Here is a 57,671-nt window from a genome sequence, read left to right on the forward strand (position 1 = left end):
CTATACTCCCACCAAAACAAATTTGAATATAAAGTGTTGCATCATCAATAATATCTGCAGGCACTTTCAAAAGTTCCATAAGTGGTCTTGCTCCGAAGATGCCGGCAATTGCTAAAACAACTGTGCATAAAATTGTTAAATAAATGGAGCTAACTAATGTCTTCCTCACCATTTCCGTATTTTTTGCACCAAAATATTGGGACATTACAATGGAAAAAGCATTCGTTAGACCAAGAGTTAAAGAAAGTAAGAAAAAAAACGTCGAACCAGTAACACCAACTGACGCAAGGGCACGTGATCCTACAAATTTCCCTACAATTAATGTGTCTGCCACATTATATAACTGCTGAAATAATCCCCCTATTAGCATCGGCACTGTAAAAGCAAAAATCTGTTTTAGTGGCCGACCTTCTGTCATATCCTTTATCACTACTCCAAAACCCTTTCTAAGATGTTATCTTCTTATTTTTTAAAACATTCAATGTATTATATTGATATTGTCAATATAACACATGTAATATATTAAAAATCAAGAAGAACTTTGAGTATTTAGTCATTTATACCTTTTCTATTAAACGACAAATTTCCCAATAATTAGTATGTAATTTATAAGAATATGGTAAAATAGAACTGGAATGAATATCCATTTCTTGCTAATGTATGCTTTATTAAAAAAAGAGAGAAGAGGGGGTAGCCATGAATAAGGAAACTATATTAATTGTTGATGACGATGATGATATTCGTAAAGTGTTGGAATTATATTTATGTGATGCAGGGTATCGTGTAATTGAGGCAGACAATGGATATACAGTTATGGATATTTTTGAACAAGAGAAACCAGATCTGATCATTTTAGATGTCATGTTGCCAGGATTAGATGGGTTGGAAGTATGTCAAATGATCAGACGGAAAAGTGATGTTCCGATTTTATTTTTAAGTGCAAAAGAAGATGATATTGATAAAATTGTTGGTCTTGGAGTAGGTGGAGACGATTATATTTCCAAGCCTTTCAGTCCTTCGGTTTTGACTGCTAAAGTAAAAGCGCATTTACGCAGAAATCGCCAATTTGATAAAAGAGTCGATGCTTTTGATAATTCTCAAAGTAGAAAGCCCATTATTTCATATCCAGGACTCGTAATTGATCAAGAATCCTATTCTGTGAAGGCTAATGGTAAAGACATACACCTGTCTACAAAAGAATATCAAATCTTATGTTTGTTAGCTGCCAATCCCAATCGTGTATTTTCATTTGAACAGCTTTTCCAGATGATTTGGGGTGAAAGTAGTTTTGGAGATCATCGAACGGTTATGGTCCATATTAGTAATCTACGAAAAAAAATAGAAGATGACCCAACGTCACCAGAGTTTATTTCTACGGTAAGAGGCATTGGTTATAAGTTTAATTCCGACTTGTATTAACGTTTAGGCCTTTTTCTTTTAAGAAGTTCCGTACATTATCTATACTTAAACCTTGATTTTTAGCTGATTTAATTAATGAAACCCATTCCTGGTCTAGCTGTAATTTTTGTGCTTCTCGATATAATGAGTTTTCCTCAGTAATTTGCACCATAAGATCACCTCTTACTTCATTTGACTCTTATATTACAGAATATAGTATAAGTTACGTTCAAATTATTCTAAAGATTTGTTAAAGTTTTGCTTACTGATATTGTCGAATAATGGAATGTGGGTAAATATTATTGTAAGGACCATATTCCATCACGATAAAATGGAGGATTTTCATGAATGTACCTGTCGAATTGCAGACTAATTTACCAGGCTATGAAGGTCTTGTTGAGCTTGAAGCTAATCAAACATGTGTATATTTTAAAGCTATAGATCGAACAACGAAGCGCCACGTTCTTATTAAAAACCTCATCAAAGAAGATCTCGATTTCCAAGAATTAACCACAGTTGCACATGAATACAAAATAACAAAGAATCTCGAAGTAAATGGATTATTAAAACCTATTAAATTAGAGAGTTATTGGAATAAACCATATTTAATCACAGAGTTTTTTCAAGGGATATCATTAAGTACATATATGAAAAAACATGTGATTGATATAAACCAATTTTTACTGATTGCCATAGAGTTAACAACCATTATCGAAGAACTTCATCAATGTCATATTATTCATAAAAGTATTCATCCAGATAATATTTTAATAAATGAGTGGACAAGTGAATTAAGAATTACTGGTTTTTACCATGCGGCAATGCTTACACGTGAAAATTATCGAGCGCATATAAATCCATATATATTAGGCAAGCAGCTCTATTATATTTCACCTGAACAGACAGGACGTATTAATCATTTTCTTGATTCTCGAACAGATTTATATTCATTAGGTGTTGTTTTTTATGAGCTTCTTACAGGTATCCTTCCATTCAATATGGAGGATCCAGTCGAGCTAGTTCACGCCCATATTGCTAAAAGACCGATCCCACCTGATGAGATCGATCCATTACTTCCAAAAAAACTATCAGAAATCATCATGAAGTTACTATCTAAAATGCCGGAATCACGATATCAAAGTGCTACTGGGTTAAAACATGATTTATTAAAATTTGAAAAACAACTCGATTTTCCATTAGGGCAGAATGATCCACCGCAAATCTTTGATATTGGAGACAAGCTGTATGGAAGGGATGCAGAACTAAGGACATTCATGGCAGCCTTCGATCATGTTTGTAAAGGTCATAGCTCTTTTGTCCTTATTCCGGGAGTATCTGGAATAGGGAAAACAGCACTTGTAAATGAGGTGCAAAAACCTCTTGTCCGAAATAAAGGATATTTTATTTCTGGAAAATTTGATCAATTGAAACGTTCTGTCCCTTATGATCCTCTTATTCAAGCGCTTCAAGACTTGATAAAACAAGTTATGGCAGAAGGGGAAAAAAGTATTCAACATTTGAGGACTCGTTTGGAAGCAGAGCTCGGACCATACTTATCTGCTATTGCAAAAATGATACCCGCACTTAAATGGATTGTTGGTGAGATAGAAGAACCTGAAGTCCTGCCTGCAATTGAAAGCCACAATCGATTACGGTTTGCCTTTTTAAAGTTCATTCATTTGTTTTCTAATGAGGACCATCCGCTCGTTATATTTTTGGACGATTTACAATGGGCAGACCATGCAACTTTAGATTTACTACAATATATTTTATCTCAGCAAAAAGTACAGTATTTATTTGTAATAGGTGCCTATCGGGATAACGAGGTAGATGTAACACATCCATTTCACCTTATGTCAAAAGAACTACAATCTATTCAAGATCTAGTTAAATATATTCACCTGAATCCGTTGAAGAAAGAAGATATACAGGAATGGGTGGAGGATGCGTTATATTGTAATGCAGAAGAATCAGAAGAACTTGCTTCCTTTATTGAAAAAATAACAAAAGGAAATCCCTTTTTTATTAAGCAATTATTTCAATCATTTTATGAACAACAATTCATCTCATTTGATGAAGAACAAAGAAAATGGACAAGTGATTTTCGACAATTGACGAATCTTAATATTCAAGACGATATTATTGCGTTAATTGTGGAGAGATTGAATAAACTCCCCTATGAAACTCAAAAGCTTTTGAAACTTGCCTCCTGTATTGGAAATGAATTTGAAATCAATGTGTTAAGTACGGTTTATGAAAAAAATACAGTTACAACTGCCAACACTCTATGGGATGCATTACGGGAAGGAATGCTCTTACCACTCAGTCCAACTTATAAATGGATATATGAAGATAGAGAAATTGACCTTACGGAAACACAACCTCTCCATTATAAATTTTTGCATGACCGTATCCAGCAAGCCGTATACTCAACGATGACAGAAACAGAAAGAGAACAAAATCACTTATCAATTGGTAGACTTCTATTATCGTATTATACGAGTAGAAATTATTTTGAAGAAAACATATTTGTGATTATTAATCATTTGAATCAATGCAGTAATTATTTAAATAGTAGTGAAAGGCTTCAGCTTGCTGAATGGAATTGTATGGCCGGTGAAAAAGCAAAGCAAGGTGCCGCATTTAAAGCTTCGCTATCGTTTTTTAAAATAGGAAAAGAATTGTTAGGAGTTAAAGCGTGGGAGCTACATAATAAGCTAACTGCACGATTAACAATTGGACTTGGAGAGGCTGAATATTTAGATAATCAATTCGATAATGCTGAAGAAAGATTTGATGAAGCGTTAAGTAAGGTCCTGACAAAACAGGAGCAACTCCAAATTTATCAATTGAAAATTGCATTATATACTCATTTGCATCGAGTAGAAGAAGCGATTGATTGTGGTTTGAAGGGACTTCACTTATTTGGGTGGCATATAAATAAAACCCCTGGAAAGCTTACTGTAGCTAAGGAATTTTTGAAGACGAAAATGTATTTAAGTAGGAAAAAAGCAACTGATTTAAAGAATTTACCCCCTATACTGGATGAAGACAAACGTCTTATTTTGCGGACATTTATTAATATGAATGCATCTTCCTATCATGTTGATCAAAATTTAGCGGCACTTTTAATGCTTAAAGCAATAAACTTTACGTTAAAGTATGGAACTACAGACGTCTCAGCTCTTGTTTATAATAATTACTCTCTCATATTAAGCTCAGGTTTTCATCAATACAATAATAGCTACGAATTTGGTCGTCTGGCCCTTTATGAAGCAGAGAATAGCCAGAATTCCCATTTACTAGGTAGAGTGTATTTCGTATATGGCTCTTTTGTGAATCATTGGAAAAATCATATTATGTACAGTCAGCAATATTTAGAGCATTCGCAAAAACATTGTATTGAATCGGGAAATGCTCACCTCGCAGGTGCAGGAAGCTCATTTATATGTATGATTAGTTTTTTAAAAGGTCATAGACTCGCGGAAACGCTGAATACGATTGAAGAGCAGCTTAATTTTTCTAAACAAATTCAATATGGCTTATCAAAAAACTATTTGAACGAATTGAAATATTGGATCTATATATTAAATGAAACAAATGTAAATCCGGATTGGAGTTTTCCACAAATCACTGATGATGAATCTGCAGAAATTGTACATTACACAGTTCGATTACAAATAGCTTATTTACTTGATAATAATGATATTGCTAAGGAGTTTATGAAAAAGTTAAATAAGCTTGTTAACAGGTCTTTAACGTTAGTTATCGCTCCTGAGTATTATTTCTATAAAGATTTATGGATGGCAAAATTGTACGAGGATTCAACGACTAAAGAAAAATACTATTTTCGTAAACAATTAAATAAGCATCTTTCCCTTTGGCGAAAGTGGGCAAAACAATCCCCAGCCAATTACGAGCATAAATATTTACTGATTAAAGCAGAAGCAGCAAGAATAAAAAAGGATTTTACAAACGCCGCGATGTATTATGATCAATCAATCATGTTGGCACAAAAAAATGGCTTTATTCAAGATACAGCCATCGCAAATGAATGTGCAGGTCGATTTTATATTTCACGACATTTGCCTTTTGCGGCTAAAGCATATTTAACTTCAGCTGTTTCAGCATTTGACAATTGGGGAGCGGTCCGAAGATCGAATTTCCTAAGAACTAAATATCAGAATCTATTAATAAATGATTATGCAGCTGAGGGGGCAAGTACAGTAAACTTCTCCGTTGATCTTGCAACAATGATGAAGGCGGCTCAAGCACTTTCTGGGGAGATTGTATTAGAGAATCTTCTTACACGATTGATGAACATTGTTTTAGAAAATAGTGGTGCACAAAAAATGACCATGTTTCTAAAAATGGAGGAACAATTAAAGCCTGTAGCTCACGGAAATATAGAGAAGATTGAGATGTTCGCTCAGGAAGAGACGATTGAATATCCCGTTAATTTGATTTATTACGTAGAGAAAAGTCTTGAACCTGTTGTTCTATCAAGTGGTACTTTAAGTGGGATGTTTAAACACGATCCTTATATTAGGAAATATCAGCCTAAATCGGTTCTATGTTTTCCAATATTACATCAAGGCAAATTAATTGGAATTTTATTTTTGGAAAATAATATGATGACACATGCATTTACAAAGGAAAGAATTGAGATTTTGAACATACTTTCTACTCATGCAGCTATTTCATTAGAAAATGCTTTTTTGTATAGAAATTTAGAAAAAAAAGTTAAGGAACGTACTGCACAATTAGAATTTGCCTATGAGGATTTGGAGAAAGCAAACCGTGAATTGGCTCAGTCAGAAGAAATGAGAAGAAAATTTTTATCAAATGTTTCTCACGATCTAAGATCGCCCATTACATCTGTGCGAGGATATATTGAGGCTATCTTGGAGGGTGTGATTACAAAAGAGGAAGATAAAGAACTTTATTTGCAGAGAAGCCATCAACGTTTATTAATGCTAAATCGGATGATAGAAGATTTATTTGAACTCACAAAGCTCGAAGCGGGTGGATTGTCGCTTCATTTGGAATACATCCCTTCAAATCAATTGCTGGAACATGTAAAGAAGCTTTTTGAACACGATGTAATCAGTGCAAATCTAGATTTTAATGTTCATATAGAGCCGCTATCTGAAGAATATCCGCTTCTTGAAGTTGATATAAGAAGAATTGAACAGGTCATGTTAAATCTTATTTCCAACGCATTAAAATATACGAAAGTTGGGGGAATCACCTTACAGCATAAAGTGGATTCGGATAAAAAAGAAGCTATCTTTATCCTTACTGACACTGGGATAGGTATAGCGAAAGCCGACCTTCCGCTAATATTTGAACGATTTTATACAAAATCATTTGAAAGAAATGATGGAAACGGATTAGGACTATCCATATGTAAAGAAATCATTCACTACCATCAAGGTGAAATTTCTGTTGAAAGTATAGAAGGAAAAGGAACAAGTTTTATTATTCGCCTTCCTATATTTGAATTTGAGGAAGAAGTTCTGCATTAAGTAATCTTCTATTAATTGAAAGCCACACTATTTAAAGTTATGTAATTGATATACTAATGATATATTTCCGGTCTAGTTTGAGGAAGGGGCCGTGAATGGCTTTCTTCCTCGTTTTTTAGTAATTTTAACCAAAAGAGTATTATTTCGAATTAGATATATAATATAACACTAAAAGGTGTTATAATCTTCGTGACACCTTTTAGTGTTATATTTAATTTGGAGGAATTAAAAATGGAAATAAATAAAGCTTTGCCGGAAATTCGTAAAACAATTATTCTTAACGCTCCTATTGAAAAAGTATGGAAAGCCGTCACAACATCAGAAGCAATTGCTGCTTGGTGGATGGCTAATACGTTTGAGCCTATTTTAGGAAAAGAATTCGTTCTTCACGCTGATCCTTATGGAGATTCACCTTGTAAAGTAACAGAGCTAGATCCTCCGTATCGACTAGGATTTGATTGGGATGAAGATTGGCATCTTGAAATTGAATTGAAAGAGTTAGAAGAAGGAAAAACGGAATTTACACTTATCCATTCAGGGTGGAATCAAAAAAAATCAGATGTGTACAGGATTATGGACGGTGGATGGGAGAAAATCGTCAAAGAAAAACTCCCTGCCTATATCGAGGAATAAAGTGGCTACTACTCATCCGAAACATGACATATTTCAAGCCATTGCCGATCCAAACCGTAGAAAACTATTAACATTATTAATGAACAAGGAAATGCCTATTGCTGAAATTACAAAAAGCTTTACAATTAGTCGTACTGCTGTGAATAAACATTTACATGTCCTTTATGATGCGGGACTTGTTAAAAGTCAGAAAGTAGGAAGAGAAACAAGATATACATTTCAGCCTGAACCATTAGCCGAAATAAGAGAATGGCTTGCGTTTTTTGATCAATATTGGGATAAAAGACTTGCTGCGCTTAAAGAGTATGTGGAAGATAAAGAATAAAGAGAGTTATCATATTTAAATTTTAGACCTTTCAATCGTTTCTTTGACTTTTGGAGGTCTTTTATTTGTATGTAATTCTGTGAGTACTGCTTCGTATTTGGCTACAAAGGAACGTGTTTTCTATCAGTACCTTAGTATGGAATATTATTAAGGTTTTTTTTAGATTTCTCCCGAATATACATAATAACTAAAGGTGTAAGGGAGGGACAAACGTTGGCAATTCAAGGTGGAAAATATATTAAGGTAGCACAAGGAGTAGAAATTTTTGTGCAGGATGAGGGAAATGGAGACCCGATCATTTTCATTCCTGGGTGGACTTTTACGTCAGAAGTTTTTTCTAAGCAAGTAGAACATTTTCGAAAAACAAATCGTGTCATTGTCATTGACCCTCGAAGTCATGGGAAATCGTCTATTACTATGGAAGGCAATGATTATGTAACACATGGTTCTGATTTAGTTAAAGTAATTGCGGCACTAGAACTGAAGGATGTTACATTAGTAGGGTGGTCATTTGGCTGTTTAACGATATGGGAATATATTAGACAACAAGGAACAGAGATTATCAAATCATTGGTTTTTATTGATTTGTCTCCAAAGCCATTGTCAATCAATCATGAACAAAACTGGGTGGAGGGACCTCTAGATGAAATAGCCGCAGCTTACACCCATTACCTTCATAATCGAGATAAACAACGAGAGTTTATATCTGGATATGCTACTCAGGTGATGGTCCAGAGAGAGTTAGAAGCGTATGAGCTAAACTGGCTGGTAGAGCAATCATTAAAAACTCCCCATTATATAGCGGCAAACCTGTTTGCTTCAGGGATGTTTTCTGACTACCGAGAAGAGGCAAAACTTGCTAGTGAGTCTGTACCTGTACTTACTGTTATTGCAGAACACTGGGCCGATATAGCGAAACCATTTACTGAAAAACTTACTCCTAAATCTTCTATCGAAGTTCTTGGAGGACATTTAATGTTTTGGGAGCATGATGAAAAGTTTAACAAGATCATGGAGAAGCATATATGAAATGTTCTAATCGGACTGAAAAGGACGTTTAGAAATAAAGCAAAATAAAGATCATTTCCAGAAAGTAACTATTTTCTCTCACCGCTTTTCAGAAGTCTGAGTATTGAGGTAACGGCTCGCATGATGGGCACCCATAACTAAATAGAATTTAAAAGATTACTTACAACGAAAAGAAGCTACTCATGAGTTGATAGGACTTATGAGCGGCTTTTTTATTTTTCTATATGGGCTAATAAATTGCTCAGATTTAGAAAGCTAAGATGAAGTTATCATATGAAATACATAAAAGGAAATCATACTAAATGTGGCAGTCTATTATAAATAATCACCGTGGTAATTTTAGTAAAATACAAAAGAAAACATTTACATTTAGTAAAAACGGATTTATAATCAAATCAAACAAAGGAGGCTACATCATGAAGAACAAAGTTCTGATCAAGAAATTATTTGCATTACTCACTATTTTTTCAGTTTTAATGCTTGCTGCTTGTGGTTCTAATAAGGACAACAATGCAGGAACTGATAAAGATGGAAAAGAAGTAGTTAGGTTTGCTACATGGGATTCTGAAGATAGCCTTGAGCTTCAAAAACAGCTAGTGGAAAAATTTAATTCAGAGCATGATAATATCAAGGTTGTTTTAGAGGCATATGGTTCTGATTATGATACGAAAATCGCAGCTGGAATGGGTGCAAAGGACGCTCCTGATGTGATGTATATGTGGAACTATCCTCAATATAAAGATGCTTTGGAACCGCTTGATTCTTATATAGATAAAAAAGGCGCAGATTATAAAGGTGAATTTTACGACGCTTTATGGAATTACAACTCTGCTGATGGCCAAATACTTGGTTTACCAGTCGGATATACGACACATGTCGTTTACTATAATAAAGATTTGTTTGATCAAAAAGGAATTGAATATCCGAAGGCAGGCTGGACATGGAATGATTTTCGTGAAATTTCCAAGAAACTGACAGATCCGGCTAAAAAGCAAACAGGATTTGTTTTTTCAGGAAAGCCTGATCCGTATGACTTTGAAATGTATCTTTGGGGAAATGGCACTGCTTATGCCGACAAAGATGGAAATCTTGCAGGCCATTTGAATTCCAAAAAATCAATTGAAGTATTCAAAATGTTCCAAGATATGCTTAAAGACAAGTCTGCCATTACATCTGAAGGATCCGGAACAACGGAAATGAAGTCTGGAAAAGTCGGAATGTTCATAAATGGAGCATGGTATTTAGATACATTTAAAGAAGCTGGCATCAATTACGGAGTTGTTGAAGTTCCTTCATTTCCAGGTGGTAAGAATGTTAGCGTAATCAGCTCGTCAGGTGTGGCTATGTCCAAAACATCCAAACATAAAAAAGCCGCTTTTGAATTTATGGAATACTGGACTGGAGCAGAAGCAAATAAAGCTAGAATGAATTATGAGCTGCCAGTATTGAAAAGCATCGTAAAAAGTGAAAAGTTGAATGAAGATCCTATTAAAAGTGTGTTTTACTCCATGCTTGAAAAGAGTGATGGATTTACCCCATCGTCCTTTGTTATTGATGATTGGAGTACGGTTTCTGACGAATTAAACCTAGTGTTCGAAGAAATCTTTAACCCAAGCACTTTACAAGATCCAAAAACGGTATTGGATGAAGCAGCACAACAATAATTTTACTAAAACATAATCGTTATTATCCACAAAGGAACAAATTTATATGTATAAATTTGTTCCTAGTATGTGGATTTTACTAAAATGTTTCATTGTATTTGATAGATATCGAAACAACACTAATTTAATTAATAAGAGGGTATTTCCATGCTGAAAAAAAACGGAAAGCAAGAACAATTTCAACTAGTTAAAAAAAGGGTGCCCTATCTTTTTATTCTTCCATGGATTATTGGATTATTAGTATTCACCCTAGGGCCGCTAGTTTTTTCATTAGTGATGAGTTTATATGATTGGCCGATTACAAGAGATCCGCAATTTATTGGCCTTGCTAATTATAAAAAAATGTTTACTGCTGACCCACAATTTTATAAGTCTTTATTGATTACATTTAAGTTTGCTGCAATTTTTGTACCTCTTAACTTGGCTATTGCACTCATTCTTTCGCTCCTCATTACTCAACCCGTAAAAGGAATAAAGATTTTTAGAACGATCTTTTATTTACCAGCGGTTGTATCTGGTGTAGCCATTTCTATTATTTGGGGATGGATCTTTAATTCTCAATACGGAATCTTGAATTATTTACTTTCCTTGCTAGGAATTGATGGACCACAATGGCTAATTGATCCAAAATGGGCGATTTTTGCAATTGTCATCGCGAGCGCATGGGGAGTGGGAACGATGATGCTGATCTTTTATACGGATATTAAAGGGATACCGCATGAGCTTTATGAAGCGGCAGCTATTGACGGGGCTACTCCGATTAAACAGTTTATCCATATTACTATTCCGAGCATCACACCGACCATTCTTTTTAATTTGATTACATCGATTATTGCCGCTTTACAGCAATTGACGCTTGTCTTGCTTTTAACAGGCGGAGGGCCATTGAAATCCACGTATTTCTATGGATTGTTTGTATTCAACAATGCATTCAAACATCACCAACTCGGCTACGCAAGTGCTAATGCATGGTTTATGTTTATTATTATTTTATTGTTGACCATGCTTGTCTTTAAATCTTCATCAGCATGGGTATTTTACGAAACGGAAACGAAAAAGGGAGGCAAGAAATAATCATGAAATTAACAAAACCCTATAAGGTGCTTGTATATGTTCTTCTTATCCTTTCATCCCTTTATTTTATTTTTCCGTTTATATGGGTATTGCTGACAGCACTTAAATCGGATGCGGAAGTATTCAGTTTCCCACCAAAAATATTTCCGAAAGTCCCACAATTCCATAATTTTGTCGATGCATGGAAAAGTCAACCTTTCGGAATTTATTTAAAAAACTCTTTAATTGTAACGATCTTAACTACGTTTGGACAGTTGCTTTCATGTTCATTAGTAGCGTACGGCTTTTCCCGTTTTGATTTTAAATTTAAAAACATCCTATTTATTATTCTGCTGTCTACAATGATGATTCCTTGGGATGTTACGATGATTCCGCTTTATATGCAATTTAATTTGTTTGGCTGGATCAATACGTTAAAACCATTGATCGTTCCTTCATTTTTTGGATCGGCATATTTTATCTTTTTACTGCGACAATTTTTGATGAATATTCCAAAGGATTTGGAAAGTGCTGCAAGAATTGATGGCGCAAACGAATTTCAAATTTATTATAAAATATTCCTTCCTATAATGAAGGCACCGTTGATTTTAATAGCTGTCTTAAACATATTGACAGTCTGGAATGATTATCTTGGACCATTGATTTATTTGCAGGATCAATCGAAATATACATTGGCACTTGGACTGGCTGCGTTTAAAGGAGTTCACGATTTGCAAATCCTGCCGATCATGTCCATTACTTTGATTATGATTATACCGCCTGTACTTGTCTTTTTCTTCGCCCAAAAATATATTGTCGAAGGGGTAGACGGAGCAATCAAGTAAGGTGATATGTAAAAATTACTGTAGTTTCTGGAGGAAGAGTAATGCAACGAACAATGAAAAGATGGGAGAATATCCACCTTACAGGGATAAATAAGCTTCCTGCTCATACTAATTTCCACCGTTATCGGAAATTGGAAGAAGCAATGACATTTAATAAAAAAATGAGCAAAGGCTATCAATTACTTGATGGAGAATGGAAATTTTTATTTTTAGAAGCACCTGAATATTCTCCTGAAGGATTTGAAGGTGCAGAATTTGATATTGCTGGAATGGATGATATTACTGTACCATCGTGCTGGCAACTTCATGGATATGGAAAGATGCATTATACAGACGTATTATATCCATTTCCTATAAATCCACCATTTGTACCGGATGAAAATCCGACAGGAATTTATTTTAAAGACATCGATCTTGAAAAACCAAGTGACGAAAAAATGATCCTGAAATTCAATGGTGTTGACTCTGCTTTTGACCTTTATGTAAATGGAGAACATGTGGGCTTTAGTAAAATATCAAGATTACCATCTGAATTTGATATTACAAACTTTGTAAAAAATGGCCACAATCGAATAACAGCGAGGGTATATCAGTTTTCTGACGGTACGTATTTGGAAGACCAAGATATGTGGTGGCTTTCAGGCATCTTTAGAAGTGTAGAAATATATACAATCAATGCAGACACGTTACAGGATGTTTATATTGAAACGATTCATGATGAAAGCTATGAAAATTTTCATCTGAAAATCACTGGCCATTTTAACTCTGCATCATCCAAGGGCATCAACGTCAAAATTTTTGATGGTGAAAAGCAGGTTGATGAATATGCAGTCGAGTCACATGAGGGATCATTTCAGTCTACTCGATTATTTGAGAAACCACTGCTTTGGAATGCAGAACAGCCGAATTTATATAAAGCAGTGCTTGAATATGAGCTCGATAATGGGAATAAAGAAGTAGTTCCAATTAAATTTGGATTTAGATCAATTGAAGTCATCAATAATGAAATTCTATTAAATGGGAAAAAAATCTTCTTTAATGGTGTAAATCGTCATGATTCGCATCCAAAAACAGGGAGAACGATTTCCTATGACGATATGCTTCAAGATATCATTTTAATGAAGCAATATAATATCAATGCAGTTCGTGCGGCACATTATCCCAATAATGATGAATTCTATGATCTTTGCGATGAATATGGGCTATATGTGATTGATGAAACAGATCTAGAATGCCACGGCTTTGAAAATACCGGTAATTATAACTGGATCAGTGATAATGAATTGTGGGAAAAGCAGTATGTAGAACGTGCAGTCGGAATGGTAAAAAGAGATCGCAACCATCCTAGTGTCATTATGTGGTCACTTGGAAATGAATCGGGAGCTGGTAGGAATTTTACTGCCATGTATCAAGCCATTAAAGCGATTGATCCATCAAGACTCGTTCATTATGAAGGTGATCGAGTAGCGGCATACAGCGATGTTTACACTACGATGTATACTCGCTTAAAGCCATTAGAGGAGATTGGGAAAGACTCTGAAGGAAAGAAACCACATATTCTTTGTGAATATGGCCATGCCATGGGGAACGGTCCAGGAGGACTTACAGAATACCAAGACATGATGAGAAAATACCCTCGACTTCACGGAGGATTCATTTGGGAATGGTGTGATCATGGAATCGAGACCGTTGACGAAGAAGGGAATAAATATTATTTATATGGCGGTGACTATGGAGATTTTCCTACGAACGGTAATTTCTGTATCGATGGGCTAGTTTTCCCTGATAGAACACCGTCTCCTAGCCTAGTTGAGTACAAAAAAGTTATTGAGCCAATCGTTACGAAAGTAGTAGACGAGGAACTCTTAAACATTAGCATTAAGAACCTTTATGACTTTAGGAATCTAGATGGCGTCATTTTACATGCGAAAGCAATTTCCTATGACTATATAATAGAAGAAACAAGTATCGTCCTGGGAAAAATCAGTTCGCAAGAAGAAGTGGAGCTACAGTTACCGTTTGATATTAAAAAACTCCACGAGCATGATGACGTATATATTTATTTGAGTTTTATGGAACCAAGTGCAACGAAATATGCAGAAAAAGGTCATCAAATTACTCAAGAAAGCTTCCTGCTTGCTGCAACAAAATTAGAAAAAAAGATTGATATCGTACATGATGAAGAGGCAGAGCCGATTCAGGTGCTAGAAAACAATCTCGACCTTGTGCTTAAGAATAATCGCTTTACGGCTAGGTTTTCTAAAGTGAAAGGAAAATTAGCTTCATTTCAATTTGATGGCGAGGAAATCATTTCTGCAGGACCGGAAATGACTGTATGGAGAGCCGTCATCGATAATGATATGTACAAAAAAGATGATTGGATAAATAAATACTTCCTTAAAGAAGCCAAAGAATATCTAATTTCTTTCAACTATGAGCAAGCGGATCGTTTTGTTGATGTGGAAATTAAGAAATACTTCTCTACCGTAAATCAAGCATGGGGATTCAATCTTCATTATCGCTACAGAATATCCAACGAAGGGATTATTCATATTCAATTAATTGGCGATCATGTATTGCGAGGTAAAGAAATTCCTCCTATGCTTCCACGGATTGGTATTAAAATGCATGTAAATCAAGAGTACCGTGATATCACTTGGTTTGGTCGCGGAGATGAGGAAAGTTATCAAGATAGTAAACGAAGTCAACCGATTGGACTCTATCAAAAACAAATAAGTGATATGCATACGGATTATGTGTATCCACAGGAAAATGGATCGAGAAGCGATACTTCATTCCTTTCTCTTACCAAAGGTGAAAACTCATGGATCTTTAATTTTAAAGAGGAGAGAGATTTCACGATTCATGATTATGATACTGAAGCTTTAGAAAATGCGAAACATCGAGGGAAAATCCGTAAAACTCCTTATAATGTATTAACGATAGATTATAAGCAAAGTGGTCTTGGAAGTAATAGTTGTGGAGAAGATCAGCTCCCTGAATATCGTGTAGGCTTACAGGATTTTGCTATTGAATTTGAAATAAGAAAAATTGAAAAGAAAGACTTAGTGAAAGAAAGCAAGTTTTTTAGGTCCAAATAAAAATCAGGCGGGAACCACCCGCCTGCTTTGTTGCATGTAAAGATGTTTTATTAATAATAAGGAGGGTTCATTAGATGAATATTGATATTAGGGAAATCCCATTTTCAAGATTCGGATCATATTTTTGTATATCAAAAGAAAAAGACTCAGAAGAAGTGTATATTCGTGACGTTCATGGCGGAGATGATGCCCCTTCCCGTTTGTTTAAAATAGAAGTGTTTGTAAATGGACAGCAAAAAGAATATATTACGGTTGCAACCGAATCATCTGTTAAATTTTGTGTGAAGGATGATACAGAACGTTATGCAGAAATGATTATTCCAGAAGAAGATGAACTTCATATCGAAGTGAATGGATTGGAATTAAGCCTTAAGCCGAATAATGGCAAATATGATTCATTTATGGAGCTTGAGGAAGATAAGTATGAATACCATATTTATTCAAAAGAGTTGAAGCTCATGCTATTAAAGCTTTCAGGTTCGATGAGAGTTGAGGCTCCATGGGATATTATCGGCAATAAATATATCAATATTTTGTTGCAAAATGGTCACTTCGTCTTACAAAGCTACCGGACAGTTTGCAAGGAGAAGCAATATGTAGATTTCAAACAGGGCAAAGAGAACGTGCAACATCTTTTTGATAAGTGGATGCAAGAAATGGGTGGAGGCTATATTGGTAATGAATATAAGCCTTCTTTGGAAAAAGCTGCTTATATTACATGGGCAAATATGGTCCATCCAGAAGGAATTTTATCAGATTACGCCATGTACATGTCAAAGCTTTGGATGTACAATATATGGTCTTGGGACAATTGCTTTGGTGCCTTGGGTCTTGCTGAAAAGAATCCTGAGCTTGCATTTAGCCAACTTGATATATTTTTCAAAACACAAGATGATTCAGGGGCATATCCCGATTTTGTTAATGATAAATTCGTATCTTATAATTGCATCAAACCGCCAATATTCCTATATACGTATGAAAAATTAATGGAAATGAACGATTATTTTAAAGATGAAAAGCGTCTAAGGAAAGTTTATGAATCGAGTAAAAAGGTCATGGACTATTTTGAACAATATAGAACGGATGAAGGAAGGCTTCCTCATTATAAACATGGAAATGATTCAGGGTGGGATAATGCATCATTATTTCACAAAGGCATGCCTGTCGAAGCACCAGATTTAACTAGTTTTCTAATCCGCTCATTTGATATTCTTTCAACCTTTGCACAAATTCTTGGGGAAAAAGAGGAATCATCAAAATATAAAGATAAAGCAAATACATTATACGAAATATTGATGGAGAGGCTTTATGACGAAAAAGGGTTCTTTGGTCGCTATGGAAAAAATGCAGAAATAATTGAGAAAAGATCGAGCCTAATCTTACGTTTACCAGTTATAATAGGATATAGGTTTGAGAGGAAGATTATGGATGCCATCGTGGCCGATTTGGAAGAACATTTCGAAGCGAAGTATGGATTGGCTACTGAACGTTTAGATAGTCCTGACTATAAAGAAAATGGATATTGGCTAGGACCGATTTGGGCTCCTGTTACGTATTTATTTATTGATTCATTAAAGTCATATGGCTATGAAGAAGCGGCGAGAAGGTTAAGCAATAAATTTTTAGACTTAACTCTTCAAGGTGGCATGGCTGAGAACTTTGATCCATTAACAGGGAAAGGGCTAGTAGACACCTCCTTTGCATGGACATCCAGTGTATTTTTACTACTATTAAAAGAAAAAGTGTTGGAGGGTTAAATGAAAAGATTTTATGGAGAAATAGCTCTAGTAATTACCGCTATTATTTGGGGAAGTGGCTTTGTTGCCAGCGCCATTTCGTTAGAATATTATTCCCCTTATCAAAATATGGCTATACGTTTTCTAGTCGGGGGTATCATCCTGTCCCTACTATTTTATAAAAAGCTGAAGCTTTTAAAAAAGAACATATTACTAAAGGGTATTATACTTGGAAGCATACTGTATATAGCATTTGCGCTTCAAACAGCTGGGCTTCAATATACTACACCATCTAATAATGCATTTCTGACTGCCGTTAATGTTGTCATTGTTCCTTTTATTGGCTTTATGTTTTACAAAAAGCGTCTAGATAAATTTGAGTTGATTGGTGCTATACTGGCAATTGCAGGTGTTGGATTTTTATCATTAACATTTCCCTTTGAAATGAATTATGGGGATTTATTATCACTGTTTTGTGCATTTGCTTTTGCCTTTCATATTTTTTATACAGCAAAATATGTAAAAAACGAAGACCCGATTTTATTGACGCTAGTTCAATTAGTTACCGCAGCCGTTATCAGTATCATTGTTGTTCTTTTTAGAGGAGAAATAAAGATGTCAATGGAGACGGATGCTCTTATGCCAGTTCTCTATCTCGGTATTTTTTCTACAACAATAGCATTTTTATTACAAACGTCTGCCCAGAAATTTATTTCTGAGACAAAGGCCGCTATTATTCTGTCTACAGAGTCGCTCTTTGGAATGATTTTCTCAGTCTTCATATTAAATGAAATGATTACGAATAAAATGGTCAGTGGTGCAATCTTTATTCTCCTTGCGATCATTATTTCCGAAACGAAACTAAGCTTTGTTAAAAGAAATAAAACTCTGCGCGAAAAACATAACGGATAGAAAGAAAAATGAGATGGGGGTAACGAATGGCAACGATAAAAGATATCGCGGAACGTGCCCAAGTTTCAATAACGACCGTTTCAAGAGTGTTAAACTATGATGAAACGTTAAATGTGGCACCTGAAACGAGAAGAAGGGTTTTTGAAGCAGCGGAAGAATTGAACTATAAAGTGGTAACAAAAAAGAGCAGAAAAAATACTAGAATGATCGGATTTTATCAATCCTATTCCTTGGAAGAAGAATTAGCGGACACATATTATCTTTCTATTAGAGTCGCATTAGAAAAAAAAATAAAAAGTGAAGGCTTTGACATTCATAGAATCCGATCAGGCGACCCAATCGAAAAGAGCAAAAAGGTCGATGGAATTATATGTCTCGGAGTGTTTAAAAAGCAGGACATTGAATTTATTAAAAGCTTTCAAAAACCCTGTGTTATCGTCGACTCAAATCCGGATGAGGATTTTGATTCAGTCATTATTGATTTTAAATCTGCGACCAAGAAGGCGTTAAATCTCCTGTATCATTTAGGGCATCGGAGAATAGCGTTTATCGGTGGTATTGAAACGGATATGTATGGTAATCGGTTCAAAGATCTGCGGCAGGACGTATTTGAGAAATTTCTAACAGAGAGAAACATTTTCAATGAGAAATTAGTAAAAATCGGTGGGTACAGTCCAGAAGATGGCTATGTGCTTTTAAAGGAATTACTAACAGGAGGCACAAAACCAACTGCCGTTTTTGTCGCAAATGATACGATTGCGGTAGGTTGCTATAAAGCGGCGTATGAACTTGGAGTAAAAATACCGGATGAGTTAAGCATTGTCGGTTTTAATGATATTTCATCGGCACAATTCATGGTTCCTCCATTAACGACCATTAAATTATACACCGAAATTATGGGAGAAACTGCGCTTGACTTATTAATGGATCGAATTACTACGAAAAGAGAAGTTTCTAAAATGATTGCCATTAATACAAAGCTAATTGAAAGAGAAAGCACTGCAAAATGGATTGGTAATTAAATTAAAACCCTCATGAAAGAAATCATACTTTTCTATTCATGAGGGTTTTCTATATTCTATTTCGTATTGTTCTTCTCGATATATTCAAATAGAAACGATTGACCATTCCGATAAAATCGTGGATCGTAAACGCCAATTCTATCATTGTCATCTACGACTACAACAAATGGCGACCAGTCATAAAGTGTTTTAGCTTGTGGCAACTCCGTAAAAAGCGTATTTAAATCTGCATCTTCATTAGAATGTAATACATATATTTCTTTCTTTTCTTGGAAAAGGTTGTCTTGAAAGATTGAAATAGTGTCCTCTTTTTTGGTGATGACTGTATATGACCATGGAATAAAATTAGCAGACAAGGCAACCTGGTCATAATTTTTATCAAACTGTTTATATATTAAAAATCCTTGAGTGCTTTGCACCACGATGTGAAGAGCTATGAAAGCCCATGCCATTTTAAAATAATATGGGGATTTTAGTTTATTTCTTTTGGAAAATAGGAAGGCGACTCCTAGAATGATCCAAATAACAAAATCAACAATTGGAATCGTTCCAAAACTTAAACGTATATTTGAAAAAGGTTCCAAGTAACCCGTACCCCAAGCATTGAAAAGATCGCTCGTAACATGGATAAATACAGCTAGCCATCCTAGTAAAAACAGCTTTATATCTTTATTTTTAAATAACAACAAACAGATAAGAAAAAATAACAATGCCCAAACGGGAGTCAAAAAAAGTGAATGGGTGATTCCACGATGCCACATTTGATAAAGCCCATTTGTGTCCCACCATTGTGAGATTACATCAATATCTGGAATCTGACTCGCCCCAACCGCTGTTAGAAGATACGCTCTTTTGGAGTTTTTATCCATATTTTTCTTGTCGACTGTCCCGTATAGCGCTAATCCAAACAAAGTATGAGTAATCGTATCCAATGCACTACCCCCAATGCAATAATTCCTACCCATAATTATAACTCATTTCTGAATATGATTGACTAAGTTCTAAGATTCTGTAAGAGATAGGCAAGACCCCGCAAGGGCATAGCCCGAGGAGGCTTGCCACTCGCCCGCGGAAAGCGAAGTGTATTCGGACTGTGGGCTACATGACAACAATTAGATGCTAAGAATGGATTTAATAGTATACAATTATATATGATTGCTGCCTCAACTGCTCCATGACTTTTTTCTACATCTTTTCTTACTATTTCTAATTCTCCTAGTAATCCACTACCTATATATTAAAAAGTTACCAATGATATGATAGGCATTGAACCTTGAATTAAGAAATCATTAAATTATAATAATATAGTTAGAAAAAACTGCATTTCAATCTAGTCATATGTACCTGTTTTTAGTAATAGGGAAAGCTAGAGTATTAATGAAAAAACACTATGAAAATGGATTCTAAACCCTCTATAAAAAATGGAGAAGTGCGAGGTGATGACTGATGGCTAATGAAGAGCAATGTAAAGTGCTGATTGTCGACGATGAAGTGCTGATTAGACAAGGAATCAAGCATTATATTAATTGGGAGCAAGAAGGATTTACCATTGTTGGAGAGGCATCGAATGGGAGTGAAGCACTTCAATTAATTGAACGGGAGCGGCCGCATATTGTTATTACAGATATGGTCATGCCGATTATGGATGGTGAAAAATTGACGAAGGAGATTAAAGAACATTATCCAGATATTGAAGTCATCATCTTAAGCAGTTTTAGTGATTTTGATTATGTTCGCTCCACCTTTCAAAGCGGAGTGGTAGATTATATACTAAAACCCCAATTAGAAGGGCCAGAGCTGTTAAAAACATTGCAAAAGGCTGTTAAAAAGATACCAAATTTTACCCTTAATCGAACTGAGAGCCCAATAACTTCAATTGAAGATATTATCCATCATTTAATGGGAGGCTACTTGTTAGATTACGATCATCATTTAGTAAAAGAGACATTTCCAAAAAAGTATTATTGCTTGCTTGGTATTGATGCAAATGAACATGATTTAGAAAATGTACAAATTGAAAATGTATTAAACAGGCTCACAGATGTTACGCATTATCCTATTTTTAAAGATGAAACGAGCTTTACGTATTTGCTTAATTTAGAAATGAATGATCTACCATCTATTCAAAAAATATTGAAAGATGAAAACCTATTAGAGGATGGCTTATTAAACATTACGTGGACGTTAAGCGAGCCGTTTTCTACACTGCGGGATATAAAAAAATATTATCAAGAAGATTTGCTGAAACTTCGACAATATCGTTTTTACTTTCCTAATCAAACCTTACTAAGTCATGATCAATTACCTAAAGCATTAAATGAAACAAAGATGTTTGATTTAAATCATTTCATAGATGTATTCAAGAGAAGAGATTTTGTAGATGCCTTTGAATACTTAAATGAATATGTCGAGTATTTATCCCATCAATATACAAAGGATGAAAATGAGTTTAAATCCTTTTTAGGGAATATTATTTTTAATACTACTATTTTGTTGGAAAATCTTAATTTTAAAAGTGAAAAATTACAACAAGAGAAATATCATCATTTTTCCATGATCAATGAGGCAAAAGACGTTGTGGAGACTACTAATTATTTTCACTCTTACTTAAATGAAGTAAAAGAGATCATTGATGCAGAACTTCAAGATCCAAGCCAATCTAATATGCAAAAATTACTGGATTATATTGACCAGCATTATGATGAGCCAATTAGCTTATCTAGTTTGGCGGAACATTTTCATTTTAATCCATCGTATTTATCATCTTATTTTAGTACTCATCATAGCATTGGCTTTAATGAGTATTTAACTCATATTAGAATAGAGAAGGCAAAGGAATATTTACAAAATCAGAGAATCTCCATTTCGGAAATTAGTGGTCTTGTTGGTTATTCAGATCATAGTTATTTTTGTAAAGTCTTTAAAAAAATGACAGGAATGTCTCCTAGTAAGTATAGGAGATAATTTCCTAATAGGGCATGAGTAAAATGATAAGGAACTTTTTAAACAGTGTTAAAAATAACGGTTTATTTTTTAAGATGTTTATTGTAATGGTTGTAAGTATAGTGGCCGTGTCTGTCTTAATTACGTTTACGATGATTCGAATGTCAGAAAGGCTATTTATCGATACATTTAGTATCGGAAATGCGAAAGTCATGGATCAAGTGACGACAGATTTTGAATCTTTTAGTTATTCACTTGTATCAGTTGCGAACCAAGTCCAGCAAAGTGGATATGTGAAAAATTATTTAACAGATGAACAATCAGATCCACTGGCATTAGCAAAGGCAACCCATAGAATCAAACAACAAATGGATCGATATGCAGCAATGATTAATCAGGATGGAATCAATATCGTTTTATTGGGTGAGAATGGACGCCTATATTCAACTAATTATGTTAATTGGCCAGTTTCTGAGCAAGAATTGAGAAAAAGTCGTATTACGTTAAATTCTTATAAAGAACCAAATCGAATCTTATATCAATATGATCCGAAAAAAATGGATCATGGACTAAACCAAGAAGAAACGATTGTCGTATCGAAAGCGTTAATCGAAAAATCAACCAATCATATTTATGGTTATATATATATTGCGATTAAAGAACTTGATTTTAATCAGTTATATGCGAGATATACTGGTAATGGAATTAATGTATTGCTTCTAAATCAAACTGGGATGGTTGTATCAAGTAGTGAAGAGTCCATAACGGGTCAAAAAATGACTGAGTTACTTCGAGATGTTAAAGGAATGGAAGGGCATAACTCCAATTACAAACAAATCGAAGTTTTAGGGGATAGCCGTTTATTATTTTCCAAGTATTTACCTACTTTAGATATGTATCTCATTAACTTAATCGATCGCGCAAGTATACAAAGTAGCTTACTTGATACGAAAATGATTGTCATGATTAGTGCCATTATCGTCTTATTAGCTTTATGCATTGTATTCTTAATTTCGAGAGGGTTAACGAAATCATTATCATCGTTAGTGAAACAAATTTCCAATATGAGTCAAAAGAATTTCGATTCATATGTCGCTGAATCAGGTAGTTATGAGACAAAACAGCTTGCCAAAGCATTTAACGAAATGCTGGATGAACTTCATGAATATGTCAGAAAGTTAATGGATACACAAAAAAAGCAGCGGAATGCGGAGCTAGAAGCTCTTCAACAGCAAATCAATCCACACTTCTTATATAATACGTTAGCGTCTGTTAAATTTATGGTGCAAAACGGTGATAAAGAAAAGTCAGCCAAAACGATTAACGCGTTAATATCCTTATTACAAAACACAATTGGTAACATAAGTGAAACAAATACGGTGGAGCAAGAATTAAATAATGTAAAAAGTTACGTGTATATTAACCAAATTCGTTATGGGGATTCGATTAAAGTACATTATTTCGTCGCTCCTGAATGTTTACAATTCGAGTTGCCGAAATTAGTTTTACAGCCGTTTATTGAAAATGCATTTTTTCATGGGTTTAATCGAAAGAAAGAAGGGGTTATTCAACTTCTTATTATGCAAAAAGGTGACGAGCTGATTTGCGAAATAAATGATAATGGAGATGGAATGGAAGATAAGCCTTTAAGTCGTAAAAGTAGACGACATCTCTTTAGCGGAATTGGTATCCGTAATGTTCAAGAGCGGATCCAGTTATTATATGGAGAACAATACGGTGTAGATGTATCAAGTCAATTAGGTGAAGGAACAAGAATCACGATTCGATTACCGATTGTAACATCTAAAGATAATACAAATTTATAAAAAAAGTATTAGTAGGAAATCGTTTTCAAACCAATATCAAAATATATTTAAAGTTTTATCTAAAGATCGTCCTAACGGTCTTTTTTTTTATTTTGTTATCATTTTTATAGGAAGCAAACGTTTCCAATCAGAGGAGGTATTTCGAGTGAAAAAGCTATTGTTATTAGTCGTTGCAAGTATAATGATGCTTGCCGCATGTAGTTCAGGTTCAAAAGAAGGTGGGAATTCCGGTAAGAGTGGTGATTCTAATACAATTACTGCTTGGGCATGGGATCCTAATTTCAATATAGCTGCATTGAAGTTAGCTGATGAATCTTACAATGGTAAAGATGAAATAAATCTTAAAATTATTGAAAATGGACAACCAGATATTGTTTCAAAGTTAAACACAGGATTAAGCTCTGGAACAATGAAGGGAATGCCAAATATTGTTCTGATTGAAGATTATCGTGCTCAAAGCTTCTTAAAAGCATATCCAGATGCATTTGTTGATTTATCCGAGTATGTTAATAAAGATGATTTTGCACCTTATAAAATTGAGTCTGCAAGTTTAGACGGAAAACTATATGGTTTACCTTTCGATACAGGTGTAGCTGGTTTATTCATTAGAACTGACATGATTAAAGAAGCTGGATATACAGTTGATGATTTTACAAATATTACTTGGGACCAATTCATCGAAATGGGTAAAAAAGTGAAAGAAAAAACCGGAAAGCCTATGATCACGGTGGATCCTAATGACTTAGGAACCATTCGTATGATGATTCAAACGGCAGGAAAATGGTACTTAAAAGAAGATGGAGTGACTCCTAATATTAGTGGCAATGAAGCTTTGACAGAAGCATTTCGTGTATATAAAACAATGCTAAAAGAAGAAGTTGCGGGTATTCATTCTGACTGGAGCCAATTACTTGCAGGCTTTAACAATGGTGACGTTGCTGCGGTTGCACAAGGTAACTGGATTACACCAAGTATTAAAGCTGAGGAATCACAATCCGGAAATTGGGCTGTCGTTCCAATTCCAAGATTAGACTTACCGAATGCAAAAAATGCTTCTAACTTAGGTGGAAGTTCGTTCTATGTGTTAAATGTTGATGGCAAAGAAAAAGCAGCTGAGTTCCTAGCGAATACATTTGGTTCCAATAAAGATTTCTATCAAAATCTAGTAACGAAAGTAGGAGCAATCGGTACTTATATGCCTGCATCTGAAGGCGATGCGTATAAAGCAGAAGATCCATACTTCGGTGGCCAAGCGACTGTTACTGATTTTTCAAAATGGATGGAAGAAATTCCTGCTGTAAACTACGGTATGCATACGTATGCAGTTGAAGATATTTTAGTAGCTGAAATGCAAAATTATTTAAACGGCCAAGATATTAAGGAAGTTTTAAATAACGCACAAAAACAAGCAGACTCACAATTAAAATAATTTACTGGATTTAGCCTTGGACAAGCTTCTACAATATGGGCGATTTGATTTAAACACGCGCCCTGTAGAGTTGCTCCAAGGCTTTACCTTGAATGGGCTCTGCAATGCTTTACGTAAGGAGATGATTAAATGAGTAACAAACTGAGAAATAATGCCATAGGCTGGTCGTTTGTGCTTTTTGCGACTATTTTAATCGTTATATTTTATTTTGTGCCAATGGTCCAGGCTCTGATCCTTTCATTTAAATCCGGAATGGGGAATAACTTGGAGTTTGTTGGACTTGATAACTATACTAGATTGTTTAAAGATCCGACATTTATTACGGCACTAAAAAACACTTTTATCTATTTAATTATCCAAGTACCAATTATGATCATTTTAGCTTTAGTATTATCTGTTTTATTGAATGATCCTAAATTGAAGTTCAAAGGCTTTTTTAGAACAGCAATCTTTTTACCTGCTGTAACCTCTCTCGTAGCTTATTCCATTATTTTTAAATATTTATTTGGTATGGATGGGATCATTAATCAAGTTTTAATGAATATTTCCCTTATCTCAAAACCAATTCCATGGCTAACAGATCCGCTACTTGCAAAAATTACGATTATTATTGCCATCACATGGCGTTGGACTGGATATAATATGATTTTCTACTTATCAGGTCTTCAAAATGTGGATCAATCTATCTATGAAGCTGCAAAAATAGACGGGGCCAATGCATTTCAAGTGTTCACAAAGATTACCATTCCAGTTTTAAAACCAATCATTTTATTCACCTCTATCACTTCAACCATTGGAACACTTCAAATATTTGATGAAATCATGAATATTACGAAAGGTGGACCAGGGAATTCGACCGTTTCCATCTCTCAATATATTTATAACTTATCTTTTAAATATTCGCCTGACTTTGGGTATGCGGCTGCAGTATCATTTGTAATTGTTATTTTGATCGTTATCTTTACATCTATACAGTTTAAAGTGGCAGGTGATCGAAATTGACTATATTTAAAAAGGTATTCACATATGCCTTCTTATCGATAGCTGCATTCATATCTATTTTTCCATTCTTTTGGATGATTATTAGTTCTACGAATGCATCGAAAGAAGTTACAAAAGGCCGGTTACTTCCGGGAAGTCACTTTCTTGAAAACGTGAAAAATCTATTTGAGAATGTCAATATGGGGACAGCATTGGTGAATTCAGCGATTGTTGCGGTTGCAACGACTATTCTAGCGCTTATTATTGCTTCGTTAGCCGGTTATGGATTTGAAATCTATCGGAGTAAAAAGAAAGATATGATATTTAATATTTTGCTATTATCGATGATGATTCCTTTTGCAGCCTTAATGGTTCCACTTTATCGTATGTTCGGCTCCATTTCTCAAGTTATGCCGTTTATTGGAATTGATACTTTGGCAGCAGTCTTTTTACCAACTATTACGACAGCATTTTTGATCTTTTTCTTTAGGCAAAATACTAAAATGTTTGCAAAAGAACTTGTTGAAGCAGGGCGTATCGATGGATTATCAGAATTAGGAATTTTCTTCAGAATTTTTATGCCATCGATGAAAACGTCATATGCAGCAGCAGCGATTATTACATTTATGGCTAGTTGGAATAACTACTTATGGCCACTCGTTGTTATTCAGTCGCCGGAAAAACAAACCATTCCATTGCTTATTTCTAACTTAGGTTCAAGTTATTCACCTGACTATGGTGTCATTATGATGGCAATCGTGATTGCAACTTTACCTACGGCATTAGTCTTCTTCTTAATGCAACGACATTTTGTTGCTGGAATGATGGGATCAGTAAAATAAATTGGTTGAAAGTGGGGATCTGTAATGTTAAAACAATTGAAGAAATTTGAGTACACACCGCCGAAAAACGGTTATCCTGAGTGGAACAATAATCCTGAGATTTTTCAATTAAACAGGCTTGAAGCCCATGCGACATTAATGCCATATCATACAGTTGAAGAAGCGTTGAAAGGAAATCGTCAGGATTCTAAATACTATAAACTTTTAAATGGTGAGTGGAAGTTTTCATTCTCTGAAACACCTGATAAAAGAAATCGTGAATTCTATCAAGCTGATTTTGATTCTAGCAATTGGGATCATATTCAAGTACCTTTTCATTGGCAATTTCAAGGTTATGATTATCCGCAATATACGAATGTAAATTATCCTTGGATCAACACGGAAGATCTTAAAGCTCCATTTGCGCCTACAAAATACAATCCGGTTGGACAATATATTCAAACTTTCACAGTTCCTGAATTATGGGAAAATCAACCGGTATATATTAGCTTCCAAGGAGTCGAATCAGCCTTTTACATTTGGGTAAATGGAGAACTAGTTGGTTATAGCGAAGATACGTTTACCCCAGCTGAGTTTGATATTACTCCGTATTTAATTGATGGTGAAAATAAACTAGCGGTTGAAGTGTATCGTTGGTGTGATGCGAGCTGGCTTGAAGACCAAGATTTTTGGAGATTAAGTGGGATCTTTAGAGATGTTTATTTATACTCAACCCCGCGCATCCACATTCAAGACTTTTTTGTCAACACAGAGCTAGATAATGAGTATCGCGATGCTGAGTTGAAAGTGAATGCAAGCATCACAAATTATGTAAAAGAAACATGTGGTAACGTCAAGTTTGAAGCGATGCTTTATGATGATAATGGGAACAAGGTTTTAGAGATGCCGATTTCAGTCGATGTCAATATATCTGGGGAAGTAAAATGCGAAATCAGTGCATCGGCATTCGTTGAAAATCCATTGAAATGGAGTGCGGAGCATCCAAATCTTTATACATTGGTTCTAAGTTTGAAAGACGAAAACGGTCAGCTTATTGAAACAGAAAGCTGTAAAGTTGGATTCCGGAAGTTTGAACTGAAAGATGGTTTAATGAAAATCAATGGTGAGCGCATCGTCTTTAAGGGTGTAAACAGACATGAATTCAATGCTGACAAGGGACGCGCGATTGATTTTGAGGATATGGTCCACGATATTACGCTCATGAAAAAGTATAATATTAATGCTGTTCGTACTTCACATTATCCAAACAATCCATATCTGTATGAGTTGTGTGATCAATATGGCTTGTATGTCATTGACGAAAACAACTTAGAAACACATGGTTCATGGGTTTACGGACAGAAGGAACTTGAAGATACGGTTCCAGGTAGTAGGCCAGAATGGACAGAGAATGTATTGGATCGTTGTAACTCAATGTTCCAACGTGATAAGAATCACCCATCGATTGTCATTTGGTCTTTAGGAAACGAATCATTCGGTGGAGATAATTTCCTTAAAATGCATCAATTCTTTAAAGAAATAGATCCATCGAGACTCGTTCATTATGAAGGTGTATTCCACTACAGACCATCAGAAGCAGCATCAGATATTGAAAGTACAATGTATATTACTCCTTCAAAAGTTGAGGAATATGCAATCGAAGCACAAAAGTCTGAGCAACAAATGAAGCCGTATATTCTCTGTGAATACGCTCATGCAATGGGAAATTCAGTTGGAAATTTATTTAAGTACACAGAGCTGTTTGACAAGTATCCAATCATTCAAGGTGGTTTTATTTGGGATTGGCGTGATCAGGCAATTCGTACCAAAACAGAAGATGGCGTTGAATTCTTAGCTTACGGTGGAGATTTCGGAGAATCACCACATGATGGGAACTTCTCTGGTAATGGATTGATTTTTGCGGATGGCACGGTCACTCCAAAGCTTTATGAAGTGAAAAAATGCTATCAAAACATTGAATTTACTGCTGTTGACCTTGCTAATGGGGTTGTGGCTGTTCAAAATAAAAATCTATTTACGAACGTAAATGAATTTGAACTTTCTTTTGAACTTACAAGCAATGGAGAACTTGTCAAAACAGGCAAGGCAGATTTGGATATTGAGCCGTTATCTTCAGGAGAAGTCCAATTAGGTTATGCGCTTGAGGAGATTGACCAGGATGGAGAAATCATCCTAACAGTTAACCTACGTCTGAAAGACTCTACTCTTTGGGCAGAAGCAGGCCATGAAATTGCTTTTGAACAATTTGTTTTACGTAAAGGTATCGTGGAGCGACCAAGTGTTAATGGAAAACTGGATCTTGTTGATGAAGCTGATGAACTAACGATTTTGGGAGAGGGCTTCTCGATTCGTTTTAATAAACTGACTGGTGATCTTGTATCCTACCAATTTGCCGGAGAAGAATTAATCAATACTCCTCTTGTTCCTAACTATTGGCGCGCAATGACGGATAATGATAAAGGAAATAAGCTTGATGTAAGAAGTGCAACATGGCGCGAAGCTGGAATCAAGCGTAAACTTGAAAACTTCCATGTTGAAAAATCTGATGAGGAAATAGCAGTTCTTGTGAAATACAGCTTGCCTACTACAACTGAATCTAGCACAGAAATTCGTTATATCGTGAAAAACAATGGAGAAATTGCGGTGGAATCCACATTGACGCCTGGATCTGATTTGCCGGAAATACCTGAAGTTGGATTGCTCTTTACGATGGATCAAAGCTTTGACAACCTAGAATGGTATGGAAAAGGTCCTCACGAAAATTACATTGATAAAGAAAAAGGTGCAAAAATCGGTCTGTATGAAGGGAAAGTAAAAGATCAGTATGTCCCTTATTTAAAACCACAAGAATGTGGAAATAAGACAGAAGTAAGATGGGCTACCATAACAAACGAAAATGGTATCGGGTTTAAAATTGCTGGATTACCAACAGTAGAACTAAATGTTCTTCCATATACACCTTTCGAATTAGAAGAAGCGAGCCATCCTTATAAATTGCCGAATAGCAACCAATCCGTTATTCGAGTTAATCATAAACAAATGGGTGTTGGTGGAGACGATAGTTGGTTACAAAAAACACATCCAGAATTCACCTTATATGCCGATCAACCATATAGTTATACAATTTCATTGATACCGATTAAAAAATAAAATAAAGTAAGAAAAAGGATAGATGAGCAGATACAATATTTGCTCATCTATCTTTTTTCTAATTGTAAGTGCGGTTAATTTTAAAACAGGACCTGGGAATTGCTCAATCTCGATCGCACAGGAATAGTGACAAATATCCGATTTGTGAAGTGATTGGTTCTCAATCGCATAGGAATTGTGACAAAAATCGGATTTGTGATGTGATTGCTTCTCAATTACACAGGAACTTTGAAAAATATAAAAGTCTGATAGGATATAATCAAGATGCAATACGCACGACAAAAAATGATGGCAGCTAGTTTTTGAAACGTTTTTTCTGAGGATTTCCCAAACTCCAACGGTAGTAAACTAGAAGAAAACATCGTATGATAATAATAGATTATGAATCTTGCAAAAAACGGGAGGGATAAAATGAAAGCGCTTTTTATTGGTGGTACAGGTACGATCAGTTCGGCTATTACAAAGCAGTTAGCAGAAAGCGGTTGTGAACTTTATCTTTTGAATCGGGGGACAAGAAATGATAGCTTGCCAGCTGGTGTAAAAGTCATTACGGCTGATATACATGATGAAGAAAAGGTTGCGAAGCTAATCGAGGATCATGAATTCGATGTAGTTGCCGATTTTATTGCCTTTGTACCAGCACATGTAGAAAGAGATTTTCGATTATTTAATGGGAAAACGAAACAATTTATTTTTATTAGCTCTGCATCTGCCTATCAAAAGCCGCTATCTGATTATCGAATCACGGAGGGGACACCCTTATCAAATCCATATTGGGAGTATTCTAGAAACAAAATTGCCTGTGAAGAATATTTGATGAAGCAATATCGAGAAAATGGTTTTCCGGTCACAATCGTTAGGCCAAGTCACACATATAGTGAACGTTCGATTCCGCTTGGTGTACATGGCAACAACGGTAGCTGGCAAGTAGCAAAGCGGATGCTGGAAAATAAGTGTGTCATTATTCATGGTGATGGTACTTCTTTATGGACTTTGACACATAATCGTGATTTTGCAAAAGGATTTATCGGTTTGATGGGTAATATCCATGCTATTGGAGAGTCCGTACATATCACATCGGACGAATCGGTCACTTGGAATCAAATATATGAGATTATTGCTGATGCATTAGGAGTCACGCTTAATGCTGTTCATGTTCCATCTGAATTTTTAGCAGCTTGCAGCAAATATGACTATGAGGGCGGACTTATCGGTGATAAAGCAAATACAGTAGTGTTTGACAATTCTAAGCTGAAAAGGCTTGTTCCAGATTTCGTTGCAACAACTAGAGTCGATCAAGGCATAAAGCAAACAGTTCAATATATTTTAGAACATCCTGAACTTCAAAGAGAAGATCCGGAATTCGATAAATGGTGTGATAAAGTAATTGAATCGCTGGATGAGGCCTTATTAAAAATATCTGAATAAACACCTTCTAAATAAGCTATTAGGTAGGGATGCCCGATAGCTTATTTATTTTGTATAAGATATTTTGTGAAAATAAAATGAAATATTAGTAATCTAATTGTAATAATAGTAATCTTATAGTAACGTAATATATAGATTACTTCGGGATAAAGCAAAAGGGGTTTGGAATAAATGTGGAAAAAGATTTTTAAAGTTACAGCATGGATTGCAGCTATTATTGTCATTTTCGGGATTAATAAGTTGGTATACGCCACATATCCGTTAATGGCTAGCAAAGAAGTCACTCATGAAGAGACCAGTTCTAGTAAGTATCCAAATATTAATCTTACAACGATTACGAAACAAACGAAGAGTTACACTTTTTCTATAAGTAAACCGAGTACGAACAGTGAAAATATTAATAGTAAAATAGACGAGTGGATTGACAAGAAAAAAGATACTTTTATAAAAGAGGTTGAAGACAATAAGAAATTATTTAGAAAAAATCCACAAGCTGATCTCAATATACAAGTAGAAACACATCGTATTACTAAAAATATATATAGTTTAGTTTTCCACACATATGAATATTCCGGTGGGGCAAACGGAATAAATACCATAAAGGTCTTCAATATAGATTTAAAACATGACCGTTTTTTAAATATTCATGATGTGCTTAATATAAATAAAGAAAATATGAAAGACTTCCAGAAAAACATATTGGAAGTGTTACAAAAAAATAAGGAAATAGAACCTTATATTTTTCCGGAAAAATTGAAGATTTTAGCTCAACCAGAAAAATGGGAATGGTCCATTAATCAAAAAACCTTTACTTTATTTTTTGATGAATACGAAATTGCTGCAGGAGCGGCTGGTGCGATAGAAATAAAGTTACCGATTGAAAAAATACAAGACTATCTCCAAGAAAACTTCCAAGCTTTTTTGAAAATACCTAAGAAGGAAGAACCGCTAAAAGGAATGGTCACTCAAGAAGAACACAAGAAGTTAAATAAAGATGGCAAATATGTAGCTCTTACATTTGATGATGGCCCAAGTAAAAAGGTAACCCCTCAAGTTCTACAGGTATTAAAAGAACATAACGCAAAAGCAACCTTTTTTATGTTAGGAACTCAAGTAGACTATTATCCCGATCTTGCACTTGAAATTGCAGAGGAAGGGCATGAAATCGGTAATCATTCGAAAAGTCATCCTAATTTAAGGAATATGGGCATACAGCAGATTAAAGAAGAGTTAGATTACACGACCAACAAAATTAAAGAAGCAACAGGCATTACACCAAAACTAATTCGTCCACCATATGGTTCTTATAATGATTCAGTCATTAAATATGCAAAAGACCACGACGATTCTATCATTCTCTGGTCAGTAGATTCATTAGATTGGAAAAGTCGTAATGCAAAGGCAGTCAATGATGTAGTGCAAAAAGAGATTACGAATGGAGCAATCGTTTTAATGCATGACATCCATCAAGAAACGGCTGATGCACTTCCACAACTTTTAACAGCATTAGAATCGGAAGGATATCAATTTGTGACCGTATCGCAATTGCTTGAATGGAAAGAAGAAAATGGTGTTGGTCCGCATTTTGGAAGTATTAAATAATCTCATAAAGACTATATTTTGGAATAAAAGGGTCTTTCAAAAAGTTGTACTATTTAACTTTTTGAAAGACCTTTCTTTTTTTTTATGCCCTTTTTGGCCTTGACTGTTGATTTCCGCTACAGGCGCTCGCTTTCCGCGGGTGGTTCGGTGAGCCTCCTCGGCGCTGGACGCGCCTGTGGGGTCTCACCCTGACCCTTTTTCCCGCAGGAGTCTCGCGCCTTCCACTACAATCAACATTGTGCTAATTATTTTGTTTAGACAACTTAAAGGAAGGTCCCTTTATTGATATGGTTTACTGACGAATCCTACTTTTGTCTCAATTTCATCGATATTTATTCTTGAACCTTACATAACTATTGATTCAGTTCATTACCTAGAATTGCATTTCTCATTCTCCCTAATAAAATCTTCAATCCAGCTACGCATCAGTACTGATGGGTTCTGATCTTCTTTTTTACAAAGGGATACAAATTTTTCCTTTAAATCTTTTGAAATCCGAATGTTTAATTGGTACCTTTTCATGATTTCCTCCGTAAGTAACATTTTTATTATTTATAGCAGAAACGTCTAGACATTTTCTGAAAGTGTGAGAATCAAGATTAAATAAAGTAGTTTATTAATATTTGTATAGTAATAGCAAGGATTTTAAAAGATAGGTAAAAAGTACTAGTTGGAAATATTCTTTTTAGAAAGTTGCATCTATCTGAATTTATTAGAAAGTTAATTATTTTTAAATTCTCACTAAAAATATTAACCGCTTTCATTATTATAGGGAAAAGGATCTAGGTATCTTTTAATGTAAAAACCTAGATTCTTTTCATTCTTTCTATTGTTAACGTAGTATTTATTCTCTTTCAGAAATTGTTTAGAAATGTTGTTTAGAATTACAAATTGGAATATGGAGTAATGGGTAAAGTACATATTTATTTCATTCTTATTCGTGGATTCCAACGAAGAAAAAAGGAGGGAAATTATTAAATGAGAAAGAAAATAAGCATGATTGTCTTTATTATTGTTTTGATTTCTAACACAATTCTCAGTGGAGCTGCACCACTTGTAGTAACAGCTGAGACTGTGAAGAAAAGTATATTTACAAATGTAACTTTAACAGACGAAAAAGGCAATGTCATTGATGCTAATCAAAATCCAGAATTTCTTCCGAGTATTGATACAGCAGTGAATGTTAATTTTGAATGGTCAATAAGTAGTGATGACTTAACCGGTGAGAAAACATTTTTATACGATTTACCTTCGCAAATAATGGTACATAAAGTACAAAGTGGTCTACTGTTTGCTGACGAAGATGAAATTGGGACTTTCCAGATCGATGATAATGGGAAAATAACTTTAGAGTTTCTGGAAGAGGCAGAAGGCTATGCTCAGGTAAGTGGAAAGTTTTCAATTGATGCAGCTTTTAATGAAAAGGTAATCGGTGATAGTGAAGAAATATCCATTTTGTTCGGTTTAGGTGGGCTAGAAAAGCTTATTGATATTAATTTTGAAGGAAGTTCTGATTCCCAATCTGGTAATGTGGAGGATGAGGAGACGACTCCAGAAGTAGATCAAAATGATGAGAATGGATCTCTAGAGAATGGAGCAGAAGCTAAAGAGGAAGAAATTGATACGGAAGTTGAGCCGGTAGATAATCAAACTGCAATTAATATAAATGGTACAGAAAGTAAAGAAAAAGTTACCAAAGTTCAATCATTAAATCGCACAGTGGGCGAAATTAATGAAAATATTATTACAGATGTAATGTTGTCTATCAAAGAAGGGGAAGAAGATTTTAATGAGATATTACCTGGGACTGAAATCGTCGTTGGTAGTCCGTACAATGAATTTAAAGTAAAACTAGATTACCAGTTTGCACTTCCAAATGGACATCCCTATGGTAAAGGTTCAACATTTACGATTGAAATACCAGACGTATTTAACGTATTAGCAAATCCAGAACCACAACCATTAAAAAAAGGAAATATCGAGTTTGCTACCTTTATCGTGACAAGTGATAATAAAATTGTGATTACATTTAATGAAAAAATTGAAGAAAACTCCGATGTGTCAGGATATATCAACTTGGAATCTGAGTTTGCTGCACATTATAAAGGGTCTGCAGAAACAGAAATTACTTTCCCTATTGAGGGTAAAGGCAATGTGACGTATCCAATTAGATTTATTCCGAACTCAACATCGATCGACAAACAAGGAGTACCAAACAAAGGGTACAATACAGAAACAATCCAGTGGACGGTTGATTTTAACAAAGACCTACAAAAGATTAATAATGCGATATTGGAAGACTTTCTTGGACCAAATCAAGAGCTTGTTGCTGATTCAATTGAAGTATATAAACTAGCAATGAATGCTGATGGAACGATTGATGAATCAAAAACTGAAATAATGGAAGGCCATGGGTTTGGAGAAACATTTCCTTTAACATTAGGAAATATTGATTCAGCATATCGTATCGTATATAAGTCGAAAGTTACGGATAATTTAGGAACTTCATATACGAACAAAGCAACACTTGATGGTGACGAGATAGAACCTATTAGTGCTGATGCATCTGTTGTTGTGAAACGTGGGCAGCAACTAGAAAAAGATTCAACAGAATATGATAATGTCTCACAAACAATAACGTGGGAAGTTAAATACAATTATGATGAAAAAGTAATTCCACAAAATAAAGCGAAACTAACAGATGTTTTTGGTAAAAACCAACAATTTGTTGAAGGTAGTTTTAAAGTAGTTGAAGTGGAAATTAATTCAAATACAGGCGATGAAGCAGGGACAACTGATGTAAGTTCTGATGCTTATACAGTCACTCACACTGAAGATGGCTTTGTTTTCCTATTTAATGAAGGGATCAATAAAGCTTATAAGATTGTCTATAAAACAACGGCTTCAAACCGTGTTGATAAAGACGGAAATATAGAAAATACGATTTCGGATGAATTCGAAAATGTAATTAAAGGCGGAAGGTTTGTAAGCCAAGGTATTTTCATTAAATCACATGATGGGAATCCAGACTATGACAAAAAAGAAACGAGCTGGACAATCTTAATCAATAGAGATGAACAGTTAATGAAAGAGGTAGCATTTTTCGATACTTTACCGCAAGGGTTTACACCAAAGAACGTAAAAGTAACACATGATGGCAAGACCTTAGTAAAAGATACAGATTACACTTATAACTATGATGAAAATACTAGAAGAATAGAAATTGACTTTATACAAGATATCACGAAAAGAGTATATATCACTTATGAAACGGAAATTGATTACGATAAAGTAAATCCACAAAATGGGAAATTTACAAATAATGCGCTACTAGAGTGGATTCCTGAAAATGAAACAAAGAAAATTAGTAAAGAGGGTACAGCAGACTTTGATCCAGATAACTACACGAAACATAATGGATTTAAAGGTGCTTCCTACAACCCTGTAACGAAAGAAATTACATGGACAATAGGTGTCAACTATAATAGAGCAACTCTTAATAATGTCATCGTTGAAGACTTCATTTTAGGAGAACAAAACTTCAAGATTAATAATGTAAAAGTGTATCACATGACGTTAACAGGTGGAGCTAATGGTTTTGAGAAAGGCGCCGAATTGACTGGTGCTGATATCCGGTCAAAAACTGGTCAGAATAATGAACCGGGTTTTTCAGTACATCTTGGCAATATTAAAGAACCATATGTCATCGAATTTACGACAGACCTTAAGGGCTTGTTAGTAGATAAAAACTATAATAATATAGCGACTGTGAAAAGTAATAATAAGGATGAAAATGAACTAAAAGCTACTGTACAACCACACTATGGCGGAGAGTATACGAAGAAAGATGCAAAACAAAACGTGACGAATCCGCGGATCGTAAATTGGAATGTAAACATCAACTTTACACAGTCGACCGTTTCGAACCTCAAAATAGAGGATACACCAAGTATAAACCAAGCTTTATTAAGAGATACGATTAAAGTATATGGTACTACAGTAACAGAAAACAGTATTATGAAAGACCTTAATAAACTTCTTGTAGAAGGTCAAGATTACACACTGGAAATGAAAGAAAGCGAAGATGGCAGGGAAACATTTACGATTAAATTCACCGCTGCCAAAATTGATCGTGCATACGTTCTTGAATATGATACGTATATTTTATATAAGGGCGATGGAAATATTTCTAATGATGCACAATTCTTTGCTAGTGAAACTACTGGCATCGAAACGGGCGACAAATATTCAAATAAAATTAATTTGTCCAATATTAGTGGGGGAATTGACGGAGAAGTTGGGAACTTAAAAGTCACTAAAGTCGATAATGACGATGATTCAATGACATTAAAAGGTGCTGTTTTTGAACTTTACGATGAAACGGGCAAGACATTACTAAAAACAGCAACAACTGGTGAAGATGGAGTTAGCGAGTTTAAGAATCTTTTATATGCAAGATATATTTTAAAAGAAACAACAGCTCCAGATGGTTATGTTGTCGGAATTGAAGATAAACAAACTGTTAAAGTAAATGCTCCAGTTACAGAACTAGAGATTAAAAATAAAAAGATAAAACGTCATGTTGAACTAACAAAAGTTGACGGTACTGATGGAAGGCTTTTAGACGGTGTTGTCTTTGAACTATATAAAGATAATAATTTAGTTAGTGAACATACAACTGATAATGAAGGAATTATTTATCTTGAAGATTTTGAACCAGGTAATTACTATTTCAAAGAAAAAACACCAAAACAGCACTACCAACAAAATGATAATGAATATAGATTTACCATCGAAGAAAAGCAAACCGAAGTAGATAAAGTAATAGTTAAAAACGAGTTAATTCCAGGCAGTGCGAAAATTAAAAAAGTAGATGCTGATAATACAAGTAAAGGGCTAAAGGGTGCAGTTTTTGAGATCCTAACTGAAAATAAAAAATCTGTAAAAACGGTCGAAACTGGAGAAGATGGAACTGTAAGGACAGGTGATTTACGACCAGGTAAGTATCTCTTAAAAGAAATACAAGCACCTTATGGGTACAATATTTCAGATCAAGAAGCAAAAGACGGAATTGAGTTTGAGATTGTACACAGTCAGGTAACTCCAATTGATATAAGAACAATAACTAACGAAGTAAAGACGACAAAAATTGAATTGACTAAAAAAGATGCAATAAGCGGTAATTTATTACCAGGTGCAGAATTTGAATTAACTTACCAAGCTGGCCCTTACCCGAATGGTACAACAGTAATAAAAACAGCGGATAGTTCTGGAAAAGTTACATTTGAGGATTTGAAACCAGGAACATATTCTATTAAAGAATCCAAGGCTCCAGAAGGTTATATCCTAAACACGACTCCAATCATAGTAGAAGTAACGTTAAATCATGTGCATAATAATCAAACTGTTAAAAAAGATATCCAAAACGATCCATTTGTACATGTTATTTTAGTAAAAGAAGATAGTGAAACAGCTTATAAACTTGCGGATGCAAAGTTTAAAATAACCGATCAAGATGATATTGATATTGCCGGTTATACTAATTTAACAACAGATAATAACGGTCAAATAAATATCACTGGTCTTCCGGCTGGTAGCTATAAGCTTGTCGAGGTTGAACCACCATTTGGTTACACAATTGACTCAAATAATATACGTACATTTGAAATCACAGGAAACGAACTATCTACAAACGTAATTGAATATAGAGACAGTGACGCATTTAAGAACAACATTATAAAAGGGTCTGTTGAACTTCTTAAAAAAGATGCTGAGACGGGTGGAACTTTAGAAGGCGTAGAGTTTGAATTACAAAATATTTCATTAGTAAATGGTGGAACTTATGGGACGACACCTCATACGACTGATGCTAATGGTAAGATTTTTGTAAATAACCTGCGTCCAGGAAAATATAAGTTTATTGAGAAAAAAGCAAAAGATGGCTATCAATTACACTGGAAAGAAATAGTGTTTGATATTGACTTAGGTAACCAAAAACACGAACAAACCATTACAGTTGAAAACTATAAACTTGTAGATATTGGCGTCACTAAAAAGTGGAATGACGATAATGATTCAGCTGGATCACGGCCAGAGTCTATTACAGTTGATCTTCTTCAAAATGGTACTAAATTGAAAGATGCAACTATTTCACCAGATAATAACGGAAATTGGACACAAACATTTACAGGATTAGACGCAGTGGATTCCAACGGAAAAAAATATACGTATACAGTTGTAGAACAACCCGTAGATAATTACCAGAGAGAAGGAATCACCGGCAATGCTGTAGAAGGCTTCGTTATTACAAACACTCTATTAACGTCAGTAGAAGTCGAAAAGGCATGGGAAGACGATAATGATGCAACAAAAAATCGTCCGTCACAAGTAAAGGTAGAACTTTATCAAAACAATCAAAAGTATAAAGAAGCTACTGTAAAAGCTAGTGATAATTGGAAATACACATTTGCTAAGTTACCTGTCTATGACTCAAACGGTAATAAATATCATTACACTGTAAAAGAAGAAACAGTTACTGGGTATGAACTAAAAAACATTGAGTCTACAAATAACGGTTATAAAGTCATTAACGTACGTACAGGGAAAGCAGACATCAATGTCACAAAAACTTGGAAAGACGAAAATGAATTAGATCGTCCATCTGAAGTAATTGTAGAGCTTTATCAAAACAATCAAAAGCTTAAAGAAGCAACTGTAAAAGCTAGTGGTAATTGGAAATACGCATTTGAAAACCTTGAAGTATTTGATACCGACGGAAAAGCATATGATTACACCGTCAAGGAAAAAGATCTTGATGGAAACTATAAACTCGACGGAATTACAGGAGATGCCGAAAAAGGCTTCGAAATTACCAACGTCCGTACAGGTAAAACGAATATTAAAGTAACAAAAGTATGGAAAGATGAGAAGGAATCAGATCGTCCATCTGAAATAAAAGTAGAACTGTATCAAAATGGAACTCATCAACCGGATAAGGATGCGACTATTAAAGCCAGTGAAGGTTGGGAGTATACTTTTAATAACCTTGAAGCATTTGATGCCGATGGAAAAGCATATGAGTATACCGTAAAAGAAGTAGACCTTGATGGAAAGTATAAGTTAGAAGGCATCACAGGTAATGCTAAAGACGGCTTCACAATCACGAACGTTCGTACAGGTAAAACAGAAATTAATGTGACAAAAGTATGGAAAGATGAAAATGAATTAGATCGTCCTACTGATGTGAAGGTAGAGCTTTATCGAAATGGAATTCATCAATCCGATAAAGATGCTGTAATCAAACGAAGTGACGGCTGGGAGTGCACATTTAAAGACCTTGAAGTATATGATTCTGATGGAAAAGCTTATGTGTACACAGTTAAAGAAAAAGACCTTGATTCAAACTATACTCTAGAAGGCATCACAGGTAATGCTAAAGACGGTTTCATTATTACCAACGTTCGTACAGACAAAACAAAAGTAGAAGGAATGAAATCGTGGAAGGATGATAATGAAAATGATCGTCCTGAAATGATAAAAGTGAATCTTCTCCAAAATGATGTTGTAGTGGATACACAAGAAGTCACTAAAGATTCCGACTGGAAATACAGCTTCACAAACTTAGAAAAGTACGATAAAGAAGGTAAAGCATACAAATATTCTGTAAAAGAGCAAGGAGTTCCCGGATATAAATCAGAAGTAAATGGCTTTGACATCACGAACACAAGATCAGAAAAAACAATTGTAGAAGTTACTAAAGCCTGGAAAGATGATAATGCCAAGGATCGTCCAGAATCGATTACAGTAACATTACTTCAAAATGATAAAGAAATTGAAACAGTAGAAATCACAGCAGCAGATGATTGGACTTATGAGTTCTCAGATTTAGAAGCTTTTGATGAAAATGGAGTTGCTTATGAGTACACTGTTGAAGAGGAAGCTATTGGTGGTTATGAAACAACGATAGACGGTTACGACATCACAAACTTACGTGTTGGTAAAACGACCGTAGAAGGTGCAAAGGCATGGAAAGACGATAATTCAAAAGAACGTCCAGAAATGATCAAAGTTGACCTTCTGAAAAACGGTGAAGTGATTAATACCAAAGAAGTAACAGCTGATGATGACTGGAAGTACAGTTTTACAAATCTAGACAAGTTTGATGAAGAAGGAAAAGCATACGAATACACTGTTCTAGAGCAACCTATAGAAGGCTATCGATCAACAGTAGAAGGCTACGACATCACAAACGTCCGAGTTGGTAAAACATCGGTAGAAGGTAAAAAGACATGGAAAGACAATAATTCAAAAGAACGTCCAGAAATGATCAAAGTGAATCTCCTTCAAAATCGTGTTGTAGTTGCTACACAAGAAGTGACCGCCGATACTGACTGGAAATACAGCTTCAAAGATTTGGACAAGTATGACGAAGAAGGTAAGGTATACGAATACGCTGTTAAAGAGCAAGGTGTTCCAGGTTATAAATCAGATGTTGATGGCTTTGACATTACAAACACAAGATCTGATAAAACATCTGTTGTCATCACAAAAGGTTGGAAAGATGATAACTCTAAAGATCGCCCAGACTCCATTACAGTAAACTTACTACAAAATGGTGAAGTGATCGATACAGTGAAAGTAACTGCAACTGACGATTGGACTTATGAGTTTTCTGATTTAGAAGCTTATGATAAAAATGGAGTTGCTTATGAGTACACTGTTGAAGAGGAAGCGATTGAAGGTTATGAAACAACAGTAGATGGTTACGACATTACAAACTTACGTGTTGGTGAAACGTCCATAGAAGGTACAAAGACATGGGAAGATGATAATTTCAAAGAGCGTCCAAAAATGATCAAAGTTGACCTTCTTCAAAACGGTAAAGTAGTTGATACCGTGGAAGCAACAGCTGACACTGACTGGAAATATACATTTACGAATTTAGAAAAGTATGATGCGGAAGGAAAAGCTTATACTTACTCTGTGAAAGAGCATGTTGTCGAGGGGTATGAGTCTATTGTTTCTGGCTTTGATATTACGAACAAGTTGATTCTAGGTGAGGTAGAGTTGACAAAACATGGTGAAAACGAAGAAGTCTTAGAGGGGGCAATTTTTGACCTTCAAGATCTTGCCGGAAATGTTTTACAAGAAGGACTGACGACAAATAAAGCAGGAAAGCTTGTCGTTTCTGATCTAAAACCAGGTCATTACCAATTTGTCGAAACAAAAGCTCCATTCGCCCATGAACTTGATTCAACACCGATCAAGTTCACGATCGAAATAGGCCCGACAAAACCTGTTCAATTGACAGCAATGAATGAACTAACACCAGGATCTGTCGAATTAATCAAAGTCGACAGTAACAATAAAAAGATTACTCTAGAAGGTGCAGAGTTTGAACTTCAAAATAAAGATGGTTATGTGCTCCTCAAAGGATTATCAACCGATAAGACTGGTAAACTAGTTGTGGAAAATTTAAAACCTGGCAATTACCAGTTTGTCGAAAAGAAAGCACCAACTGGTTACGACCTAGATCCAACTCCAATCACATTTACGATTGAAAAGGGTCAGGAAGAAATGTTAGTTTTAGAGTTCGCTAACAAAGCTACTCCACTAGATCCAGAACAACCAGAAAAACCTGGCAAACCAGAAAAACCTAGTAAACCAGAACAACCAGTAGACCCTGGAAAAGAAGTTCGTCCAGAAAAACCATCTTCTGGTATCAACAAGCTCCCGCAAACAGGGGAACAAAACTTGTTTTATATGATGATAATAGGTTTCCTCTTCTTATCAATTGGTGGAGTACTTCTTTTACGCAGAAATAGAAAAGCAGAATAATGATGGAAGGTGAAGTCCTAATGAAAAATGCAAAATTAATAGTAGGCCTTGTATTTTTGACAGCAGGACTAACATTTATCTCCATTCCACTTTATTATGAATGGCAGCAAGGGAAAGAGTTGAGGGCTTTGGAAGAAGCCCTCTCTCTTATTTCTGAAGGTAGTGGTGAGTCTGCTAATCTTTCAAGTATTGATCATCTTTCTTTTACGGAAGATCAACTAAAGGATGTAATGGAATTAGAAATTCCGTCCATTAATCTAAAACAGAAAATTTTAGGAGAGACAACAGAAGAAAACTTACGAGTGGCATTAACACAATTAAAAAAAGACCAGTCTCCGGGAATGGGGAATTTTACCGTTGCAGGTCATAGAGGTTATCGTGGTGAGCGCCATTTCAGTCGATTGCCACAAGTATCAATCGGGGATAAAGTATTTTTACATACAGATAAGCAAACATTTGTTTACCAAGTTACAAGCACAGAAGTTATTGATCCATCTTATGTTGAAATACTAGATAATCATCAAGGTAAAAAAGAAATCACGATGATTACATGCACTAGATCCGGAATAGATCGGATTGCTGTAGTGGGTGAGCTAATCGATAAAATCGATTAATCTTATTAAACATCTGGTCAGAAGTATTATGTTGCGACTTGATGTTTTCTTTGTTTAGTAGAGTATAAAAATATATTGTAGATTCTTTATTCTATTCAGTTTATAATTCAAATAATTTCCACATTTTGGAGATACACGATATTTATATATATAATCGCATCACTTATAATAAAGGTAGATTGGATAAAGCAGGAGTAGTAAAGGTGGGAATGTTTCGGTGAAAGTGATTCTTATAGACGATGAACCATTGGCCCTTGCTTACTTAGAGAAACTACTAGGTGAAATCGATAATCTTACCATTATGGGGAAGTATAGCAATCCGCGAATTGCATTAGATGCAATAATGCGTGATAAACCAGATCTTGTTTTTCTTGATATTGAAATGCCAGAGATCAATGGAATGGAATTAGCAGAACAAATCCAAAACGATATGCCTGAAATAAAAATTGTTTTCATTACGGCTTATGACACATATGCTGTAAAAGCGTTTGAACTTAATGCGTTGGATTATATTGTTAAACCCGTTAAACGTGACCGACTGTTTGATACAATCCGTCGTCTTCCCGGCATTGACAAGACAAAATTAGAACCATCCCATTCAATGATGGTTTGCTGTTTTCAAACACTAAGCTTTTGTTCATCTGATGATGAGTCATATACCATTGATGTTCATTGGCGTACATTTAAAGCACGAGAACTGTTTGCGTTTCTCATTCAACATCGTAATCAACCTGTCCGCAAAGATGTAATTCTAGATTTATTTTGGCCAGAAACGGATTGGAAAAAAGGCTTTCCGCAACTATATGCGACTATTTACCAAATTCGTAAAACATTACAATCTATCAATGTCAATATTAGTATTACTAGTTCAGAAAATAGCTATAAACTAGATTTTAACGATGTATTGTTGGATGTGGATGTATGGGAAAAAGGAATGAACGAGTTACCTATCGTAACAAGTGATACTCTTCCAAAATATCAAAAGCTTTTAAACTTTTATATTGGAGATTATTTAGCATCTGATGATTATTTATGGGCTGAAGGCGAGCGAGAAAGATTAAGGGGACTTTGGCTTCAATATGTAAAGAAGGTTACCGATTATTTAGTTTTTAGAGGTGATTATCCAGAAGCCATCACTCTTTATCATCGTGTCCAAGCTCTTCATCCTTACTTTGATGATAGTTATTTTATGCTAATGAAGTTATATGATGCTTTAGGGGATCGTCCCTCAGTTGAACAGCAATATACCGAATATACTAAGATGTTACTGGATGAATATGGACTAAAACCTACAGATCAAATTAAGACTTGGTATGATCAATGGAAAACAAAAAACCATCAAATATAATCAATGGATGAGCTCATAAAGAACACATCCATTTTTTTTATACAGTTGCGTTGTTACTGAACTGATGGGATTAGGTGGCTATTTTCATAAAGTTACTTAATATTAACATGGAAATATGATTCTTATTTTTTAAAGAGGTATCAACAAATGATGTATGACGTGACGAGGTAAACACTGGTGGGGTAATTGTCATAGTAACATAATACAGAACTTATTAGTTCCAATGTTTTTGTGAAAATGCTATTTCATCAATGTCTGAATTTCAATTTTTCAAAAAAAATGAAAAAGATATTGATTACTTCATTGTCATTTGGTATAATTTTTTAAATATTTAAATGCATTGAAAAGGAATAGTAAGATATGATGAAGCGTTGAGAGAGCTGTTGGTTGGTGTGAAACAGCCGTGGATCAATCTGAACTCGCCTTGAAGCATCCCGCTGAAATGAGAAAGAGTAGGTGGGGACGGGACCTATCCGTTACAGTAGGAGGATGTAGGTTTCTTAAAAACCTGTATCTACTTGAGTGCATACCTTTATTGGTATGAATTAGAGTGGTACCGCGAATGATGACAAAGTCTTTCGTCTCTATATAGAAATAGAGACGAAGGGCTTTTTTTATATTGATCATGCATATATTCAGATATAAGTGAAAGGGCGGTTGTCAAAATGAAAAACGTAGATAAGTATGCGAGAGGCTATTTTATGCCCCCAGAAACAAGCTTGAAATGGGCACAGAAGGAATATATTACGGAAGCACCTACTTGGTGTAGTGTCGATCTTCGAGATGGAAACCAGGCGCTTGTCGTTCCGATGAATCTTGAAGAAAAGCTAGAATATTTTCAATTACTTGTTCAAATCGGTTTTAAAGAAATTGAAGTTGGGTTTCCTGCAGCTTCTGAAACCGAATATACATTTTTGCGTACGTTAATCGAAGAAAATTTAATACCTGATGATGTAACGATTCAAGTTTTAACACAATCAAGAGATCATATTATTAAAAAGACATTTGAATCACTACAAGGAGCTAAAAACGCAGTTGTTCATCTTTATAACTCAACTTCTGTCGCTCAACGTGAACAAGTATTCAAGAAATCAAAAGAAGAAATCGTAGAAATTGCGGTATCTGGAGCAAAATTACTACAAAAATATGCGGCTGAAACAGAAGGAAACTTCAAGTTCCAATATTCACCTGAGAGCTTCACAGGCACGGAAATTAATTTTGCTCTTGAAATTTGTAACAGAGTTCTCGATGTTTGGCAACCGACACCTGATAATAAGGTAATTATTAATTTACCTGCAACAGTAGAAATGTCAATGCCTCACGTGTATGCGAGCCAGATTGAATACATGAGTAACCATATGAACTACAGAGAAAATGTGATTCTGTCACTGCATCCGCATAATGATAGGGGAAGTGGTGTTGCCGACGCGGAGTTGGGACTTCTTGCTGGCGGGGAGAGAATTGAAGGAACGTTGTTTGGAAATGGTGAAAGAACTGGAAATGTGGACATCGTCACACTTGCTTTGAATCTGTATTCACATGGAGTTAACCCTAAGCTTAATTTTGAAAACATTCTTGAAATCAAAGAAGTATATGAGCGCATGACGAAAATGAAGGTAAATGAAAGACAGCCTTATGCAGGAAAGCTTGTATTCGCAGCTTTCTCAGGTTCACATCAAGACGCAATCGCCAAAGGAATGAAATGGCGAGAAGAAAACGAATGTGACACATGGACAGTTCCATATTTGCACATCGATCCTATGGATATTGGAAGGGAATATGAAGGAGACGTCATCCGCATTAACAGTCAGTCTGGTAAAGGCGGGATCGGATATGTGCTTGAGCAGCAGTATGGATTTGATTTACCGCCAAAAATGCGCGAAAGCTTTGGGTATGTTGTGAAAAACGAATCAGACCATTTACAAAAAGAGCTTTTGCCAAATGAAATATATAGTATTTTCACGAAAGAGTATGTGAATGTATCTACACCAGTCGATTTTATACGTTATCGATATACTCAATCAGATGATTTTGAAACAACCGTTAGCGTTAAAATTAATGACGAGAAAGAAGAATTGACTGGTGAAGGAAATGGTAGACTTGATGCAATTAGCAATGCTCTTCAAAAGAGACTTGGAATCCAATATACCGATTTAGTCTACAAAGAGCATGCCCAGGAAATCGGTTCAAGATCAAATGCTGTGTCGTATGTAGGAATCACAGCTTCTGACGGTTCTGTTTATTGGGGAAGCGGAATTGATGCGGATATTATGAATTCTTCTGTTAAGGCACTTTGTAGTGCGGTTAATAATCTGTTGAAAAAGTTGGCGGTTAGTAAGGTGTCGGTGGATATATAGAAGAACAAAAGAGCTAGTCTCAAAATGATGTCCTTGAGGAGTGTCGGTTCGACCTCGGCCACCGCAATGATATCACAGACGGGAATTTTAGCAAAGGTAAAATAATCTTATAGTAATAGATGAGACAGGATAAAGCACCTGTCTTTTTTTATGTCTTAAAAACAAATTTCAATGATTATGAGACGGATAATATTTTAGTAGAATAATATTATTTAGTTGAAGAGATTACAAAATGAATGATGTGGGGGACAAAAGTGATATAAGGATGCTCTATGAGGAACGGATAAAATAGCTATTTGGTAATTATTTTGATAGTGGTAGGGATATCTTTAAAGCAAATTTCAAAGCGAGTTGGAAATAATCAATAATTTACTGATATAATATTTTAATGATAAAATTAACTTGGTTTATTTTTCGCTTAATCTTATTTTAAGAGCGGGGGACCCAAATTATTTATGCGGATATTTCCGTTGTAGGTGAATTCTGAAAAGAAGGGGCTTATCGTTTCCCTTAGTCCTAACCTGAAAGCTAACCTCGTCAGCGTTTTAGAGGAAACAGAATGAATGTATTAAGTTAGTCGGTACCAGCCGTTTTTTTGTTTAAAATCAATTAATTGTTTTCATTCATATCTACTTGTTTCCCTTACCTGAGCAACTCGTTTATCAAAAATCATCATGAAGGTGGGGTAAATAATGAAAAAGTTTACATTAAGTTTAGCAAATCAAATTTTTATCGGTCTTATATTAGGGATAATCGTCGGTGGGATCTTCTATGGAAATGAAACGGCCCAGAGTGTCCTACAGCCATTTGGTGATCTTTTTATCCGATTAATTAAAATGATTGTAGTGCCAATTGTACTTTCTAGTATTATCGTTGCTATAGCTGGTGTTGGTGATTTGAAATCTGTTGGAAAGTTAGGCGCTAAATCTCTTACCTATTTTATCGGTATGACATTAGTTGCCATTGCTGTAGGCCTTATTGCAGCCAATATATTTCAGCCTGGTGCTGGATTAAATATGGACAAGCTAGAGAAAAGTGACATTTCAGGCTATGTACACACTTCAGAGGAACAAGAAGGAAAATCAATTACCGACACCTTACTCCATATTGTTCCTACGAATCCGCTACATGCTATGGTTGAAGGTGATATGCTTGCGATTATTTTCTTTGCAGTTGTATTTGGACTTGGAATTGCAGCTATTGGAGAAAAAGGAAAACCAGTATTGCGTTTCTTCGAAGGTACGGCGAATGCCATGTTTTATGTTACGAACTTATTTATGAAATACGCTCCGATCGGTGTCTTTGCATTAATCGGTGTAACGATTTCTAAATATGGTTTCGAATCACTTATTCCATTAGGTAAGTTAGCCTTTACAGTTTATGGAACCATGATTTTCTTTGTAATAGTGATTTTAGGCTTGATGGCTAAGTTTGTTGGGTTCAGTATTTTTAAGTTAATGAAGATGATTAAAGAAGAGTTAATATTAGCTTTTTCAACATCAAGTTCGGAGACCGTACTTCCGAAAATAATGGACAAAATGGAGCGAGCTGGAAGTCCCAAACACATTGCGACTTTCGTTATTCCAACAGGTTACTCCTTTAATTTGGATGGTTCTGTTTTATATCAAGCAATAGCATCCTTATTTATTGCCCAAATGTATGGTATTGAACTGAGCATTATACAACAAATTACACTAATGTTAGTCTTAATGGTAACGTCTAAAGGTATGGCAGGAGTTCCTGGTGTATCCTTTGTAGTATTATTAGCTACATTTAGTACAATAGGTTTACCTGCTGAAGGATTAGCATTTATTGCTGGTATTGACCGTATTCTAGATATGGGACGTACTGCGGTTAACGTGGTAGGAAATTCATTAGCAGCGATCGTTGTTGCTAAATGGGAAAATCAATTTAACCCTCCTTTTGAAGCTGAAAACATTCAAGAAGCTTAATAAAATTCTCTAAGTCCATTTGGTAAATTTCTATTTATGCCAATATGAAGTCCAATTCACCGACAGTAACAGACAGTGTGTAAAACTGTCAAAACAGACTTTCAACGTTTAATGTTGAAAGTCTGTTTTGTTATCCCTTTATTCATAAAAAACTATTCTTCTGTTTATTGATTTCAATTGTTTCGATAAATTTTTCGATTGTTGGTGTTAAGTAAGTATCGGCTCTTCTTATAAAAACAGTTTTTATCTTGCTGTATTGCTCTGGAAGCTGATGGAATTGAATGAGTCCATCAGCTTCCAACTGTTTAACTTCTGACTTGGGAACGAATGCAATGCCAAGTCCCATAACAACACTTCGCAAGATGGTTTCTAATGTACCGAATTCCATTATTTTTTTGGGGCTAATGTTTTGATCTTTATACCATTCTGCCAGACGTGCTCTGTATCCACAACCTTCACTAAAACATAGAATAGGTTCTTCTTTTAACTCTTCTAGAGTGGAAACACGTGTATCAGAAATTAAAACGAGTTCCTCTTGAAACACTTCATGAGACATAAGGTCTGGATCAAAATCTGATTCTGTAATGAAAGCACCATCCAACTTATGATTTAATACTTCCGTCACTAAGTTTTTAGTAACTCCAGTAAATACAGACAAATCGACATCTTTATATTTTCTAATATAGCTAGACAAAATTTTTGGTAAATGAATGACGGTTTCTATTGTACCAATTTCTAACTTTCCAGACGGTTCTTTATTAGGTTGAACTACTCTTTTCATTTCTTCCTTTAATAATAATATTTTTTTACTATAGGTTAATAGTTTTTTTCCCTCTGGTGTTAAGCTCATACCTCGTCGATGTCGATTAAACAAAGGAGTATTCATTTCAGCCTCTAACTTACGAATTCTAGCTGTAATATTTGATTGTACGTAACTCAACTCTTTTGCTGCTTCTGTAATGGTACCTTTATCTGCAACCAACTGAAAAATCTCTAGGTCTTTAAATTCCACTATTAATCACCCTCGTAATTATTCCATATTCAAATGGTATCACAAAAAGTGATAGTGAATCATCAATAACATTCATTTTACAAGATATCAAAAAGATTAGATAATGAATCAGTCATAATTCAGGGAGGCAGAAAGAACTTGAGAAATAATGTATTATGGGGAGCTGTTTTGTGTTTTATTGCTGCAGTTTCTTGGGGAGCAATGTTTCCTGTAGCACATGCAGCTTTTATACAAATTGATCCTTTTTATTTTACAATCATTCGTTATGGTGCTGTTACGATCATTTTGGTAGCGATGCTATTCTGGAAAGAAGGAAAACAAGCTTTTCGATTTGAAGGTAAAGGTTTGCAGTTATGGTTTTTTGGGACAATGGCATTTACGGTTTATAATCTATTTATCTTCTGGGGAGAAGATTTATTGGGAGAATCAGGAGTAATCGTTGCATCCATTATGGAGTCCTTAATGCCGATGATTTCCATTGTGATATTATGGATGATTTTTAATAAACGTCCACAATCATTCACATTAATATGTGTAATAATGTCATTGATCGGTGCGATGTTAGTCGTTACAAAAGGTGATATTAAAGCATTTCTAGGTGCGACGGAAGATTTTATTCCTTCCATCCTCATATTTTTTGCAGTTATAGGATGGGTTATTTATACAATGGGTGGGAGTAAGTTTAGCAGTTGGTCCGTTTTGCGGTATTCAACCTTAAGCTGTTTACTTGGAACGATAACAGCGGTTGTGATTGTGGCAGGAGCGACACTGTTTGGATATATATCTTTCCCAACAGAAGAAGTTATCATAGCAACAAGCCCGCATTTATTGTTTATGATTATATTTCCTGGCCTTATTGCACTGCTCGGTTGGAACATCGGAGTTAGTATTTTATCACCAATAAATGCACTTTTATTTATTAACTTTGTTCCTGTTACTACACTCTTAGTTTCGATTTTTCAAGGCTATGATGTAACGATGTTTGATATGCTTGGTACTGTTTTCATCATTATTTCACTTTTGGCTAATAATATTTTTATAAGGTTGCAAAAGAAAGAATACAAGGAGCCTATTCGAGCAAATTTGCGTGAACGGGTATCCTAACTAACCCATACGTCTTGTTCTTACAATTTGATGTTGTAGGAAGAAGACGTTTTTTATACTAAACACTTTTTTTCTGCTCCATGGGTATAGTGAACCTCGTTTTTAGGTATTATTGTCATATTGAATGATATTTTTTATTTATTACAATAATAGAAGGAAACCATAAATATGGGTAGAATATAAAATACTAGTAAGGAAATAAAAATCTGGAGGAAATCATGGGAAGATTAATTCATTTTGAAATTCATGTAGATGATATGGAACGTGCAAAGAAGTTTTATGGAGAGGTATTTGGATGGACGTTTGAAGATTGGAGCGATTATGCTGGAATGCCTTATTTTGGAGCAGTAACTGGCGATGCAAATGAGCCTGGAATTAACGGGGCGTTGATGCAACGTCAAAGTGCACCTCCAGTACCAGGACAGGCTATGAATGGCTATACTTGTACAATGGGAGTAGAAGATTACGATTCTACAGAAACCAAAATTCTTAATAATGGCGGTAAGGTCGCAATCGCAAAACATGCTCTGCCTGGAATGGCATGGCAAGGTTACTATGTTGATCCGGAAGGAAACATTATTGGGATTCATCAACCGGATGAGAACGCCAAATAGTATTTGTTCATTATGTAAGTTCGCAGTATCACTAAAGTGGATGGAAATAGAAAAGTAATAGCTTAGTACTTCAACAATCAGGTATTTTCCTTTAAAAAGAAAATGCCTTTTTCAATTTTTGAAGAAGGTTTAACATTTTTGGAAAAGAGATTGATACATATAGATTAGGAGATTCTATGGGAAACAAGCTGGAAATTATACTTTCTTTCTCTGATTTGGTACGAATGGAGGTGACGAAATAATGCATGATTACAAACAATACGATGGGCTAGGATTAGCAGAATTAATTCAGAATAAAGAAGTTAAACCCGAAGAAGTACGAGAGATGGCCATCCGAGAGATTGAGCAAAAAAATGGGAACCTTAATGCGGTTATTCATAAAATTTATGATGATCCAGAGGTAGGAGATCTCGTTCAGTCTAAAGGAATTTTTGCGGGTGTTCCGGTGTTTACGAAAGATATTTCGCAGGAAATAAAAGGAAAACCAATTTCAAGCGGTTCGAAAATTTTAGCTGATTATATTGCAGATCATGACAGTGAGTTTGTCCGTCAAATAATAGATGCGGGTGTCATCATTATGGGTCAAACGAACGTCCCGGAATTTGCGTTAATGGGAATAACGGAACCGGTCTTTTATGGTCCTTCGCGAAATCCTTGGAACACTGATTATACACCTGGTGGCTCAAGTGGAGGATCGGCAGCTGCGGTCGCTTCGGGGATGGTTCCCATTGCAGGTGCAAATGATGGCGGTGGATCTATTCGGATTCCGGCTGCTTTTTGTGGATTATTTGGATTAAAACCAACTCGGGGTCGCACACCGATTGGTCCTGATAGAGGGCGGGTATGGCAAGGGGCTTCCGGAGAGCATATTTTGAGCAGAACGGTGAGGGATAGTGCCGCAATGCTTGACCAGTATCGTTACGATCGAGCATCAGCTTTCATTGCACCACCTTTTAATGGATCATATCTAGAAGCATCGGCAACTCCTATTTCTCGTTCATTAAAAATTGCTTTTACGACAAATTCTCCATTAGGATCCACAGTTGATGATGAATGTAAGGAAGCTGTAAATAAAACAGTTAAGCTTCTTGAAAGTATAGGTCATCATATCATTGAACAAGAAGCACCAATAGATGGTAAAAGGCTAGCTAGTAATTATATGATGTTGTATTTTGCAGAAGTTGCAGCGACTTTGACTTCACTTGAGGAAGTGATTGGACGAAAAGTGAGATTTCAGGATGTAGAACCGACAACATGGATTCTTAGTTTACTAGGCAAAGCCGTGTCTGCAGAAGAATTCTTAACAAGCCTAACATTCTGGGATAAGGCGGCAATCCAAATGGAAAGCTTTCACGACGACTATGACCTCTACATTACGCCTACTACTGCTTATCCACCATCAAGGATTGGTGAACTTGATCAAACCCAATTTGAAAAAATGCTAATCCGAACAATTGGAGGTCTAGGATTGGGAGGAATATTGAAAAAATCAGGCTTTGTTGACAAAATAGCATACAAAAGTCTTGAGCGAACGCCTTTTACACAACTTTCTAATCTAACAGGCCAACCAGCAATAACTCTTCCAATGCATTTAACAAAAGACGGTCTTCCGTGTGGCGTCCAAGTTATGGCAAGACGTGGTGGCGAAGACCTTTTGTTACAACTAGCGGGTCAACTAGAAAAGACGGATTCCTGGATTGATGTAAAAGAAAATCCAACCTATTAATCTTGCAATACGAGATTCTTTTTAAAAGATGTGTATAGTACCATTTATTAAAGATGGAGAACGTTGGATCAATTTTTCATTTCTAGATGTATAAACGAGACATAAGAAAAGCAGAAGCTACTCATGGATAGCTTCTGCTGTCGTTTTAATTATTTTTCTGAAATTGAATCATAATTTCACTCAAAGCCTTGCAAGCTTCTACTGGAACGGCATTGTATGTTGAGGCACGGCAACCTCCTACTGTACGATAACCGTTTATCCCAACAAACCCTCCCTGTTTTGCTTCTTCTAAAAATTTCTTCTCTAATTCTTGATCAGCAAGTTTGAAGGTAATGTTCATTAGAGAACGGCTTTCTGGTTCAGCGTGCCCTACATAAAATCCATTACTTTCGTCAATCGCGTCATAAATGAGCTTTGCTTTTTCTTCATTTTGTTTTGCTAAAGTTTGTAATCCGCCTTTTTCCTCAATCCATCCAAGTACTTCTCCAAGCATATAAATGCCGAAAGTAGGAGGGGTATTAAACAACGAATTATTTTTATAATGAGTACTATATTTTAAAATTGTCGGGACATTCGGATTTGCTTTTTCAATCATGTCTTTACGAATAATGACAACCGTTACCCCAGAAGGACCAAGATTTTTTTGTGCACCGGCGTAGATCATCGCAAATTTGCTAATATCAATAGGTTTTGACATGATGTCACTGGACATATCCGCAATTAATGGAACATCGCCTGTATCCGGGAAATCTCTCCATTGTGTCCCGTAAATGGTGTTGTTCGAAGTGATGTGAATATACGCATCACCTTGATTATATTGTAGGTCATTTATATTAGGGATAAAACGATGGTTCCCCTCTTTACTGCTTGCTGCTTCGTAAGGGTCACCAAGTAGCTTAGCCTCTGTAAATGCTTTTTCAGCCCATACTCCTGTATTTACATAAGCAGCTTTTTGCCCTTTTTGTAAAAAATTCATTGGAATCATTGAAAATTGTAGACTTGCTCCGCCTTGTAAGAAGAGCACTTCGTAATTTTCAGGAATGGAAAAAAGAGTTTTTAACCGAGTAATTGCATTGTTATGTACTTCCTCATAGGTAGAACTGCGATGACTCAATTCCATGACGGACATGCCTGTACCACGGAAATTAAGTAATTCTTGTTGAGCTTTTTCAAGTACAGATGAAGGAAGCGCTGAAGGACCAGCGTTAAAATTGTATACGGGTTGAATTGTTTGCTTCAAAATACTCACTCCAATGTTATTTTGATTTATATATTTTCATTAGCATTTGTTTTTGCCATTGGTACTGAAGTATAAGCGTGAATTGCACAAGAATCGGTGAATCTGTCACTATTGTTGTGCGATTGGGCCAGAACTCAAGATTCAGGACAGAAACGCGAGAAATACTTGATTTCAGTCTCGATTGGGATTGCTTTACGACTAACTTGTAAAACTTGAGTTTGAATTGAAAAGTTCATAGGCGATTACGCCGCCAAGTATGAATTGAGCGGAAATCAACGTACAAGCATCTAACCAATAATCACTCTTTCCTCCGGATATCGGTAATTTTCCTTCTTTTTCTTTCCACCAATAATGAAAAAGAATGAAGTTAATCCGATTCTCCCAACGAACATTAAGAACATAAGTATACATTTCGCAAATATGCTTAGATCTGGCGTAATCCCTAAAGATAATCCAACTGTACCAAATGCAGAGCAAACTTCAACTATTATTTCAATTAGTTGATGTTGTGGATCAGAAATACTTATGGCGACAATTGATATAAAGCACATAATCATAGCTAACGATGTAAAAGCCAGTGATTTCATCATATCTTCTTGATGAATCTCTCGTTTGAAAATTTTGATTGAACGTTTTCCTTTTGCAAAGTTATAAAGAAATAACATATTTAAAGCAAAAGTCGTCGTTCTAATTCCACCACCAACAGAATTTGGAGACCCGCCAATAAACATAAACAGACTAATAACCAACAATGTCGGCAATGTAAGATCGTTAATATCCAATGTAGAGAGCCCAGCACTTCTCGTAGTTGTTGCTTGGAAAAATGCATAGAAAAATCCTTTATGCCATGGCAAATCCTTAAAAAACTGTTGAAACTCTAATAGATAAATCAGAAGAGTCCCGATAACGAGAAGGATTCCGTAGGTGGAAGTGGTTAACTTTGCAAATAATGAAAAATTCCTCTTTCTTCCCAATGCAAATTCTTTTACTTCAATTAATACTGGAAATCCAATTGCTCCCATAATAATCAGAACTATTGTTACGATTTGAACAAAATAATCACCAGCGAAAGGAGCAAGAGACTCTCCCGTAATGTCCATACCAGCATTTGTTGTTGCACTGACGGATGCAAATAAGCCTTGAATAAATGCCTCCTGCCAAGTTGGGAAATATTTTAAGAAATGAATCCCAAATATAAGTGCCCCTGTAATTTCAATAAGGATAACGATTTGCAGGATTTCTTTAATTAATTTTACGAGCCCAGATAATGCATATTGATTATTGTCAACCATGATTAACCTGCGTTCTCGCAAACCAATCTTTCTCCTAAAAATCAGCCAGAAAAACGTACTTATTGCCATAATCCCTATTCCTGCAAATTGCAAGATGATGATGATGACAAAATACCCGAATACACTAAACGTCTCCGCAATATTAAATACTGCCATGCCTGTATCACTAACGACACTGACAGCCATGAAGATTATATCCATCATACTGATGTTGACTCCAGGCCTGTAGACCGCAGGGATGCTGAATAAAAGAATGGATATTAATACTGCGAGTAAATAATATCCAGCAATAACATGGGCAGGTGCGAGATTTTCTAACCAGCTGCGAACTTTCCCCCACATGTATGACAGATCCCTTCAATTTTTTAATATACCTTATCATAATGAATTATGTGTGTAATTTAAAGTATTATTTTATACAATTAATGATATTTTAATTTCTTACCGTTAATACGAGTTTTGAATAATAGGGGGTTACAACATTGGAAAATTCCATTGTACATTTAAGTAAAATATTCGAAGAAAATCGTAATCCAGAAAATGCAATTCCTATGGAAAAGTATATGAAGAACTTATTTCCTTTCCTGGGGATACGATCACCAGAAAGGACGGCGATTACCTCAGGTTGGTTAAAAAGTGTCGGTGTCGTTCCTAACGAATTGTTATCTTCTTTTATTATGGAACTTTGGGAAAGGCATGAAAGAGAATATCAATATGTCGCGTTGGATTATCTTGTTAAAAAGAAAAAATATCTGTTAGAAACAGATATCGATTTAGTGGAATATTTAATCGTAACGAAGTCATGGTGGGATACAGTTGATTTGATAGCAAGCCATTTGGTTGGAGTATTATTTTCAAAGCATCCTCATTTAATCAAAACGTATGGGGAAAAATGGATAGAATCTGAAAATATATGGTTACAGCGTACAATGATTCTATTCCAACTAAAATATAAAGGTCAGACTGACGAGCAGTTGCTATTTTCCATTATTAATCGCACATCTCATATCAATGAATTCTTTATCCAAAAAGCGATTGGTTGGTCATTACGGGAGTATTCAAAAACGAATCCCGAAGTGGTTGCTCAGTTTATTGAGTCACACGAATTATCAAATTTAGCGAAAAGAG

The 57,671-nt window shown here is 35.3% G+C and carries 36 protein-coding genes, 1 riboswitch and 1 other annotated feature (2 of these 38 running past the window's edge); of the genes, 29 read left to right on the top strand and 7 right to left on the bottom strand.

Going from position 1 to position 57,671, the window contains the following annotated elements:
• A protein-coding gene (locus KHA93_RS22460) for an MATE family efflux transporter (protein ID WP_213113152.1) crosses the window boundary here: on the bottom strand, window positions 1–418 show its 5' portion. It extends 923 nt beyond the left edge of the window; 418 of the gene's 1,341 nt are visible here — the first part of the coding sequence; it begins with the start codon at window positions 416–418; its stop codon lies beyond the left edge, outside the window.
• 278 nt (window positions 419–696) lie between these two features.
• Here KHA93_RS22460 and KHA93_RS22465 point away from each other — a divergent pair, with 278 nt between their 5' ends.
• Window positions 697–1,419 (top strand): response regulator transcription factor, encoded by a 723-nt coding sequence (locus KHA93_RS22465; protein ID WP_213113153.1) that lies wholly within the window; start codon window positions 697–699, stop codon window positions 1,417–1,419.
• Here KHA93_RS22465 and KHA93_RS22470 read toward each other — a convergent pair.
• A complete protein-coding gene (locus tag KHA93_RS22470; RefSeq protein ID WP_213113154.1) occupies window positions 1,400–1,570 on the bottom strand; it encodes an anti-repressor SinI family protein in 171 nt (56 codons plus the stop codon). The two genes, KHA93_RS22465 and KHA93_RS22470, sit on opposite strands and share 20 nt — an antisense overlap.
• Window positions 1,571–1,742: 172 nt before the next feature.
• Here KHA93_RS22470 and KHA93_RS22475 point away from each other — a divergent pair, with 172 nt between their 5' ends.
• The 11 genes from KHA93_RS22475 to KHA93_RS22525 all read left to right on the top strand — a co-directional run bounded on the left by KHA93_RS22475 (window position 1,743) and on the right by KHA93_RS22525 (window position 19,246).
• Complete coding sequence (locus KHA93_RS22475; RefSeq protein WP_213113155.1) at window positions 1,743–6,926, top strand: ATP-binding sensor histidine kinase; 5,184 nt, start codon at window positions 1,743–1,745, stop codon at window positions 6,924–6,926.
• 231 nt (window positions 6,927–7,157) lie between these two features.
• The gene (locus KHA93_RS22480) at window positions 7,158–7,559 is read left to right on the top strand and encodes an SRPBCC family protein (protein ID WP_213113156.1); all 402 of its coding nucleotides are present in this window, start codon (window positions 7,158–7,160) and stop codon (window positions 7,557–7,559) included.
• Window position 7,560: 1 nt separating this feature from the next.
• Window positions 7,561–7,884, top strand: coding sequence for an ArsR/SmtB family transcription factor (locus tag KHA93_RS22485; protein ID WP_349772369.1), 324 nt, complete (start codon window positions 7,561–7,563; stop codon window positions 7,882–7,884).
• 213 nt (window positions 7,885–8,097) lie between these two features.
• Complete coding sequence (locus KHA93_RS22490; protein ID WP_213113158.1) at window positions 8,098–8,913, top strand: alpha/beta fold hydrolase; 816 nt, start codon at window positions 8,098–8,100, stop codon at window positions 8,911–8,913.
• A gap of 416 nt (window positions 8,914–9,329) precedes the next feature.
• A complete protein-coding gene (locus KHA93_RS22495) occupies window positions 9,330–10,577 on the top strand; it encodes an ABC transporter substrate-binding protein (RefSeq protein WP_213113159.1) in 1,248 nt (415 codons plus the stop codon).
• 147 nt (window positions 10,578–10,724) lie between these two features.
• Entirely contained in the window at window positions 10,725–11,651 is a 927-nt protein-coding gene (locus KHA93_RS22500) for a carbohydrate ABC transporter permease (RefSeq protein ID WP_213113160.1), read from the top strand.
• A gap of 2 nt (window positions 11,652–11,653) precedes the next feature.
• On the top strand, window positions 11,654–12,475 hold the full coding sequence (locus KHA93_RS22505; protein WP_213113161.1) for a carbohydrate ABC transporter permease: 822 nt from the start codon (window positions 11,654–11,656) through the stop codon (window positions 12,473–12,475).
• 41 nt (window positions 12,476–12,516) lie between these two features.
• Entirely contained in the window at window positions 12,517–15,576 is a 3,060-nt protein-coding gene (locus KHA93_RS22510) for a glycoside hydrolase family 2 TIM barrel-domain containing protein (protein ID WP_213113162.1), read from the top strand.
• Window positions 15,577–15,650: 74 nt separating this feature from the next.
• Window positions 15,651–17,333, top strand: a complete 1,683-nt coding sequence (locus KHA93_RS22515; RefSeq protein ID WP_213113163.1) for an amylo-alpha-1,6-glucosidase — start codon at window positions 15,651–15,653, stop codon at window positions 17,331–17,333.
• Window positions 17,334–18,224: a DMT family transporter gene (locus KHA93_RS22520; protein ID WP_213113164.1), complete on the top strand. Its 891-nt coding sequence runs from the start codon at window positions 17,334–17,336 to the stop codon at window positions 18,222–18,224.
• Window positions 18,225–18,250: 26 nt separating this feature from the next.
• Window positions 18,251–19,246: a LacI family DNA-binding transcriptional regulator gene (locus KHA93_RS22525; protein ID WP_213113165.1), complete on the top strand. Its 996-nt coding sequence runs from the start codon at window positions 18,251–18,253 to the stop codon at window positions 19,244–19,246.
• Window positions 19,247–19,302: 56 nt separating this feature from the next.
• On the opposite strand, the gene KHA93_RS22530 is transcribed toward KHA93_RS22525, so the two are convergent.
• On the bottom strand, window positions 19,303–20,178 hold the full coding sequence (locus KHA93_RS22530) for a metal-dependent hydrolase (RefSeq protein ID WP_213113166.1): 876 nt from the start codon (window positions 20,176–20,178) through the stop codon (window positions 19,303–19,305).
• Between the two features lie 514 nt (window positions 20,179–20,692).
• On the opposite strand from KHA93_RS22530, the gene KHA93_RS22535 reads away from it, so the two are divergent.
• From KHA93_RS22535 to KHA93_RS22570, 8 genes are all read left to right on the top strand, one after another.
• Window positions 20,693–22,210: a response regulator transcription factor gene (locus KHA93_RS22535; protein WP_213113167.1), complete on the top strand. Its 1,518-nt coding sequence runs from the start codon at window positions 20,693–20,695 to the stop codon at window positions 22,208–22,210.
• Between the two features lie 23 nt (window positions 22,211–22,233).
• Complete coding sequence (locus KHA93_RS22540; RefSeq protein ID WP_213113168.1) at window positions 22,234–24,015, top strand: sensor histidine kinase; 1,782 nt, start codon at window positions 22,234–22,236, stop codon at window positions 24,013–24,015.
• Window positions 24,016–24,160: 145 nt separating this feature from the next.
• Complete coding sequence (locus tag KHA93_RS22545; protein WP_213113169.1) at window positions 24,161–25,444, top strand: ABC transporter substrate-binding protein; 1,284 nt, start codon at window positions 24,161–24,163, stop codon at window positions 25,442–25,444.
• A 129-nt stretch (window positions 25,445–25,573) separates the two neighbouring features.
• Window positions 25,574–26,446, top strand: coding sequence for a carbohydrate ABC transporter permease (locus KHA93_RS22550; protein ID WP_213113170.1), 873 nt, complete (start codon window positions 25,574–25,576; stop codon window positions 26,444–26,446).
• Window positions 26,443–27,267: a carbohydrate ABC transporter permease gene (locus tag KHA93_RS22555; protein WP_213113171.1), complete on the top strand. Its 825-nt coding sequence runs from the start codon at window positions 26,443–26,445 to the stop codon at window positions 27,265–27,267. Before KHA93_RS22550 ends, KHA93_RS22555 begins: the two co-directional genes overlap by 4 nt.
• Before the next feature lie 24 nt (window positions 27,268–27,291).
• Window positions 27,292–30,417, top strand: coding sequence for a beta-galactosidase, LacZ type (lacZ, locus tag KHA93_RS22560; RefSeq protein ID WP_213113172.1), 3,126 nt, complete (start codon window positions 27,292–27,294; stop codon window positions 30,415–30,417).
• Window positions 30,418–30,828: 411 nt separating this feature from the next.
• Window positions 30,829–31,845 carry an SDR family oxidoreductase gene (locus tag KHA93_RS22565; RefSeq protein ID WP_213113173.1) on the top strand — a complete coding sequence of 339 codons (1,017 nt, stop codon included), beginning with the start codon at window positions 30,829–30,831 and terminating at the stop codon, window positions 31,843–31,845.
• Window positions 31,846–32,016: 171 nt separating this feature from the next.
• A complete protein-coding gene (locus tag KHA93_RS22570; RefSeq protein ID WP_213113174.1) occupies window positions 32,017–33,447 on the top strand; it encodes a polysaccharide deacetylase family protein in 1,431 nt (476 codons plus the stop codon).
• Window positions 33,448–33,816: 369 nt separating this feature from the next.
• Here KHA93_RS22570 and KHA93_RS22575 read toward each other — a convergent pair whose 3' ends face one another.
• The gene (locus KHA93_RS22575) at window positions 33,817–33,969 is read right to left on the bottom strand and encodes a hypothetical protein (protein WP_213113175.1); all 153 of its coding nucleotides are present in this window, start codon (window positions 33,967–33,969) and stop codon (window positions 33,817–33,819) included.
• A gap of 456 nt (window positions 33,970–34,425) precedes the next feature.
• On the opposite strand from KHA93_RS22575, the gene KHA93_RS22580 reads away from it, so the two are divergent.
• The 5 genes from KHA93_RS22580 (at window position 34,426) to KHA93_RS22600 (ending at window position 49,555) form a co-directional block, all read left to right on the top strand.
• Complete coding sequence (locus tag KHA93_RS22580; RefSeq protein WP_213113176.1) at window positions 34,426–43,284, top strand: Cna B-type domain-containing protein; 8,859 nt, start codon at window positions 34,426–34,428, stop codon at window positions 43,282–43,284.
• Window positions 43,285–43,304: 20 nt separating this feature from the next.
• Window positions 43,305–43,898: a class D sortase gene (locus tag KHA93_RS22585; RefSeq protein WP_213113177.1), complete on the top strand. Its 594-nt coding sequence runs from the start codon at window positions 43,305–43,307 to the stop codon at window positions 43,896–43,898.
• A gap of 217 nt (window positions 43,899–44,115) precedes the next feature.
• A complete protein-coding gene (locus tag KHA93_RS23775) occupies window positions 44,116–45,246 on the top strand; it encodes a response regulator (protein ID WP_213113178.1) in 1,131 nt (376 codons plus the stop codon).
• Window positions 45,247–45,577: 331 nt separating this feature from the next.
• Window positions 45,578–45,835, top strand: a binding site (T-box leader).
• A gap of 76 nt (window positions 45,836–45,911) precedes the next feature.
• Window positions 45,912–47,603: a 2-isopropylmalate synthase gene (locus KHA93_RS22595; RefSeq protein ID WP_213113179.1), complete on the top strand. Its 1,692-nt coding sequence runs from the start codon at window positions 45,912–45,914 to the stop codon at window positions 47,601–47,603.
• Window positions 47,604–48,008: 405 nt separating this feature from the next.
• A riboswitch (cyclic di-AMP (ydaO/yuaA leader) is annotated at window positions 48,009–48,161 on the top strand.
• Between the two features lie 134 nt (window positions 48,162–48,295).
• Window positions 48,296–49,555, top strand: coding sequence for a cation:dicarboxylate symporter family transporter (locus tag KHA93_RS22600; protein WP_213113180.1), 1,260 nt, complete (start codon window positions 48,296–48,298; stop codon window positions 49,553–49,555).
• Between the two features lie 142 nt (window positions 49,556–49,697).
• On the opposite strand, the gene KHA93_RS22605 is transcribed toward KHA93_RS22600, so the two are convergent.
• Window positions 49,698–50,567: a LysR family transcriptional regulator gene (locus KHA93_RS22605; protein WP_213113181.1), complete on the bottom strand. Its 870-nt coding sequence runs from the start codon at window positions 50,565–50,567 to the stop codon at window positions 49,698–49,700.
• A 138-nt stretch (window positions 50,568–50,705) separates the two neighbouring features.
• On the opposite strand from KHA93_RS22605, the gene KHA93_RS22610 reads away from it, so the two are divergent.
• From KHA93_RS22610 to KHA93_RS22620, 3 genes are all read left to right on the top strand, one after another.
• Complete coding sequence (locus tag KHA93_RS22610; protein ID WP_213113182.1) at window positions 50,706–51,671, top strand: DMT family transporter; 966 nt, start codon at window positions 50,706–50,708, stop codon at window positions 51,669–51,671.
• A 218-nt stretch (window positions 51,672–51,889) separates the two neighbouring features.
• Window positions 51,890–52,285, top strand: coding sequence for a VOC family protein (locus KHA93_RS22615; RefSeq protein ID WP_213113183.1), 396 nt, complete (start codon window positions 51,890–51,892; stop codon window positions 52,283–52,285).
• A 241-nt stretch (window positions 52,286–52,526) separates the two neighbouring features.
• Complete coding sequence (locus KHA93_RS22620) at window positions 52,527–54,011, top strand: amidase (protein WP_213113184.1); 1,485 nt, start codon at window positions 52,527–52,529, stop codon at window positions 54,009–54,011.
• Between the two features lie 145 nt (window positions 54,012–54,156).
• Here the strand turns inward: KHA93_RS22620 and serC are convergent, their stop codons facing one another.
• A complete protein-coding gene (gene serC, locus KHA93_RS22625; RefSeq protein WP_213113185.1) occupies window positions 54,157–55,251 on the bottom strand; it encodes a 3-phosphoserine/phosphohydroxythreonine transaminase in 1,095 nt (364 codons plus the stop codon).
• 287 nt (window positions 55,252–55,538) lie between these two features.
• On the bottom strand, window positions 55,539–56,885 hold the full coding sequence (locus KHA93_RS22630) for a TrkH family potassium uptake protein (RefSeq protein WP_285891566.1): 1,347 nt from the start codon (window positions 56,883–56,885) through the stop codon (window positions 55,539–55,541).
• A 209-nt stretch (window positions 56,886–57,094) separates the two neighbouring features.
• Here KHA93_RS22630 and KHA93_RS22635 point away from each other — a divergent pair, with 209 nt between their 5' ends.
• Window positions 57,095–57,671 carry the 5' portion of a DNA alkylation repair protein gene (locus KHA93_RS22635; RefSeq protein ID WP_233711641.1) on the top strand. The gene runs 32 nt beyond the window's last position, so only the first 577 of its 609 coding nucleotides appear in the window; its start codon is at window positions 57,095–57,097; its stop codon lies beyond the right edge, outside the window.

The sequence above is a fragment of the Lederbergia citrisecunda genome (genome assembly GCF_018343695.1).
Taxonomy (GTDB): Bacteria; Bacillota; Bacilli; order Bacillales; family Bacillaceae_C; genus Lederbergia; species Lederbergia citrisecunda.

Excerpts from the sequence above, each read along its gene's own strand:
- KHA93_RS22465 (WP_213113153.1), top strand. The coding sequence starts at position 697 with ATGAATAAGGAAACTATATTAATTGTTGATGACGATGATGATATTCGT.
- KHA93_RS22470 (WP_213113154.1), bottom strand. The coding sequence starts at position 1,570 with ATGGTGCAAATTACTGAGGAAAACTCATTATATCGAGAAGCACAAAAA.
- KHA93_RS22475 (WP_213113155.1), top strand. The coding sequence starts at position 1,743 with ATGAATGTACCTGTCGAATTGCAGACTAATTTACCAGGCTATGAAGGT.
- KHA93_RS22480 (WP_213113156.1), top strand. The coding sequence starts at position 7,158 with ATGGAAATAAATAAAGCTTTGCCGGAAATTCGTAAAACAATTATTCTT.
- KHA93_RS22495 (WP_213113159.1), top strand. The coding sequence starts at position 9,330 with ATGAAGAACAAAGTTCTGATCAAGAAATTATTTGCATTACTCACTATT.
- KHA93_RS22500 (WP_213113160.1), top strand. The coding sequence starts at position 10,725 with ATGCTGAAAAAAAACGGAAAGCAAGAACAATTTCAACTAGTTAAAAAA.
- KHA93_RS22505 (WP_213113161.1), top strand. The coding sequence starts at position 11,654 with ATGAAATTAACAAAACCCTATAAGGTGCTTGTATATGTTCTTCTTATC.
- KHA93_RS22510 (WP_213113162.1), top strand. The coding sequence starts at position 12,517 with ATGCAACGAACAATGAAAAGATGGGAGAATATCCACCTTACAGGGATA.
- KHA93_RS22515 (WP_213113163.1), top strand. The coding sequence starts at position 15,651 with ATGAATATTGATATTAGGGAAATCCCATTTTCAAGATTCGGATCATAT.
- KHA93_RS22520 (WP_213113164.1), top strand. The coding sequence starts at position 17,334 with ATGAAAAGATTTTATGGAGAAATAGCTCTAGTAATTACCGCTATTATT.
- KHA93_RS22525 (WP_213113165.1), top strand. The coding sequence starts at position 18,251 with ATGGCAACGATAAAAGATATCGCGGAACGTGCCCAAGTTTCAATAACG.
- KHA93_RS22535 (WP_213113167.1), top strand. The coding sequence starts at position 20,693 with ATGGCTAATGAAGAGCAATGTAAAGTGCTGATTGTCGACGATGAAGTG.
- KHA93_RS22540 (WP_213113168.1), top strand. The coding sequence starts at position 22,234 with ATGATAAGGAACTTTTTAAACAGTGTTAAAAATAACGGTTTATTTTTT.
- KHA93_RS22550 (WP_213113170.1), top strand. The coding sequence starts at position 25,574 with ATGAGTAACAAACTGAGAAATAATGCCATAGGCTGGTCGTTTGTGCTT.
- lacZ (WP_213113172.1), top strand. The coding sequence starts at position 27,292 with ATGTTAAAACAATTGAAGAAATTTGAGTACACACCGCCGAAAAACGGT.
- KHA93_RS22565 (WP_213113173.1), top strand. The coding sequence starts at position 30,829 with ATGAAAGCGCTTTTTATTGGTGGTACAGGTACGATCAGTTCGGCTATT.
- KHA93_RS22570 (WP_213113174.1), top strand. The coding sequence starts at position 32,017 with ATGTGGAAAAAGATTTTTAAAGTTACAGCATGGATTGCAGCTATTATT.
- KHA93_RS22575 (WP_213113175.1), bottom strand. The coding sequence starts at position 33,969 with ATGAAAAGGTACCAATTAAACATTCGGATTTCAAAAGATTTAAAGGAA.
- KHA93_RS22580 (WP_213113176.1), top strand. The coding sequence starts at position 34,426 with ATGAGAAAGAAAATAAGCATGATTGTCTTTATTATTGTTTTGATTTCT.
- KHA93_RS22585 (WP_213113177.1), top strand. The coding sequence starts at position 43,305 with ATGAAAAATGCAAAATTAATAGTAGGCCTTGTATTTTTGACAGCAGGA.
- KHA93_RS22595 (WP_213113179.1), top strand. The coding sequence starts at position 45,912 with ATGAAAAACGTAGATAAGTATGCGAGAGGCTATTTTATGCCCCCAGAA.
- KHA93_RS22600 (WP_213113180.1), top strand. The coding sequence starts at position 48,296 with ATGAAAAAGTTTACATTAAGTTTAGCAAATCAAATTTTTATCGGTCTT.
- KHA93_RS22615 (WP_213113183.1), top strand. The coding sequence starts at position 51,890 with ATGGGAAGATTAATTCATTTTGAAATTCATGTAGATGATATGGAACGT.
- KHA93_RS22620 (WP_213113184.1), top strand. The coding sequence starts at position 52,527 with ATGCATGATTACAAACAATACGATGGGCTAGGATTAGCAGAATTAATT.
- KHA93_RS22630 (WP_285891566.1), bottom strand. The coding sequence starts at position 56,885 with ATGTGGGGGAAAGTTCGCAGCTGGTTAGAAAATCTCGCACCTGCCCAT.